Consider the following 57,671-nt stretch of genomic DNA (forward strand, 5'->3'; position numbering starts at 1 on the left):
ACCGGGCCCGGTGGCGACGACGACCGGTCCGAGGGCGTGCGCGATGGCGAAGGCCTGCACCACCACGAGCGCGGCCGAGGCGGCGCCCAGCAGGGCGGTGAGGACGACGTAGGAGCGGGCGGCGCGGGCCTGGCGCAGGAGTCGCGGGTCGAGCGGTCTCACGTCAGAACGCCGCGTCCTTGATCTTCTGCCAGCTCAGGCCGGCGGGGGCGGGGATGTCCCGGGTGCTGAGACGACGGCGGAACACCCAGTACGTCCAGGCCTGGTACGCGATCACCAGCGGGGTGAGGAAGACCGCCACCCACGACATCACCGTCAGGGTGTAGTCGGTGGACGAGGCCTCGGCGACGGAGAGCGACGTCCCGCCGTCGACCGCCGGGATCACGTCGGGGAACATCGAGCCGAAGATCAGCACGACGGCCGCGACGATGGTCACCGCGGACAGGGTGAACGCGAGCCCCTCGCGGCGCTGCCGGGTGGTCACCACGACCCCGACGAGGCTGCCGGCCGCGACGAGGACGGCGATCCAGGTCCAGGGCTCCGAGAAGGCGAGCTGCGCCCAGAGCGCCCAGCCGCCCGCGACGACGAGCGTCACGACGGACAGCCCGGAGGCGAGCCGGGCCGCGCGGTGGCGGATGTCGCCGTCGGTCTTGAGCGTGACGAAGACGGCACCGTGCAGCAGGAACAGCGTCGCCGTCGTCAGCCCGCCCAGCAGGGCGAACGGGTTCAGCAGCGCCCAGAAGCCACCCACGTACTGGAAGGACTCGTCGAGCAGCAGGCCGCGCACGAGGTTGCCGAACGCGACGCCCCACATCACGGCCGGGATCCACGACCCGGCCTGGATCGCCAGGTCGCAGCGGCGTGCCCAGCGCGGGTCGGCGATCTTGCCGCGGTACTCGAACGCGACACCGCGCGCGACCAGACCCACCAGGATGATGAGCAGCGGGAGGTAGAACCCGGAGAACATGGTGGCGTACCACTCGGGGAACGCGGCGAAGGTCGCGCCGCCGGCCGTGAGCAGCCACACCTCGTTGCCGTCCCAGACGGGGCCGATGGTGTTGACCAGCACGCGACGTTCCTTCTCCCGGTGCTCCCGGTCGCCGCGGGGCAGGATCGACAGCAGCATGCCCACGCCGAAGTCGAAGCCCTCGAGCACGAGGTAGCCGGTCCACAGGACGGCGATGATGACGAACCAGAGGATCGCGAGGTCCACGTCAGGTCTCCAGTCGGGATGCTCGGGCGCTCAGTAGGCGAAGGACAGGGGGCGGTCGGTGTCGTCGTCCCGGGCCTCGGGCGACTCGTCCCGGACGGCGTCGGGCACCCCCTCGATCGTGTACCGGTGCATGAGCCGGTACCAGACCACGGCGAGGGCCGCGTAGATCACGGTGAGCACGATCATCGAGGTGAGGATCATGCCCGGGGGGACAGCGGTCGACACGCCCCGGTCGGTGAGCAGGCGGACGGCGTCGATACCCGTCGGGTTGGGTGCGACCACCCACGGCTGCCTGCCCACCTCGGTGAAGATCCAGCCGAACGAGCAGGCGAGGAACGGCATGGGGATCGCCAGGATGCCGAGCCGGCCCAGCCAGACGTTGTCGCTCACACGGCCCCGGCGCGTCAGCCACAGCGCCGCGAGCGCGAGCGCCACGGAGAACGCGGCGAACCCGATCATGAGCCGGAAGGACCAGTAGGTGATCGCCAGGGGCGGGGTGTACGTGACGGGCTCGCCGTCGACGGTGACGTCGCCGTACCGCTCGCTGTACGCCTCCTGGACGTCGTACACGCCCGGCAGGTAGGACTCCTCGCCGGAGAAGTGGCCGGTCCCGAGGTAGCTGGTCAGCCCGGGGACGGACAGCACGTGATTGACGTCCTCGCAGCCCGCCTGGAGGGGGCCGATGGCCAGGATGGAGAACTCGGCCGACTCGGTGCCCTCGCAGAGGGCCTCCGCGGAGGACATCTTGCCGGGCTGCTGCTCGTACATCAGCTTGCCCTGGATGTCCCCCGTGAACGCGACGCCGAGCCCGGCCACGATCATCACCCACACGCCCACGAGGACGGCGGGCCGGTACACGGTCCGTGCGGTCTCGAGGTGCTCGGGCTTCCTGCTGCGCGCGAGGCGGACCATCCACCACGCGGCGATACCCGCCACGAAGGTGCCGGCCGTGAGGAAGGCTGCGGTGATGGTGTGCGGGAAGGCCGCCAGCAGGGTGTTGTTCGTCAGGACGGCCCAGATGGACTCCATCTCGGCCCGGCCGGTCTCCGGGTTGTACACCGCGCCGACCGGGTGCTGCATCCAGGAGTTCGCGGCCAGGATGAAGAACGCCGACAGGTTGGTCGCCAGCGCGAACAGCCAGATGGAGGCGAGGTGGATCTTCTTGGACACCCGGTCCCAGCCGAAGATCCAGACGCCGAGGAACACCGACTCGACGAAGAACGCGGCCAGTGCCTCCATGGCCAGGGGCGCACCGAAGACGTCGCCGACGAACCGGGAGTACTCGCTCCAGGCCATGCCGAACTGGAACTCCTGCCAGATGCCGGTGACGACGCCGAGGGCGAAGTTGATGAGGAGGAGCTTGCCGAAGAACTTCGTGAGACGCAGCCAGCGTTCCTTCTGCGTGACGACCCACGCCGTCTGCATCCCGGCCACGATCGGAGCGAGGCCGATCGTGAGCGGGACGAAGATGAAGTGGTAGACGGTGGTGATGGCGAACTGCCACCGAGCCAGTGCGAGAGCGTCCACGAGACGACTCCTTCGGTACGAGCCGGAGGGGAGGCTGGTCGCCCTGCGGCCGATGGGCTGTGCCATGACGGTAGAACCGGCGAGGCGGGTCCGCGCGGGGAGGGCGACGATCAGGTTTGTGAAGGTCTTCACGAACAATCTCGTGAAGGTTTTCACAAGTCAAGCCGTGGGGGCCGACTGTGAGCGGCGCCACGCCGACGCCGTACACCGGTCGGCACCTCCGGTGAGGAGTGCGATACTGGACGGCAGACCTTCGGGGCCACATCCCCCGGACGGTCGACAAGCTTGCAGCTCCCGCGTCCCGCACGCGGTGCCGCGGCGGGGCGTGAAGGGGCCCGGCAGCCGGCGGCCGCGAAGACGGGGGTGACGCAGCCGAGACCGAGACTTCCGTCCGGGCGGCGCGCTGAGCAGCGCTGCCACCCCGACGGCGACCACCCGGCGGCCGGTAGGTGTGGGCCGGCGACCGGGAGCAGGAGCGTATTTCGTGACGTCCGACATCCCGACCGGCGACCAGGCGACGACCGAGGCCGAGAGCACCCCGCCTCGGCGCGCGACCCGCCGGAGAGTCACCCGGCCGACCTCGGCCCCCCAGACCAGCGGACCGGCGCCGATCGTGGTGCCCGCCGCGACGGCACCCGGGACGGCAGGTCCGTCCGACGAGCCGACGCCGCCGGCGACCTCCGCACCGGCGCAGCCGGAGCAGCCGGTGACCGCCGAGGACGCGCCCGCCACCGGTTCAGGCCGCCGGCCGCGCCGGGCCACCCGGCGCACCGCCGGACCCGCGACGAACGCGCCGGACGAGGCGCCGGCGTCGGCCGCCGACGCTGACAGCGGCGCGGGCCCGGAGGCCATCGCGCTGCCCGAGCCCGCCCAGGAGCCCGCCCCGTCCGCCGCCGCCCTCTCGCTGGACGACATCGTGCTGCCCGGCGGACCGGCGGCCGAATCGGCGCCGTCGTCCACGGGGGCGGCCAAGCGGACCTCGCGTGCCAAGAGCCCGAGCACGACCGAGCAGCCGGCGAAGCGCTCCCGGTCGCGAGCCGCCAAGAAGGCCGAGCCGGCCGCCGAGGCGGAGCAGGCCCCTGAGGCTCCGGCGCCCGAGACGCAGGAACCGGACGCGCAGGCACCCGAGACCCGGACGCCCAAGCGGCGCCGGGCCGGGCGCGCGACCGCCGCACCGGCTGCCGAGACCTCGGCTCCCGAGACCCCGGCTGCCGAGCCTGCTGCGAAGAAGTCCGCCACCCGCAAGGCCGCCACGGAGCAGCCTGCCGCGCAGGAGGCCGCCGAGCCGGCGACCGCGCGCACTGCCGGTGGGGGTGGCAGCCCGCGCCTCGCGACGACCGCACTGCTGTTCCAGGCCCCCGAGATGTCCGGACCGCGCAAGTCGCGTCGGGCCCAGGCACCGGCCGGTCCGCCCCGGTCGCACGACGACGACGCGGTCGCCGCACCGGAGCCGCAGCCGGCGGACGACCGTCCGGCGACCGACGCGCCGACCGACGCTGCCGCCACCGGGACGGCCGCCACCACGAGCGCGAAGAGGTCCACGAAGAGGTCCGGCACCTCCCGCCGGGCCCGGTCGACGAAGGCCCTGGAGGAGGCCGTCGAGTCCTCGCCCGCCGAGGCGCCCACGGCTGCCGCTGCCGAGCCCGCTGCGGACGAGGAGCCCACGGCGCTGACGCTGAGCGAGGCCGAGGAGGCCGCCGTCTCGGAGCTCGAGGTCATCGAGAGCGAGCTGGAGTCGGAGGGTGTCGCGCTCCCCGAGCTGCGGCCGGAGGACTTCCGCGAGGACGGCGACGAGTCGGACATCCGCCCGCGGCGCCGGCGCCGGCGTGGCGGTCGTGGCCGCAGGGGCGGGCGCAAGGTCGACCAGCGCGACGACGAGCACGACTCCGACGACGGTGACGACCAGGGCGAGGACAGCGCGGACGAGTCCGAGTCGTCGGCCGACGAGGTCACCTCGCGGCCGGAACAGGGCGCTGACCCGGAGGACGCGGCCGAGCCCGGCGCCGAGGACGTGGGCGAGACGGACGAGTCCGAGTCGTCGGGCTCCAGCCGTCGCCGTCGCCGTCGCCGGCGTGGTGGCCGCGGCAACGACCGCGACACGGGGCGCAAGGAACGTGCCGAGGACGAGGTCACGGCGCTCAAGGGCTCCACCCGTCTCGAGGCGAAGCGTCAGCGTCGCCGGGACGGGCGCGACGCCGGCCGCCGCCGCCAGGTCATCACCGAGGCGGAGTTCCTGGCGCGCCGGGAGTCGGTGCAGCGCTCGATGTTCGTACGCGAGGAGCACGACCGCACGCAGATCGCCGTGCTCGAGGACGGCGTGCTCGTCGAGCACTACGTCTCCCAGCAGGAGCAGGCCTCGATGGTGGGCAACGTCTACCTCGGCCGGGTCCAGAACGTGCTGCCCTCCATGGAGGCGGCGTTCGTCGACGTCGGCAAGGGCCGCAACGCCGTGCTCTACGCCGGCGAGGTCAACTGGGACGCCGCCGGGATCGACGGGCAGCCGCGGCGCATCGAGGACGCCCTCAAGTCGGGTGACTCCGTCCTGGTCCAGGTGACCAAGGACCCGATCGGGCACAAGGGTGCGCGCCTCACCTCGCAGATCACGCTCGCGGGCCGCTACCTGGTGTTCGTGCCGGGCGGCGGGATGACCGGGATCAGCCGCAAGCTGCCCGACACCGAGCGCAGCCGCCTCAAGAAGATCCTGCGCGACGTCGTCCCCGACGGAGCCGGGGTCATCGTCCGCACCGCCGCCGAGGGAGCGTCCGAGGACGAGCTGCGCGCCGACGTCGAGCGGCTCGAGGCGCAGTGGCAGGCGATCAGCGAGAAGGCGGGCAGGTCGTCGACCAGCGCGCCGAGCCTGCTGCAGGGCGAGGCGGACATGGCGATCCGCGTGGTGCGCGACATCTTCAACGACGACTTCACCTCCCTCGTCGTGCAGGGCGACCACGCCTGGTCCGAGATCTCGTCCTACGTGGCCGAGCTCGCACCGGACCTGCGCGAGCGGGTCTCGAAGTGGACCGAGCCGGGCGACGTCTTCGCCAAGCACCGCGTCGACGAGCAGCTCGCCAAGGGCATGGACCGCAAGGTCTGGCTGCCCTCCGGCGGCTCGCTGGTCATCGACCGGACCGAGGCCATGACCGTGGTCGACGTCAACACGGGCAAGTTCACCGGCTCGGGCGGCACGCTCGAGGAGACGGTGACCCGCAACAACCTGGAGGCGGCCGAGGAGATCGTCCGCCAGCTCCGGCTGCGGGACATCGGCGGCATCATCGTCATCGACTTCGTCGACATGGTGCTGGAGTCGAACCGCGATCTCGTGCTCCGGCGGTTGGTCGAGTGCCTCGGCCGGGACCGCACCAAGCACCAGGTCGCCGAGGTGACGTCGCTGGGACTGGTCCAGATGACCCGCAAGCGTGTCGGGCAGGGGCTCGTCGAGGCCTTCTCCTCGACCTGTGAGCACTGCAAGGGCCGCGGCTTCATCGTGCACAGCGAGCCGGTCGAGCGTGGCGCTGCCGCGACCGCGGGCTCCGGCGACGACGCGTCCAAGCGGTCGCGCCGTAAGCGCGGCGGCGGCAAGAAGGAGGAGTCGCAGACGGCGGGCGTCGACATGGCGAAGCTGCCGGACGACAAGTCCGAGGCGCGCGAGGCGGTCAAGGCGACGCTGGCCACGATCGCGGCCGCGGCCGCCCACGCCCACGACCACGACCACGCTCACGACGAGCACGACGACGCGGACGGGTCGGTGGCCACCGCTGCCGACACCGTGGCGTCCGCGGAGACCGTGGACCAGCCGGAGCCTGTCACGGAGGGGACCGCCGCCGAGGCGGGTGCCGCCGTGGAGGCTGCGGTCGAGGCGATCGTGCTTCCCGAGCCGGCGCCCGAGCCCGGCGAGCAGCCGGAGCCGGTGGCGGGCCCGGAGGCCGGACCGGCCAAAGGAGCCGGAGCCGAAGAGGCTCCTGAGCAGGCTGATGACGAGGCTGCGGCGCTGACCGACGGCGAGCCGACCGACGGCCGATAGGTCGTCGCGTCCCGACGCCCGTGCCCGACCGTCAGCGGTCGGGCACGGGCGTCGGCGTTTCCGGGGCGGAGGCGGCCGGGCGGGTGCTTGACTGGTCCGCATGGACGACGGTCGAGACCCCGGTCGGCTCGCGGTGGTCGGCGGGCCCATGTTCGCGGGCAAGACGGAGGAGCTGGCCCGCCGGGTGCGGCGCGCGCAGGTGGCGGGACATGAGGTCCTCACGGTGGCGCACACGCTGGACGACCGCTACGGGGCGGGGGTGCTGGCCTCCCACTCGGGGGTCGAGATCGCGTCGCGATCCGTGGACGCGCCCTCCGGGATCCCGGGGCTCGTCTCAGCCGACACCCGGATGGTCGCGATCGACGAGGCGCAGTTCTTCGGTCCTGGGCTGGTGACCGTCGTCCTCGACCTGCTGGACTCCGGGCTCGACGTCGTCGTCGCCGGGCTCACCGTGACCTTCGACGGCAGACCCTTCGAACCGCTGCCCGCCCTCATGGCGGTGGCCGAGACCGTCGTCAAGCTCACGGCCGTGTGCAGCGTGTGCGGACGGGACGCCGCGTATCACGTGCGGTTGCCCGACGCCGGGAACTCGCCTGGCGACGCCCTCGTCGCGGTGCCCGCACACGTCGGCGGGACTGACTCCTACCAGGCGCGCTGCCGGGCGCACCGTCACGCCTGACGGCGTGGCACCCGACCGATTGCCGGCCCTCGGTACGGCTCGCGGGCGTCAGTACCCGCGCAGCTCCTGCCGGAGGGGGCAGTCGAACGGGTCCCTCGCCGCGAGGCCGACCTGGTTGAGGTAGCGGACGACGATGGCGTAGGAGGCGACGAGGCTGGTCTCCGTGTACGGCAGCCCGTGGTTCGCGCAGTGCTCACGCACGAGGAGGCGCGCCTTCGCCAGGCTCGGCCGCGGCATGCTCGGGAACAGGTGGTGCTCGACCTGGTGGTTGAGGCCGCCCATCAGGACGTTCATGAACCAGCCGCCACGGATGTTGCGGGAGGTGAGCACCTGCTTGGACAGGAAGTCCATCTTGGTCCCCGCCGGCACCAGCTTCATCCCCTTGTGGTTCGGGGCGAACGACGCGCCCATGTAGACGCCGAAGACGGCGAGCTGGACGCCGATGAACGCGGCGGCGAGCCCCAGCGGCATGAACCAGACGATCACGCCCACGTAGAGGGTCAGCCGGACGGCGATCGTGACGAGCTCGAGACGGCGCGCGGCGAGGGTCTTGGGAGGACCCGTCAGGAGCGAACGGATGGAGGTGACGTGCAGGTTCAGGCCCTCGAGGGTCAGCAGGGGGAAGAACAGCCAGCCCTGTCGCCGCGTGATGTGGCGCAGCGGTCCGCGGACCTCGGCGGCGTCCTCCGCGCTGAACCGGATCGTGTCCGGCGCGATGTCCGGGTCCTTGCCCACCTGGTTCGGGTTGGCGTGGTGGCGCGTGTGCTTGGTCATCCACCACGAGTAGCTGATGCCGACCACGGCGTTGGCCAGCCAGCGCCCGACCTTGTCGTTGACCGGCCCGCTCGCGAAGACCTGCCGGTGCGCGGCCTCGTGCGTCAGGAAGGCGATCTGCGTGAGCACGATGCCGAGCGCGCCCGCCATGAGGAGCTGCAACCACGAGTCGCCGAGCAGGACCATCCCGGTGATGATGCCGCCGAGCGCGAGTGCCACGCCGATGCCGGTCGCGAGGTAGTACCCGTAGGCCCGCCGGAGCAGACCCGCCTCCCGCACCTGGCGGGCGAGGTCGCTGTAGCTGCTCGTGAACTTGGCGGCGGCGGTGGGTGGGGGACCGGCTTGGTCGATCACGGACGGGGCGGTGGGGGCCATGCATGCCTCGCAGAGGGTCGGTGTCGGCTTCCCAGCCGAGGTGGTGGGCAGGTGCCCGGTCGTGCAGATGGCCCGAGCCTACGGGACCGTAGGTTTCGGGGCACGGGCCCCGACGTGAAGGTCTCGCGCAGGTCCGTTCAGTCCTGGACGAGCGGGACGAAGCTGTAGGTCCCGTGCTCGGTGGTGCGCACCGTGCCGTCGTCGGACCGCTCGACCAGCAGCATCGCGTGGCGGACGGGGATGACCATCCGACCGCCGGGGGCGAGCTGGTCCACCAGCTCGCCGGGCAGCTCGTCGGGGGACGCCGAGACGAGGATCCGCTGCCATCCGCCCTCGCGGGGCGAACCGAGCGTGCCACTCGTCGCCGGCACGATCGTGGCCCACGGCATCTCCTGCCGAGCCAGGTTCGCGGCGCCCCAGGCCGCGATGCCGGGGACGAGCTCCACGCCGAGCACCTCGCCGCCGGGGCCGACCAGGTGCGCGAGCAGCGCCGTCGTCCATCCCGACCCGGAGCCCACGTCGAGGACGGAGCCGCCCCACGGGACGCGCAGGAGCGACAGCATGGCGGCGACCGTCGACGGCTGCGAGCACGTCTGCTCGCGGCCGATGGGCAGGGGGCGGTCCTGGGAGGCGGCGGCACGCTGGGTCCGGGGGAGGAAGTCGCGCCGGTCGACGGCATGCATCACCCTCGCGACGGCGTCGTCGGCGCCGTCGTCGGGGGGTGGGCTGCCGGCCGGCGGAGGTGATGACCTCACCGTGCCATGATCGGCCGGAGGCGGGCCCGTCGCGAGCGGGCCCAGCGAGTGCGCCCTGTCGGGCGCCGGTCCCGGCCGCGACGTGCCTGAGGTCACGCCCGCGGGCGGCCGTGGCAGTTGATCGCGGCTGGCGGCGTCGCGTACAGTAGTGCGTCGGCGCGCCCTCAGCGTGCCTGTCCCGTGTGCCCTCGGCGCACCGCACTCGACCGCCGCGGCGGCCCGAGTCCCAGATCAAGCCGGTGACCGACGTCGGGCGAGCACGCCAAGACCAGGAGAGATGAGCATCAGCATGGTGTACGCGATCGTCAAGGCCGGTGGCCGTCAGGAAAAGGTGTCCGTGGGCGACATCGTCGTCATGGACCGCATCCAGAGCGCGGCCGGCGACACCGTCGAGCTGCCCGCGATCCTGCTCGTGGACGGGGAGAAGGTGACCTCCGACGCCGAGAAGCTCGCGAAGGTCAAGGTCACCGCCGAGGTCGTGCGGGACGCCAAGGGCCCGAAGATCTCGATCCAGAAGTACAAGAACAAGACCGGTTACAAGAAGCGCCAGGGTCACCGTCAGCAGCTGACCCGCCTGAAGGTCACCGGCATCAAGTGACGCCCGGCGGCCCCGGCCGCCCGGTCCCACCCTCTTCGTACTCTCTTCGTACTCCCAGAAAGCAGGCCTGACATGGCACACAAGAAGGGCGCGAGCTCCTCGCGCAACGGTCGTGACTCGAACGCGAAGTCGCTCGGCGTGAAGCGCTACGGCGGCCAGGCCGTCAACGCCGGCGAGATCATCGTCCGCCAGCGTGGCACCCACTTCCACCCGGGCGAGAACGTCGGTCGCGGTGGCGACGACACGCTGTTCGCCCTGGCCGCCGGCGAGGTCGCCTTCGCGACGCGCCGTGGCCGCAAGGTCGTCGACATCGTCGCGGCCGCGCAGGCCTGATCCACCGGATCTGAGCCGTCGCGCAGCGAACCGCTGCCGCACTTCCCACGAGGGGCGCACCATCTCGGGTGCGCCCCTCGTGCTGTTCTCCGCCCGCCGTCCTGAGAGGATCTACCCATGGCCAGCTTCGTCGATCGAGTGGTGCTGCACGCCGCCGGCGGTGACGGCGGGCACGGGGTCGCGTCCGTGCACCGCGAGAAGTTCAAGCCGCTCGGCGGCCCGGACGGCGGCAACGGTGGCGACGGCGGCAGCGTCCGGCTCGTCGTGGACGCCCAGACGACCACGCTGCTCGAGTACCACCACTCGCCGCACCGCCGGGCTCCCAAGGGTGGCCAGGGCATGGGCGACGACCGGGACGGGGCCAAGGGCGAGGACCTGATCCTCCGGGTCCCCGACGGTACGGTCGTCAAGGACCGTGACGGCAACGTGCTGGCCGACCTCGTGGGCGACGGCACCGAGTTCGTCATCGCCGAGGGTGGCCGTGGCGGGCTGGGCAACCGCGCTCTCGCGTCGCCCAAGCGCAAGGCGCCCGGCTTCGCGCTCCTCGGCGAGCCGGGAGAGGAGCGCGAGGTCGTCCTCGAGCTCAAGTCGATCGCCGACGTCGCGCTGGTCGGTTTCCCGAGCGCCGGCAAGTCCTCCCTGATCGCCGCGGTCTCGGCGGCCCGGCCGAAGATCGCCGACTACCCGTTCACGACGCTGGTGCCGAACCTCGGGGTGGTCCAGGCGGGCGACACCCGGTACACGATCGCCGACGTGCCCGGCCTGATCCCGGGCGCCAGCGAGGGCAAGGGGCTGGGTCTGGAATTCCTGCGTCACATCGAGCGGACGGCCGTGATCGTCCACGTGCTCGACTGCGCGACGCTGGAGCCGGGCCGCGACCCGATCAGCGACCTGGAGTTGCTCGAGGCGGAGCTCGCGGCGTACGCGGGCGACCTGGGCATCGAGGGCGGCCGCGTGCCGCTCACCGAGCGTCCCCAGCTCGTCGTGCTGAACAAGATCGACGTGCCCGAGGCGCGTGAGCTCGCGGAGTTCGTCCGGCCCGATCTGGAGGCACGAGGGCTGCGGGTCTTCGAGATCTCCACCGCCTCGCACGAGGGCCTGCGTCCGCTGACGTTCGCGCTCGGTGAGATCGTCGCGCGGGCCCGCGCCGCGGCGCCCCCGCCCGAGCCGGCCCGGGTGGTCCTGCGGCCCAGGGCCGTCAACGACGCCGGGTTCACCGTCACCCGTCGCACGGACGGCAGCACCGGCCACGTGTACTTCCTGGTCGAGGGGCGCAAGCCGCACCGCTGGGTGCGGCAGACGGACTTCAACAACGACGAGGCCGTCGGGTTCCTCGCGGACCGGCTGGCCAAGCTCGGCGTGGAGGACAGGCTCCTCAAGGCCGGGGCGGTGGCGGGCGACGAGGTCCGCATCGGGACCGAGCGCGACGCCGTCGTGTTCGACTGGGAGCCCACCATGAGCACGGGTGCCGAGCTCCTCGGCGCCCGGGGGACCGACCTGCGCTTCGACGAGCCCTCGCGGCCTACCCGAGCGAGCAAGCGCCAGGAGCACAGCGAGCGGATGGACGCCAAGACGGCGGCCCGCGAGGAGCTGTGGACCGAGCGCGACGCGGGTCACTGGGCGGACCCCGCCGACGACTGACGCCGGTTGCGGGGATGATGGCCTCGTGAACGCCTCCTCCCGCGCTGCGCTGCCCGCCGCTCGTCGGCTCGTCGTCAAGATCGGCTCGTCCTCCTTGACACGGCTGGACGGGCATCTCGACGTGGTGGCGCTGCGGGCGCTGGTGGACGTGCTGGCCGCGCGCCGCGCGCAGGGCCAGGAGGTCGTCCTCGTGACCTCCGGGGCCATCGCCGCGGGCATCGGTCCGGCCGGCCTGGCGGCACGGCCGCGCGACCTGGCCACCATGCAGGCCTGCGCGATGCTCGGGCAGGGTCAGCTGGTCGCCCGGTACAACGAGGCGTTCGCCGCGCACGGCCTGCAGGTGGGCCAGGCGCTGCTCACGGCCGAGGACACGGTGCGCCGCGTGCGGTACCGGAACGCCCAGCGTTCGCTCGAGAAGCTGCTCGCCCTCGGCGTCGTGCCGGTCGTCAACGAGAACGACGCCGTGACCATCGACGAGCTGCGCTTCGGCGACAACGACCGGCTCGCCGCCCTGGTCTCGCACCTGGTCCGGGCGGACGCGATGGTGCTGCTGACCGACGTCGACGGCCTCCACGACGCCCCGCCGAGCCGTCCCGGCGCGCGACGGATCTCGCACGTCGGGGACCTCGCCGACGTCTCCGGGATCGAGGTGACGGCGCGGGGGAGCAGCGTCGGCACCGGCGGGATGGTCACCAAGCTGGAGTCGGTGCGCATCGCGACGGAGGCCGGGGTGCCCGTGGTGCTGACCGCCGCCGCGAACGTGGCCGGGGCGCTGGCGGGCGATGACGTCGGCACCTTCTTCGCCGCCGGCGGCAAGCGGACCACGGCTCGGCGGCTGTGGATCGCGCACGCGGCACGCGCCGCAGGGGTCCTGCACCTGGACGACGGCGCCACGCGCGCGGTGCTGGGTGGACGCGCGTCGCTCCTGCCCGCCGGGATCACCCGGGTCGAGGGACAGTTCGACGCCGGTGACCCGGTGGAGCTGGTCGGGCCGGACGGCTCCGTGGTCGCCCGCGGGCTGGTGGCCTACGACGCCGCTGAGCTGCCGCCGCTGCTGGGCCGGTCCACCTACGAGCTGCGGGACGACCTCGGCGTGGGGTACGACCGCGAGGTGGTCCACCGCGACGACCTGGTGCTCGAAGGACGGAACGGCCTGTCCTCGTCCGCCTCGGCGTCGTAGTCTCGAGGGCATGACCACGACGTTCGAGCACGCAGCGACCGCGACGCCCGGCCCCGTCGGGAGGCCGCAGCCGGACGCCGAGGTGACGGCGGCCGTCCAGGACGTCGCGCGCCGCTCCCAGAAGGCGTCGCGCGTGCTGGCCACCGCGACCCGTGCCGAGAAGGACCAGACGCTGCACGCGCTGGCCGACGCCCTCGTGGCGGCGTCCGGCGAGATCGTGACGGCGAACGCCGAGGACCTCGCCCGCGGGCGGGAGAACGGCATGAGCGACGGCCTGCTCGACCGCCTCACGCTCACCGGCGACCGGGTCGTCGCGATCGCCGACGCCCTGCGTGAGCTCGCCGCGCTGCCCGACCCGGTCGGGGAGGTGGTCCGTGGCCAGACGCTGCCGAACGGGCTGCGGATGCGACAGCTCCGGGTCCCGATGGGCGTGGTCGGCATGATCTACGAGGCACGTCCCAACGTGACGGTGGACGCCGCCGGCCTCGCGCTCAAGTCCGGCAACGCCGTCATCCTGCGCGGCGGCAGCGCTGCGGCGTCGTCCAACACGACCATCACGGCGGTCCTGCGCGCGGCGCTCGAGGCCCGTGGGCTGCCCGCCGACCTCGTGCAGTCCATCGACGCCTACGGCCGTCCGGGCGGGATCGCCCTCATGCAGGCGCGCGGTCTGGTGGACCTGCTCGTCCCCCGTGGCGGCGCGGACCTGATCCGCACCGTGGTGGAGCAGTCGACGGTCCCGGTGATCGAGACGGGCACGGGCAACGTGCACGTCTACGTCGACGCCTCGGCGGACCCGGCGACCGCCGTCGAGATCATCATGAACGCCAAGACCCAGCGCGTAGGGGTCTGCAACGCCGCGGAGACCCTGCTGGTGCACTCCGACGCCGCGGAGCGGTTCCTGCCGGCCGCGCTCGCCGCGCTCGGTGGCGCGGGCGTCGTCCTGCACGGGGACGAGGGCACGCGGGCGCTGGCACCCGAGAGCGTCGAGGTGACTCCCGCCACGGACGAGGACTGGGCCACCGAGTACCTCGCGGCCGAGCTCGCCGTGCGGGTCGTCGGCTCGCTCGACGAGGCGATCGAGCACATCCGCACGTGGAGCTCCGGCCACACCGAGGCGATCGTGACCCGCGACCTGGCCGCGTCCGAGCGGTTCGTGGCGGAGGTGGACTCCGCGGCGGTGATGGTGAACGCGTCCACCCGGTTCACCGACGGCAGCCAGCTCGGCATGGGTGCGGAGATCGGCATCTCCACCCAGAAGCTCCATGCCCGGGGGCCGATGGGGCTGGCGGAGCTGACCACGACCAAGTGGGTGGTGCACGGTGACGGTCACGTACGGCCCTGACCGTGCGTCGTGAGAGACTGTGCCCCGACTTGCCCCGACTACTTCTTGAGGAGCCCCCGTGCTGCACACCGCCGTCCAGGTTGCCGAGGAGGCAGCCGAGCACGCGTCGTCCGGGATCTCGCCCGTCATGCTGGGCGTGCTCGCCTTCGGGGGATTCGTCGTCGCGCTGCTCGCGACGTTCGCCTTCCGCAACGCCAGCAACAAGCACTGACGAGACCGCCTACCGGTGAGTGAGCAGGGTCGTCCCCGGATCGGGGTGATGGGCGGTACGTTCGACCCCATCCACCACGGTCACCTCGTGGCCGCGAGCGAGGCCGCGGCGCTGCTCGACCTCGACGAGGTCGTGTTCGTGCCGACGGGCAAGCCCAGCTTCAAGCAGGACACCCGGGTCTCCCCGGCCGAGCACCGGTACCTCATGACGGTCATCGCCACGGCGTCCAACCCGAGGTTCACGGTCAGCCGCGTGGACATCGACCGCCCCGGTCTCACCTACACGGTCGACACGCTGCGCGACCTGCGGCAGGATCGCCCCGACGCCGACCTGTACTTCATCACGGGCGCGGACGCGATCGAGCAGCTCCTGACATGGAAGGACGCGGGATCGCTGTGGGAGATGGCGCACTTCGTGGCCGTCACCCGGCCGGGCCACCGGCTCACGGTCGACGGCCTGCCCTCGGAGGGCGTCACGACGCTCGAGGTGCCGGCGCTGGCGATCTCGTCCACGGACTGCCGTCGGCGCGCGGAAGCGGGCCAGCCCGTCTGGTACCTGGTGCCGGACGGCGTCGTTCAGTACATCGCCAAGCACGGTCTGTATCGAGGTCTCGATGAGTGACAACACGTCCCGGCCGCTGACACGTCGGGAGATCCGCGAACGTGAGCAGGCCGCCGCCGAGGCGGCGGCCCGGCAGGCCGCTCCACCGCCCGGCCCGTCGGCACCGGTCCCCGGTGCGGGCCCGGCCGCCTTCGGGCGCGGTGTGCCGAGCGCCTCGTCGGCGCCGCCCGCCCCGCCGGCTCCGGCACCGAGTGCCGCCGCGCCGCCGTCGCGCCGGTCGTTGCGGGAGCAGCAGCCCGCTGCCGCGAGCCCGGCACCCGCTCCCGCCCCGACGGTCCGACCGCCGTCGACGTCCGGCGGGGTGCGGGGCGTCGACGAGACGGGTCGTCTGACGCCGGTGCGCCGCCCTGGCGGTGAGCCCGGCGCGGCCGGGCCGCCGACGCCGACCGGGCCCCCACGCACCTCGGCCCGGCCGTCGCCGCGCCCGGCCACCCCGTTCGGCAGCCAGAGCGGTTCTGCTCCCGCCGGTGGCGCGCCCGGGCGGACCGAGTCGCCGCGATCGCCGTTCGCCGGTGCAGGAGCGGGCGCGTCCGCCTCGTCCGCGTCGTCCGCCACCGGCCCGGAGGCTGCGCCGTCGCCGTTCGAGGGCGCGCCCAGCCGACGCTCGGCGTTCGGCCCGTCGTCGGGTTCCCCGGGTGCGCCGGGTGCGCCCGTCGCGTCGCCCGCGGGCACGCCGCCGGCGGCGGCTCCGACGCAGGCCCGCACCGCGCCGGCGTGGCCTGGTGCGGCGAGCCCCGCCACCCCCGCGGCTCCCGCGAGCCACGGCCCGGACGCCACCACCGTCGCCCCACCTCTGCCGTGGGGCTCGGCGAGCGCCGGGTCGGCCCCCGCCCCGTCAGGTCAGCCTGCGGCACCGCTCCGCCAGGACGCGCCAGGTTCGCCCTTCGCCTCGGTGGTCGGGGAGGGGCAGCCCGTCCGGGTCGACCTCGACCCGGAGCTCGACGAGGACGACGAGTGGGACGAGGCCGAGCCGTCCTACACCTGGCTGCACTACATCGTGCTGGTCGTCGTGGCGTTCGTCCTCGGCGCACTGGTCTGGAACCTCCTGCTCGACGGCCCCGACACGGAGGACTTCGGCACGGAGGAGGCATCGGCGACCATGACGCTGACCGACGAGGGAGGAACCCGATGACGGCCACGGATCGCGCGGTCGAGCTGGCGATCACCGCGGCGCGTGCCGCCTCCGAGCGCAAGGCCCAGGAGATCATCGCCCTCGACGTCAGCGAGCAGCTGGTCCTCACCGACGTCTTCCTCATCGCGTCGGGCACGAACGAGCGCCAGGTCGGCGCCGTCGTCGACGCCGTCGAGGAGGCGATGTTCGCCGCCGGCGCCAAGGCGATCCGCCGCGAGGGCAAGGCCGAGGCGCGCTGGGTCCTGCTCGACTTCGGCGACGTCGTCGTGCACGTGCAGCACGCCGAGGACCGCGTCTACTACGCCCTCGAACGGCTCTGGAAGGACTGCCCGGCGATCGACCTGCCCGACGACGCCCGTGGCGGCGACGGCGCGGCGGCCCGCGAGGAGTTCGGTGACACCCCGCCCGACGGGACGATCCGACTGTCCGGCGGGCTGTGAAGCGGTCGTGACGGCGGGGACCATCGTGCTGCTGCGCCACGGGCGCACGGCCTACAACGCCGCGATGCGGCTGCAGGGGCAGATCGACATCCCGCTCGACGAGGTGGGCCGCTGGCAGGCGGCGGAGGGTGCCTCCGCGCTCATCGCCTCCCACCGGGCGGCGCGGATCGTCTCGTCCGACCTCGTGCGTGCCGTGGACACCGCTAACGCCTATGCGGCGCTCGTCGGGGCCGCGGTCGAGACCGACGTGCGGCTCCGGGAGCGGGCGTTCGGCGACTGGGAAGGGCTCACGCCCCCGGAGATGGCCGCAGGCTGGCCGGCGGAGCGCGAGGAGTGGCGGCGCGGCGGCGAGCCGCAGGGCATCGGGGCGGAGACGAAGGTCGCCGTGGCCGACCGGATGGTGACGGCGGTCCTGGAGCACGCCGAACCGTTGGGCAGTGACGAGTGTCTCGTCGTCGTCTCGCACGGGGCGGCGATCTCGCTGGCGATCACCGGGCTGCTCGGGCTCGACGCCGGGGGCTGGCGCGGCATCTCCGGCGTCAACAACGTCCACTGGTCCCACCTGCACCGATCCGCCCCCGGGGCGGTGCCTGGCTGGCGGCTGGTGGCGCACAACGTGGGTGCCGGGTACCCGCTGGACCGCTGGCAGGCAGGTCCGCACGCGGATTTGGAGCCTGAGCCCAAGTCTGCCTAAGATATCTCCGTTCCCGAGGGGCGCAAGCCCGCAGGAAGTGCACGAACATCCCGAATCCGGCGTCCGCGTCAGGTTCACGGGGCTGTGGCGCAGCTGGTAGCGCATCTGCATGGCATGCAGAGGGTCAGGGGTTCGAGTCCCCTCAGCTCCACCGAAGAGACGACGAAGGCCCTGCCGTGAGGCGGGGCCTTCGTCGTCTCTCGTGCTCGTCGACGGGCCGCTGGTCCTGGTCGGTCCTCATCGGTCCTGCTGACGCGACAGCCGCGCCGCCGTGCTGGGGAGATGTCCCCGCGGTAAACCCTCGGCCGCACCTGTTGACAGCCCTGGAGGGGACACGTAGAAGTGGTCAATGGAGGCGTTCGAGAAGTGGGAATCCGAGATCCGCGGCTACAGCCGCACGTACCCGACGGTCTTCGCGTCGGCATCCAACGCCCGGCAGGTCGATGAGGCCGGACGCAGCTATGTGGACTTCTTCGCCGGCGCAGGAGTCCTGAACTTCGGTCACAACAACCCGCGCATGAAGCGCGCGATGATCGAGTTCCTCGAGGCCGACGGCGTGGCGCACAGCCTCGACATGGCGACCACCACGAAGCGCGACTTCATCGAGAAGTTCGCCGAGACCGTGCTGGCTCCCCGCGACATGACCATGAAGATGCAGTTCATGGGGCCGACGGGCACCAACGCCGTGGAGGCGGCGCTCAAGCTCGCCCGGCGGGTCACCGGCCGCCGCGACGTCGTGGCCTTCACCCACGGGTTCCACGGCATGACCCTCGGTGCGCTCGCGGCCACCGCCAACGACTACTTCCGCAACGCGGCAGGTGTGCCGCTGGACAACGTGGTGCGGCTGCCCTTCGACACCGCGCCCGGGGGAGGCGTCCGGGCGATCGAGGACTTCCGCGCGCTCCTCGCCGACGCCTCGAGCGGGTTCGTCCCGCCCGCGGCGTTCCTGGTGGAGACGATCCAGGCCGAGGGTGGCGTGAACGTCGCGAGCGCCGAGTGGCTGCGCGCGGTCCAGGACCTGGCGCACGAGGTAGGTGCGCTGTTCATCATCGACGACATCCAGGTCGGCTGCGGCCGGACGGGAAGCTACTTCAGCTTCGACGGGATGGGGCTGGACCCGGACATCATCTGCCTCGCCAAGGGCATCGGCGGGTTCGGGACGCCGTTGGCGATGAACCTCGCGAAGCCGGAGCACGACGCCCACTGGTCGCCCGGCGAGCACACGGGGACGTTCCGGGGCCAGGGGCTGTCCTTCGTGGCCGGCCGCGAGGCGCTCACGTACTTCGACGACGACGCGCTCATGGACGAGGTGCGGGCCAAGGGCGAGACCATGGCCCGGTCGCTGCGCTCGCTCGCCGACGACGTCGACGCCGGGCTTGACGTCCGTGGGCGCGGGATGGTCCAGGGCCTCGACGTCGGCGACGGTGCGCGGGGCAAGGCCGTCGTCGCCGACTGCTTCGCCTCGGGCATGCTGATCGGCGCGTGCGGCAGCGGCGGCCGCGTGCTGAAGCTGATCCCCCCGTTGACCATCCCCGAGGAGGACCTCGAGGAAGGGCTGCAGATCCTCGACAAGGCCGTGCGACGTGCCATCTGAGACCTGACCGACAGGAGACCGGGATGAACCCACGCGAGGACATGACGTTCCCGTTCGAGGAGTACGAGAGGCGCGTGGGCGAGCTGCGCCGGCGCATGGCCGACAGGCTGCTGGACGCGGTGGTGATCACCGATCCGGAGAACCTGATGTATCTCACGGACTACCAGACGACGGGCTACTCCTTCTTCCAGGCGCTGGTGGTGCCGCTGGACGGCGAACCGTTCATGATCACCCGTGCCATGGAGGAGTCCAACGTCCATGCCCGGACCTGGGTCGAGACGACGCGCCCGTACCCCGACACCGGCGACGCGATCCAGGGGCTCGTCCAGGCGATGCGCGAGTTCGGCCTGCACACCAAGGAGGTCGGCTACGAGCGCAACAGCTACTACTTCCCCGCGTACCACCAGGACTACATCCACGCGAGCTTCACGGAGGGCCGGCTGCTCGACTGCTTCGGCATCGTCGAGGAGGGCCGGGTGTGCAAGTCCGCCGTGGAGATCGAGGTCATGCGCAAGGCCGCCCAGGCGACCGAGGCCGGGATGCGCGCGGGCCTGGAGGCCTGCGTCGCCGGCGTGACGGAGAACGACATCGCCGCGGAGATCAGCTCGGCCATGTTCCGCGCCGGCGGTGAGTTCCCCGCCGTGATGCCCTACGTGACGTCGGGGCCACGGAGCATGATCGGTCACGCGACCTGGGAGGGCCGGACCGTCCAGCCCGGCGAGCACGTGTTCCTCGAGGTGGGGGGATGCTTCCGCCGCTATCACACGGCCATGATGCGCACCGCCGTCCTCGACGACCTCTCGGACTCGATGCTCGAGGCACAGGAACGGATGAAGCTCGCGCTCTCCGAGGTGGAGGCGGCGATCCGGCCGGGCCTGACCGTGTCCGACGCCGACAACATCGTGCGCAGCATCATCAGCGAGAACCGCGTGGGCGCCCGCCTCGTCACGCGGTCCGGGTACTCGATCGGCATCGCGTTCCCGCCGAGCTGGGACGAGGGCTACATCGTGAGCCTCAACCAGGGCAACCCTGCCATCCTGCGCGAGGGGATGACGTTCCACATCCTGCCGTGGATGTGGGGCGTCGACGGTGACAAGACCGTCGGCATCTCCGACACCGTCCACGTCACGGCGGACGGCTGCGAGTCCTTCTTCACGCTCGACAAGGACTTCACCGTCAAGCCGGAGCACGCGGCAAGCTCCGTGCCGCACGAGGGTGCCACGCCCATCCGTCCCGAAGTCGCCTGAGAGGAGCATCCATGCTGACTGCGATCGACCCCAGCACCGGACAGGTCGTGCGAGAGGTAGCCCCGGCCGGCGCTGCGGAGGTGGAGTCCCTGCTCGCCGCCGCGGAGGCCGCGCGGGCAGACTGGGCGGCCCGCGGGCTCGACGGACGGGCAGAGGTGCTCCGCGGGGTGGCTGCCCGGCTGCGGGCGCAGGTCGAGGAGCTCGCCCCGCTGATGACCGAGGAGATGGGCAAGCCGATCGGTGAGGCGCGCGGCGAGGTGGAGAAGGCGGCGTGGTGCTTCGAGCACTACGCCGACCACGGGGCCGGGTACCTGGCGCCGGAGACCATCGACTCGGATGCCACCCACAGCTACGTGCAGCACCTGCCGCTGGGGACCGTCCTGGGCGTCCTGCCCTGGAACGCGCCGTTCTGGCTCGCCGCGCGGTTCGCGGCCCCCGCCCTGATGGCGGGCAACACGTGCCTGATGAAGCACGACCCGCACGTGCCCGGGTGTGCACGGGCGATCGCGCAGGTCGTCGCGGCCGAGCTGTCCGCGGCTGGTGCACCGGCCGGCGTCTTCGGCAACCTGCCGCTGGAGACGCCCGCGGTCGCCGACGTCATCCGCGACCGGCGCGTGGACGCGGTGTCCTTCACGGGGTCCGCGAAGGGCGGCGCCGCCGTGGCGAGCCTGGCGGCGGGGGAGATCAAGCCCACCGTGCTGGAGCTGGGCGGGTCGGACCCGTGCCTGGTGCTGGCCGACGCCGACCTGGACGCCGCGGCGGACACGATCACCCTGTCCCGCATCATCAACGCCGGCCAGTCGTGCATCGCCGCGAAGCGGATCATCGTCGAGTCGGCGGTCTACGCCGACATGGTCGAGCGGCTGCGCCTGCGGCTCGAGAAGCTGACCGTCGGGGATCCTCGCGCGGAGGGGACCGACGTCGGCCCCATCGCGCGCGAGGACCTGCGCGACGGGCTCCACCGCCAGGTCAGCGAGACGGTCGACGCCGGAGCGCGCCTGCTCCTCGGCGGCGAGGTGCCGTCCGGGCCCGGCTACTTCTATCCGGTCACGCTGCTGGCCGACGTCACGGAGGGCATGACGGCGTGCCGGGAGGAGACGTTCGGCCCGGTCATGGTGGTCATGGAGGCCGCCGACGCCGAGGAGGCGATCGCCATGGCGAACCGGACCGACTACGGGCTGGCGGCCAGCGTGTGGTCGACGCCCGAACGGGGCGAGGCGATGGCCCCGCGGATCGCGGCCGGGCAGGTCGCGGTGAACGGCATCGTCAAGACCGATCCGCGACTGCCCAGCGGGGGGATCAAGCGCTCCGGCTACGGCCGCGAGCTCGGACCGCACGGCATCCGCGAGTTCGTCAACGCCCAGCAGGTGTGGGTGGGCCCGCGCCGGGGCTGACCTCGGTCACTGTGGCTCAGGGCGTCGCGGTCCCGGTGGGCCCGTCGTCGGTGGTGCCCCAGTGGACGTCCGCGACCATGTCGCCCGCGCCGTCGCCCACGGCGAAGAGAGTGAGGCGGTGGTCGCCCGCCAGCCCGCGGAGCGTGACTCTCCACCAGCCGTCGCCGAGCTCCGCGACGTTCGCCGGGACAGGCCGCGCGGCATCGTCGGCGTCGGGCGTCAGGCTGACGGTCAGCTCGTCGAACTCTGCCACCGGCACGTGCACGAACATCTCGGGGGGGTTCCCGACTGAGGGCGGGTCGTCGTCGACGCCGTCCGCGCACCCCTGGCGGTAGCAGTAGGTGAACGGGTACAGCAGCAGGGCGTCGTGCCCCGTCCGCACCTCGAAGGGCGGCGGCTGTGCGGTGTCGTCGGAGTCCGGCCAGCGACCGTGCACCTGGGTCGCGCTCGGCGTCGGGACGACGGCGGGTGGCGGCCCGCCGGCGGGGTCCCCGACGCACGCCGCGAGGCCGAGTGCGACGACGACGCCCAGGCCGGTGACGGCAGCAGTCCTCATGCCGTGACTGTGTCTCGCCCGGCGTCCTCCTTGCACGCCCCCTCACGGCAGCGCCCGGCGTGCGGTGAGGAAGTCGCGCCAGAGCCGTAACACCGACGATCTCCAGCGGCAAGACCCGGCGGGAACCCTGGTGCGGGTCAGGCTCCGGGACACCGACGCCCGGGAGCCGCCCCTCGACGAAAGGAGCCGCAGTGCCGTACGTGAAGCCGAACGAGCTCGTCACGCAGATGATCGACGCTGGCGAGTCCAAGGTCCACCTGTCCACGCGGGACACGCTCATCCGGGCGTTCATGGGGGCGGCCCTGCTGACGGTCGCCGCAGCCTTCGCCGTCACGGTGTCGGTCGAGACCGGCAACCCGCTCCTGGGTGCGATCCTCTTCCCCGTCGGCTTCTGCCTGCTCTACCTGCTCGGGTACGACCTGCTCACCGGGGTGTTCACGCTCGCGCCGCTGGCCTGGCTCGACAAGAGGCCTGGCGTGACGGTAGGGGCCGTGCTGCGCAACTGGGGCCTGGTCTTCGTGGGGAACTTCGCCGGTGCCTTCATGGTCGCCGTCTTCATGACGATCTACTTCACCTACGGCTGGTCCACGGAGCCCAGCGAGGTCGGGCAGGCGATCGGTCACATCGGTGAGGGTCGGACGGTCGGCTACGCCGAGCACGGCGCCGGCGGGATGCTCACGCTGTTCGTCCGCGGCGTCATGTGCAACTGGATGGTCTCGACCGGGGTCGTCGCCGCGATGATGTCCCGGAGCGTGATCGGCAAGGTGGTCGGCATGTGGATGCCCATCATGCTGTTCTTCTACATGGGGTTCGAGCACTCGATCGTCAACATGTTCCTGTTCCCGGCCGGGCTCCTCATGGGTGGCAGCTTCACCGTCGTCGACTACCTCGTCTGGAACGAGATCCCGACGGTGATCGGCAACCTCGTCGGTGGGCTGACGTTCGTCGGCCTCATGCTCTACACGACGCACTACCGGACCAAGCCGCGGCGCGGCGCGCGGCCGGCACCGGCCGCGGAGCCCGACGACCTGGTGGGGGCCACGCGCTGATACCTCGTCTCGCTGTGCGACCCGGTCTCGTCTTCGCAGTACGGACCGGGTAGGTTGCAGGGGTTTCCGACCGAAGGAGGTCAGAGCCCGTGCAGATCGGTATCCCGCTCGAGTCGCGCCAGGGCGAGCGGCTCGTCGCCGCGACGCCCGCCACCGTCCGCCAGCTCACCGCGCTCGGCTACGACGTCGTCGTCGAGGCCGGCGCGGGGGAGCGCGCGAACCTGCCGAACAAGGCCTACGTCGAGGCCGGTGCCCGGATCGGCGAGCGTGCCGACGCCTGGGCGTGCGACGTCGTGACGAGCGTCAACGCTCCCTCCCCGGCGGAGCTGGACCTCCTCCGGCCGGGGAGCACGCTCATCTCACAGCTCGCCCCCGCGGCCCGACCGGAGCTGGTCGACGCCCTGGCGGAGCGTCGGGTCACGGCGCTGGCGCTCGACGCGGTCCCGCGGATCTCGCGGGCCCAGGCGCTCGACGTGCTGTCAGCCCAGTCCAACGTGGCGGGGTACCGCGCGGTGATCGAGGCTGCGGACGAGTTCGGTGGCATGTTCACGGGGCAGGTGACCGCTGCCGGGACGACGCCGCCCGCCACCGTGTTCGTGATCGGTGCGGGCGTCGCGGGGCTCGCGGCGATCGGCACCGCCTCCTCGTTGGGGGCGAAGGTGCGGGCGTTCGACGTCCGCCCCGAGGCGGCCGAGCAGATCGAGTCGCTGGGCGCGACCGCCGTCCGGGCCGAGGGCGCCTCCCAGGAGGTCAGCGCCGACGGCTACGCCAGCGCCCTGACCGGCGACCAGGAGGCGGCGACGCGCCGGACCTACGCCGCCGAGTCCGCGGGGGCGGACGTCGTGATCACCACGGCGCTCGTCCGCGGCACCGCCCCCACCACCATCACGGCCGAGATGGTGGCCGCGATGCGTCCGGGGTCGGTGGTCGTCGACCTCGCCGCCGCCGGCGGAGGCAACTGCGAGCTGACGGTCCCGGGGGAGCGGGTGGTGAGCGACGGCGGCGTGATCGTGCTCGGGTACACCGACCTGCCGGGGCGCATGCCGCAGCACACCTCCCAGCTGTTCGGCACCAACGTGGTCAACCTGGTCACGCTCCTGACGCCGGCGCGGGACGGCAGCCTGGTGATCGACCTCGACGACGTGGTGGTGCGGGGTATGACGCTCACCCGCGACGGCGAGGTGCTCTGGCCGCCGCCGCCGGTGCAGGTCTCCGCGGCACCGGCACCGGCAGCGCCGCCCCCCGAGCCGGCACCCAGCAGCACGGACCCCGCCGCGGAGGCCGCCGCACGGCGGAGCAGGTCGCGGCGGAACGGGGTGCTCACGGTGCTCGCCGCGCTCCTCGCAGGTCTCGCGGTCGCGGTGTCGCCGCCGGACGCCGTCGGCCACTTCACGGTGTTCGCCCTCGCCGTCGTCGTGGGCTACTACGTCATCTCGGCCGTCACGCACGCCCTGCACACGCCGTTGATGGCTCAGACCAACGCGATCAGCGGCATCATCCTGGTCGGCGCGCTGCTGCAGATCGGCGTCGACGACTGGCTGGTCACGTCCCTGGCCGTCGTCGCCGCCACCCTGGCGTCGATCAACGTGTTCGGTGGGTTCCTCGTCGCGAACCGCATGATCCGCATGTTCCGCAAGGGTTCGCCGTCGGGCGCCCCCGTGACGTCGGAGGTGGCCCGATGACGGTGCTGTCCGTGGTCCAGGCCACCTACGTGGTCTCGGGCGTCCTCTTCATCGGCTCGCTGGCCGGGCTGTCCAAGCAGGAGTCGGCCCGTCGCGGCAACGTGCTCGGCATGCTCGGCATGGCGTTGGCACTCGTGGCCACCGTCGCCCTGGCTCTCGAACAGTCCGAGCGGCCGTGGCCGGTGACCGCCGGCCTGATCCTCCTGGTGCTCGTCGTGGGTGCGACGGTCGGCACCTGGCGGGTCCGCAAGATCGAGATGACGCAGATGCCCGAGCTGATCGCGCTCCTGCACTCGTTCGTCGGGCTCGCGGCCGTGCTGGTCGGGTTCGGGTCGTACCTGACCGAGCAGCACGCGGGCACCGTGCACCTGGTCGAGGTCTTCCTCGGGATCCTCATCGGCGCCGTGACCTTCACCGGGTCGATCGTCGCCAACCTCAAGCTGGCGGCGAGGATCAGGTCCGCACCGCTGAACCTGCCGGGTCGCAACGCGATCAACCTGGGCCTCGTCGTCGCGTCGGCCGGGCTGCTGGCCTGGTTCCTCGCGGCGGCGAGCGCCGGGTCGGACGCCGTCGCGCTCACGGCGCTGGTCCTTGCCGCCGTCGTCGCGCTGGCGCTCGGCTGGCACCTCGTCGCCTCCATCGGCGGTGGCGACATGCCGGTGGTCGTCTCCATGCTGAACTCGTACTCGGGATGGGCCGCCGCGGCCGCGGGCTTCATGCTCGGCAACGACCTGCTCATCATCACCGGCGCCCTCGTGGGGTCCTCCGGCGCGATCCTGTCGTACATCATGTGCCGGGCGATGAACCGCTCGTTCGTCTCGGTCATCCTCGGCGGGTTCGGGACGGAGCCCGGCACCGTCGCGGCGGGCGTGTCGGGCGAGCACCGGGAGACCTTCGCCGCCGACGTCGCCGAACAGCTGACGTCCGCGAGGTCGGTCATCATCGTGCCGGGCTACGGCATGGCGGTCGCGAAGGCACAGCATCCCGTGGCCGACCTCACCGAGAAGCTCCGCGCGCGGGGCGTGGACGTCCGCTTCGGTGTGCACCCCGTCGCGGGCCGGCTGCCGGGCCACATGAACGTGCTGCTGGCGGAGGCCAAGGTGCCCTACGACGTCGTGCTGGGCATGGACGAGATCAACGGCGACTTCGGGTCGACGGACGTCGTCCTCGTCATCGGCGCGAACGACACCGTGAACCCTGCCGCCCAGGAGGACCCCGGCTCGCCCATCGCCGGGATGCCGGTGCTGGAGGTGTGGCGCGCGCGCGACGTCGTGGTGTTCAAACGCTCGATGGCCACCGGGTACGCCGGCGTGCAGAACCCGTTGTTCTTCCGCGAGAACACGGCGATGGTCTTCGGCGACGCGAAGGAGCAGGTGGAGCGGATCATCCAGTCGCTGTGAGCGCTACGCTCGGGCGATGACCAGCGCGAACGATCTGCACCGGCCCCTGATCGCCGTCGTCGGCCCGGGGGCGGTGGGCGGACTGGTGGCCGCCCTGCTGCAGCGGGCCCGGCACGACGTCGTCCTCGTCGGACGCCCGGGCACGGCCCGGCGGGTGACCGAGCACGGGCTCGAGATCGTCACCGACCGGTTCGGTGCCTGGCACGCCCCGCTGCGGGCGACGACGTGGGTGCCGCGCGGCGCCCGGGTGCTCGTGGCGGTCAAGGCCGAGGGCGTCGCCGAGGTCGCCGGGACGATCGCTGCCGGTCGGCCTCCCGAGGTCGTCTCGCTCCTCAACGGGATCGATCACATGGAGTCCTTGCGGGCTGCCCTCGCGGGGCCCGGCGGCCCGGCCGCGTACGAGAGCGTCGTGGTCGGGGCGTCCTACGCCGGCGAGACCTTGCGCACCGGGTCGGGCCCGGACACGGCCCTGACGGTACGCCACCGCGGTGAGCTGCTGCGGATCACCGTGCCCGCCGAGGCCGGTGACCTCGAGGTGGTCCAGGCCCTGCGCGACACGGAGATCGAGGTCGTGACGGCGGGCAGCGAGACCGAGGTGCTGTGGTCCAAGCTGCGCTTCCTCGCGCCGCTGGCCCTGCTGACGTCCGTGCACCGGACCGGGGTGGGTGCGGCCTTGGACGCCGACCCGGTGCTCACCGACGGCGTCCTCGGTGAGGTGGCGGCGGTCGCCGCGGCCGAGGGCGTCACCACGACGGCCGAGGACCTGCGCACGATCCTGCGAGGGTTCCCGCCGACGATGCGGTCGTCGTTGCAGGCCGACCTGGCCGCCGGTCGCACGGGCGAGCTCGACGCGATCGGCGGGGCGGTCGCACGGCGCGGTGCCGCACGGTCGGTGCCGACCCCGACGATCGAGCGGGTCGTGGTCCAGCTCGCTCGCAGGGTCGGCTGACCGTTCCCGGCCGCGTTCAGAAGCGGGAGTCGGCCCGGGACTCGTAGACGCTGGCGGGCAGCACGCCACCGTTCTGCGCGGCGAGCTCGGTGGCGGACAGCTCGGACGCCGCGTCCGTCGTGGTGTCGATCTCGCGGGCGTCGGCGGGCATGCCGTCGAGGCTCGGCATCATCGCGGCGAGACGGGGGCGCCAGCCGGCGAACTCGGTGGGGAAGCAGCGGCCGAGCAGGTCCACCATCGCCGAGACCGCGGTCGAGGCGCCCGGCGAGGCGCCGAGGAGGCCGGCGATCGACCCGTCCGCGGCGGAGACGATCTCCGTGCCGAACTGCAGGACGCCCTTGCCGTCGGCGTCACGCTTGATCACCTGCACGCGCTGGCCGGCGGTGATCGTCTCCCAGTCCTTGGGGTGAGCGGTCGGCATGAACTGCTGCAGCGCGTGGAACTTCGTCTCGGGCGCGGCGACGAGCTGGCCCACCAGGTACTGCGTGAGGTCGAGGTTCTTGAGGCCGGCGCCGATCATCGACGTCAGGTTGTGGGCACGCAGCGACGTGACCAGTCCCAGGTACTTGCCCTTCTTGAGGTACTTGGGGCTGAACCCGGCGTAGGGGCCGAACATGAGGTAGCTCTTGCCGTCGACCACACGGGTGTCCAGGTGGGGGACGGACATCGGCGGAGCGCCGACGTCGGCCTTGCCGTAGACCTTGGCCTGGTGCTGCGCCACGACCTCCGGGTTGTCGGTGCGCAGGAACTCTCCGGAGATCGGGAACCCGCCGAAGCCCTTGATCTCGGGGATGCCGGCGGACTGCAGCAGCGGCAGGGCGCCGCCGCCGGCGCCGACGAAGACGAAGCGCGCCGTGACGGTGGACGTCCGCTGGGGTGCGTTCCACGAGCGGTCCTTGACGCGCAGGCGCCAGCCGCCGTCGCGGGTGCGCTTGAGCGAGCGGACCTCGTGCTGGAGCTGGATCTGGGCACCGTGGGCCACGAGCCCGTCGACGAGCTGGCGGGTGAGGTTGCCGAAGTCGACGTCCGTGCCGGCGACGGACCGGGTCGCGGCGATCGGCTCGTCCGCGTCGCGCTCGGCGGTGAGCAGCGGAGCCCACCGCTCGATCTCGGCGCGGTCGGTGGAGAACTCCAGGTCACGGAAGAGCGGGTGGTCGCTGAGCGTCTGGTGCCGACGGCGCAGGTAGTCCACGTTCTTGGCGCCGCGCACGAACGTCATGTGCGGGGTGCGGCTGACGAACGAGGAGTCCGCGAGGCGGCCGGTGGCCAGCAGGTGGTGCCACAGCTCCCGCGAGGTGTGGAACTGCTCGTTGATCGCCACCGCCTTGGAGATGTCGATGGTGCCGTCCGCCTTCTCCGGCGTGTAGTTCAGCTCGCACAGCGCGGCGTGACCGGTGCCGGCGTTGTTCCACGGACTGGACGACTCGAGCGCGACCTCGTCGAGGCGCTCGATGATACGGATCGACCACGTCGGCTCGAGCTGCTGGATCAGCGTGCCGAGGGTGGCGCTCATGATGCCGCCGCCGATGAGGACGACGTCGACGGCGTCGGAGGAGCCGTTGCGGGAGGCCGTTTCGCGCGTAGTCACCTCGCCATGCTACGACGCTGGTGAAAAGTGTCACAAAGAATGAGAGCAAGGTCACAAGCGGCTGACCTGCAGTGATGTGGGTCACATCCGGGCCGCGTGGGCCTCGCCGGTCAGCGCTGCGCGGAGGGCCACGGGCCGAGCTCCGGCAGGGCGACGACGACGCCGCCACGGCGCGCGACGACCGGCCCGGACGGTTCACGGCCCGCCAGCCAGGCCGCGACGTGCGCCGCTGAGCCCTCGATCTGCGGTGGGGGACCGCCGTCGGGCAGCCTTACCGCGAGAAAGTCCTGCAGGTGGGCGCAGAGCGCCGCGTCCCAGGAGTCGTCGGTCATCCCGACGAGGGCGTCGACGGCGTGGATGCGCACCTCGCGCCACCAGGCCAGCAGGACGCCCGCGACGACCCCGTCGCGGTACGCGACCGGCGCGGCCCAGCCCGCGTCCCCGGGCGGGGGCCAGGCGTCGACGAGCCGGGCACGGACGGCGGTGAGCGCTGCGACGTGCTCGTCGACGGAGCGCGAGGACGCGGCCTCGATGCCGGCGGCGCGGCCGGCGGCTCCACCGTCGTACGGCTCGATCGTCAGCCCACGGGCGGCGTGCTCGGCCTGTCGGGCGAGCGCGGCGGCCACGTTCGCGACGTGAGCGAGCACGTGGCCCCGCGACCAGCCGGGCAGCGCGGAGGGCTCCACCGTCGCACCGGCGGGAAGGTCGCGGACCCGGGCCAGCAGGTCGCCCAGCGCCCGGTCGGCGTCGGCTCGTGCGTGCTCGAGGAGGTCGTGGTCGACGGTCAGGGCCACAGCAGCGCCTTGGTCCAGGCGGCGCGCGGCGCGCCCACGGTGGCGTCGGGACGGTATCGCAGGCGGGTCTGGCCGGTGCCCGTCCCGGACTGCCAGAACTCCACCTCGTACGGGGCGAGGCACCAGGCCGTCCAGGCCGGCGCGATCAGCCGGGGGTCGGCGCGCACCCGGTCCAGGGCGTCGGCCCAGGCCCTGCGGTGCTCGGCCAGGTCGCCGAGGACCTCGCTCTGGTGGTCCACCAGCCCGGCGGCGCGCGAGGCGTCCGGACGGGCGAGGAAGTCCGCCGCCCCGACCTCGGGGTGCGACGTGACCGTGCCCGTGACGCGCACCTGGCGACCCGTCTCGCGCCACAGGAACGTCAGGGCGGCCCGTGGCTCCGTCGCCAGGTCCCGGCCCTTCGGGCTCGTCGAGTGCCCCGCGAACCACCACCCGTCGGCAGTGAGGTCCTTGAGGATCACCGTCCGGGCGCGCACCGCGCCGTGACCGTCCGAGGTCGACAGGGTCATCGCGTGCGGACCGGTCGCACCGGCTGCGACGGTCTCGTCGAACCAGGTCTCGAAGAGCTGGTGGGGCGTCGCCGGCAGCGCGTCCAGGTCGGCGATCTCCCAGCCCGGCAAGCCGTCGGGGAGCACGGGCAGCGCGCGCAGGCGCTCGCGGAAGGTCGTCACAGGGACTCCTCGTCGTCGGGACGGTCACGGGTGGTCGGGTCGAGCAGCGTCACGAAGCCGCGCACGGCGGCGCGCATCGCCTGCGGGTCGCCTGTGGCGCGGGCGAGCACGTAGCCGCCCTGCACCACGGCGACGGCGGCGTGCGCCCGGTCCGTCGCGTCGTCGGGCGGGACGCCGGCCTCGGTGAGCACCTCGGCGACGGCGGCGACGAGCCGGTCGAAGGAGGTCCGGACGGTGGCGCGCAGGTCGTCGTCGTCCATGACGGCCTGGTCGCTCGTGAGGCGGCCCACCCGGCATCCGGCCAGCGCGTCACGGGGGCGTTCGAGGTATGCCAGGACGCGGCCCAGGGCGGGGGAGTCTCCCGACAGCTCCTGCAGCGCCGCTGCCAGCGCATGGTCGGCGGTGGCACTCACGGCGGCGACGGCCAGGTCGTGCTTGGCGGGGAAGTGGTGGTACAGGCTGCCCTGCCCGACGCCGCTCGCAGCGAGGACCTGGCGCGGGCTGGTGGCCCCGACCCCCTGAGCGGCGAACAGCTCCTGGGCGGCGGCGACGAGCCGGTCGCGGGTGGCGGGAGGTGGCACGGTTGCACTGTACCTACCTCTAGGTATGGCGTCCGCGTCCGGGCGGTTGTGGCGGGGCGGTCGGGACGCCAGGATGTGACCCGAGCCACGTCGGCGAGCAGGAGGAGCGAGATGAGCCACGATCCAGCAGCACCGTCGGGACGGGTCTCGTCCGGTGGGCGGATCGCCCGGCGGCCGGACACCGGCCAGGTCGCGTCGATCGCCACCCTGTTCCCGGCGGAACCGGACCTGCCCGCCGGCCCGGGGCGCGGCCTGGTGCCGCGCCTCGAGTCCCGGGGCGTGCAGACCGCGGTCCTCGCCGCGGCCGTGGTCCTCGCGCTCGTCGCGACGGTCGGCGTCGCCGTGCTCTGGTCGGCCAACCGGAAGCTGGCGGGCGAGGTGCAGACGGCCGTCACCCAGGCCGAGAGCGCCCAGGCGGAGTCCGCCCGCCTCCGCGCCGAGCTCGCGGCCGCGCCGGACGCCGCGACCGTCGACGCCCTGACCGGCAGGGTGCAGAGCGTCGAGGACTGGACCGGGTTCCCCGCCGAGGGCTCCGGGGGGATGGACGACCTGCAGACGCGCCTGCTCGAGGTGACGAACGGCATCGACAGCCTGGAGTCCAACCTCCAGAACGGGCTCGGGACCGTCCGCAACGACCTGGCGACGGTCCGCGACGACCTGCAGACCCGGCCGGACGCCGCCAGCGCCGCCGACGTCGACGCGTTGCGCCAGGACGTCGCCGGCCTCCGAACCGCCGTGGACACGATCCGGCAGGACGTCGGCACCCTGTGCTGGGCGCTCGGCTACCGCACGGACGTCGCGGCGTCCTGCTGAGTCGTTCAGAACCTGCTGTGCCGTTCAGAAGTAGTCGCGCACGTGGACGTCCCGACCGTGCCACAGGGCGTCCCACAGCCGGTCGTGGGTCGACGGCCCGCGCACGTGGCCCGCGAGGCGGAGGTTCGCGGTAGAGGCCGCTCCTGCGTAGCTCAGCGCGATGCCGGACGAGGTGAACGTCAACCGGTCGGGCTCCCGCCCTTCCGCCGGGACGGACGGGGCGTCCGGGTGGACCTGGGCCACGCCGTCGTGCACCAGAAGCGTCCAGGAACCCTCGACGTCGGGGGTCCGCGGATCGACGACGGAGAACGGCACGCGAGCACTCAGTGGCGGCAGGCAGGCGGTCCCGAGGGCGGCCGGGACGTCCAGCAGCCGCAGCATGTACGGGCGGCTCGTGGTGGTGACCGTGTGGTCGGGAAGCACCAGGCGGCTCGGGTCGGACCCGGTCCACGCGCCCGACGTCGAGAGCCGCACCGAGCCGGCCACCGTGCCGAACGACCCCAGCACGCGCCACAGCGCCCGGGCGGCGTCCGGGGTGAGCGCGACCAGGTCGTCGACCTCGATCGTGCCCGTCCCGTCGTACCCCGAGCCCCGGTTCCAGCTCGCGAAGCCCAGGACCTCGTCGTCCGGACCGACGGCCAGGCTGATGCCGGTATAGCCCGACTCAGGTCCGAACAGCTCGTCGGGCTCGGGCAGGAACGGCTTCTCGGTGCGCGTGAGCGGGCCGTTCTGCGCGGCCGCCCACGTGCGGTAGACGGCGCGGATCGCCTCGACGTCGGCACGAGCGGCGCGCCGGGTACGCACCCCGCCCGCCGGCGGACGGACCGTGGCGAGCGCCGCCATCGGCAGGCGTGCCTCGTCGTAGGAGCCGATCACCTCGTAGCCGAGGCTGCGGTAGATCCCGGCCGCGCTCGGGTAGAGGGTCGAGATCACCTCGCCCTGCTCGCGTGCCTCGGCGAGCGCCGCGTCGAACAGCGGCCGGAGCACGCCCTCGCCGCGCCGCTCCGCGGCGACCGTCACCCCCGCGAACCCGGCGGTCGGGACGGCCGCGCCGTGGAACCAGGAGGTGAACCGGCGCACGCCCAGCGTGGCGACGAGCTCCTCGCCGTCGTACGCCGACCACGGGCGGACGTTCGCCGACGGCCAGGTGCCGGGCTCGGGGTCCGGGCGGGGCGTCGCGGGAGCGCCGAACGCCTCGTCGCCGAGACGTCGTGCGGCGGGGACGTCGGCGACGACCGACCGGCGGATGACCAGGTCCATGGCCACACGCTACTGACTCCGGGCCCGCTGCGGCACGCCGGCGCGGTGCGGCTGGTCGGAGTCGCCGACCGGCCGTAGCGTGAGGCGCGTGGCCACCACCTCCACGCAGCGGCGTGTGCTGCTCGTCGCGATCCTCGCGTCGTTCGTGTCGTTCCTCGACGGGACCGTCGTCAACGTGGCCCTGCCCGCGATCGCCGACGAGCTCGGCGGGCCGGGCGAGGCCGGCCTGACGCTCCAGCAGTGGGTGGTCGACGGCTACCTCGTCACGCTCGGCGCCCTCATCCTCGCCGCCGGCTCGCTCTCGGACGTCTACGGTCGCCGTCAGGTGCTGTTCGTCGGGCTGCTGGGGTTCGCCGCGACGTCGGTGCTGTGCGCCGTGGCCCCCACCGGGGCCGTGCTCGTCGTCGCACGCCTGCTCCAGGGCGTCGCCGGGGCACTGCTCGTGCCCAGCTCGTTGGCGCTCATCATCTCGACGTTCGAGGGGCCGGCTCAGTCCCGGGCCATCGGCACCTGGACCGCGTGGACCGGCACCGCCATGATCGTCGGGCCGTTCGTCGGGGGCGGGCTGGTCGACCTCGTCTCCTGGCGCGGGGTGTTCTGGATCAACGTCCCCGTGGTCGCGGTGACCCTCTACCTGCTGCGGGGAGTGCCGCCGTCGGGGGCCACGAGCGGGCGGCGCATCGACGTCCCGGGCGCGGTGCTCGCAGCCGTCGGGCTCGGCACGACGGTGTTCGGCCTCATCGAGCAGGTGTGGCCGCTCGTCGGCGTCGGGCTCGCGCTGCTGGTGGCGTTCGTCCTCTACGAGCGCCGGGCCCCTGACCCGATGCTGCCGATGCGGCTCTTCGCGGTGCGGAACTTCGCGTGGGGCAACGTCGCCACGGCAGCGGTCTACGGTGCGCTGGCGTTCGGTGGGTTCGTCCTGACGCTGTTCCTGCAGCAGGTCGCCGGCTACTCCGCGACGGCCGCGGGGGTGGCGCAGCTGCCCATCACGTTCGCGATGCTGGCGCTGTCCACCCGGTTCGGGACGCTCGCGGGCCGCTACGGGGCGCGATGGTTCATGACCGTCGGCCCGGTGGTCGCCGCGTGCGGGTTCCTGCTGATGCTCACCATGGACGCCGACGCGAGCTACGTCACCGAGGTGCTGCCGGGTGTCCTGGTCTTCGGGCTCGGGCTGGCGATCACGGTCGCGCCCCTGACGTCCGCCATCCTCGGTGCCGTGCCGCCGTCCGACGCCGGGATCGCCTCGGCGGTCAACAACGCCGTGTCCCGGGTGGCGGGCCTCGTGGTCATCGCGTTCGCGGGCGTCATCCTCGGCGGGGTGCTCGACGTCGAGTCCTTCCACCGGGCCCTGGTGGTGACGGCTGTGCTGCTCGTGGTGGGCGGACTGGTGAGCATGGCCGGGATCCGGGACCGGCCACGGGAGACCGCGCCCGCGGGCTGACCGGCTCACAGAGTCAGCTTGAAGCCCTCGTGCGACGCCGCGTAGCCCACCGAGGCGTAGAACCGGTGGGCGTCGGGACGCTGCTTGTCCGAGGTGAGCTGGGCGAGGGTGCAGCCTCGCGCTCGCCCCCAATCGTGGGCGTGCTCCATCAGGCGGCGCCCGATACCGCGGCCACGGAGCCGGGCGTCGACCCGGACGGCCTCGACCTGCAGCCGCGTCGCGCCGTTGCGCGAGATGCCGGGGATCGCCGTCAGCTGCATGACGCCCACGACCGCGCCGTCGAGCTCTGCCACGACCAGCTCGTCGTGCGGGCTGGCGGAGATGGCCTCGAACCCCGCGACGTGGGCGGGGCCGAAGCTGCCGGTGCGCCGGGCCGCGACCGTGTCGTCGGCGATGAGCTCGACGATCCGTTCGAGGTCGTCGCGCACGGCGGTGCGGAACGCGAGGCGGAGCGTGCCGGGAGCAGGGGTCGAGGCGTCGTTCACGCCTCGATGCTAGGTGGTCGCCGCGACCTGCGAGCCCGGCCGCGCTCGCGTGACTACTCGGTGGGGTTGCACCGGTCCGTGAGGACGGCGATGAGCCCGACGTCGGGTCGCCACGGCTCGAGGTTCCACGTGTCCTTCTCGGGTGCGCCGATCGAGTGGCAGACGAGCTGGTCGTGCATGATGGGGGTGTCCACCTCGGGATCGGACGCGACGAGCTCGGCCCACACGAGGTCCGTGCCGGCCTGGCCGGCGGAGCGGGCCCAGGCGGTGGGGTCGACGGCGAGCGACCGACCGCCCTCGCGCTCGCCCCAGTCGGCGCTCGCGACGGCCTCGGTGCCCAGCACCGTCTCGGCGGTGCTCGCCTCCGGGGGCGGGTCGAGGCGCACGCTCGTCGTGTCGACCGCGGTGACGACGGCGCCACCGGCGACGGGGGAGAGCCCGGCGACCGGGGTGCCGCCGTCGTCCAGGATCGTCACGCTCGAGTCGACGTTCACCTCGACGCTCCCGGCGGAGGTCAGCGTGATCGTGGCCGGTGCCTCCGGAGCGGTGCCGACGCGGACCGTGACAGTGCCGTCCGCGGGCACGACCTCCACGGCGCGGGCGCCGCCACCCGTGGGCACCGAGACGGTGAGGGTGGTGCCGCCCGAGGACACCTCCGTCAAGGCGGCGTCGGAAGGTTCCGGTGCCGGGCGATCGCTGGGCGGCGCGGCAGCAGCCGACGCCGAGGCCGACGGCGCGGGTGCCGGTGCGTCGGGCTGCGCCGTGCAGGCGCCGAGCAGGCTGCAGGCGACGACGACGGTGAGGAGCGGGAGGCGGCACACGCGCCCATCGTGCCCGACCGCGGTCGTCCGGTGCGCGCCCGGCAGGTCGGTGGTGTCCGCGTGCCGGGACACCCCTTCACACGTGGGTGAGGTTCGCCTAACCTTATCCGCATGTCGTCTCACCACGGTCGCAAGCCGGTCGATCCACAGGTCGTCGTCGCCGAGGTCGTGACCACCAAGCAGGTCACGCCGCACATGATGCGCGTGACGCTGGGCGGGCTCGACCGCTTCACCCCGCTCGGGTTCGACCAGTGGTTCCGGCTGTTCCTGCAGCGTTCCGGGCAGGACATGCTGCGCCCGCCGACCCGGTCGTCCGAGTGGGGCTGGTACCTGCAGTACCTCGCCACGCCGAGGTCACGGCGGCCGTGGGTGCGCAACTACACCGTCCGCGCCGCCCGGCCCGACCTGGGCGAGATCGACGTCGACTTCGTCATCCACGCCGACGCGGAGGGGAGCTCTGGTCCGGCGGCCGACTTCGCGACGACGGCGCGGACGGGCGACACGGTCGGGCTCCTCGACCAGGGGGCCACCTACGACCCGCAGCACCCCCACGACTGGACGTTGCTCGTCGGCGACGAGACGGCGCTGCCCGCCGTGGCCGGCATCTGCGAGTCGCTGCCCGCCGACGCCCGCGGCATCGCCGTCGTCGAGGTGCCCACGGCGGACGACCAGCAGGACTTCCGCGCGCCGGCCGGCGTGGAGGTCCGCTGGGTCGCCCGGGACGAGACCACCGGTGCGGACGCGGTGCCGGGGCAGGCCGCGCTCGCCGAGGTCCGCCGGCTCACGCTGCCCGACGGCGTCGGGTCCGCCTACGCGGCGGGCGAGGCCGGGCTGGCCACCGGCGTCCGCCGGCACCTCGTGGCCGCGGGCATGCCCAAGGCGCACATCACGTTCCTGGGTTACTGGCGCCACGGGAAGCCCGCCGCAGGCTGACCGGCCCGGCCCTCGTCGTTCAGACCCGCACGACGATCTTGCCGCGCACGTGCCCGCCCTCGCTGGCGCGGTGCGCCGCGGGGGCGTCCGCGAGCTCGTAGGTCTCGGCGACCTCGACACGCAGGGTGCCGGCGTCGAACATCGCGGCGAGGTCGTCCAGGTCGCTGGTCGACGGGCGCACCCACACGTACTGCCCGCCGTGCTCGTCCCGCGCGGCCGGGTCGGTGATCGAGGTGATCGTCCCGCCGTCGGCCAGCACGGCGGCGGAGGTCGCCACGGCGTCGCCGCCCACGTAGTCGAGCGCCACGTCGACGCCGTCAGGAGCCAGCTCGCGCACCCGCTCGGCGAGGCCGTCGCCGTAGGTCACCGGCTCGGCGCCGAGGGACCGCAGGAACTCGTGGTTCGCCTCGCTCGCCGTCCCGATGACGCGGGCGCCGAGCGAGCGGGCGATCTGCACCGCGAAGGCGCCCACCCCGCCTGCCGCGGCGTGCACGAGCACGGTGTGCCCGTCCCGCACGCCCGAGCGGCGGATCGTCTGGAGCGCGGTGAGGCCCGCCAGCGGGACGGCCGCCGCCTCCTCGAACGTCAGGGAGCGCGGCTTGCGCGCCAGCGTGCGCACGGGGGCTGCCACCAGCTCGGCGAACGTGCCGCCGTGCACGACGTCGGTGCGCACGTACCCGTACACCTCGTCGCCCACCGCGTACTCGGGGGTGTCCAGTCCCACCTGTTCGACGACGCCCGCGACGTCCCAGCCCGGGACCACGGGGAAGTGGGCGTCCATCAGCCCGTCCAGGTAGCCCTGGCGGACCTTCCAGTCGACCGGGTTCACGGAGGCGGCGCGGACGCGGACCACCACGGCGTCCGCTCCGGGATGGGGGTCGGGCTGCTCGGTGAACTCGAGGACGTCGGCGTCGCCGTAATGGCTGTAGGTGATTGCTCGCATGCCAGGGGCAACCGACGACCCGGCCGGGCCATTCCGAGCGCCCTTCCCACCGCCGTCGTCACCGATCTCGATCCGGACCCATCCGGGGGCCGCAGGACTCCGAACCCCCGACAGGTCGCGAACGTCGTGGCCTGGAACGAAGGGATCGATCATGAAGGCACGCACCCGCGCCGCGCTCGTCGCGCCGGCCCTCTCGCTCGCCGGACTGCTCGCCGTCACCGGCCCGGCCTCGGCCGCGGACGGTACCGCCCAGGGTGACCTCACGCCCGTCCCGCTCAACGGCGTGGACGGCAGCGGCGAGGCGATGGTCTGGGTCGAGGGCACGACCCTCACGGTAGAGTTCGCGGCGTCCGGCCTGCTCGCCGGCAGCCCGCACGCCGCCCACCTGCACTACGGCGAGGACGCCACGAACCAGTGCCCCGTCGAGGGCGACGACGCCGACGGCTCGGGCACGATCACCACCTCCGAGGGCGTCCCGTCCTACGGGTCGGTCCAGGTCTCGCTGACCACGGAGGGCGACACCTCGGGCGACTCGGCGCTCGCCGTCGACCGGTTCGACACGGCCGAGGGTGGCGAGATCGACTACCAGCGCGGCGAGATCGAGGTCTCTCAGGACCTCGCGGACGACATCCTCGCCGGTGACGTCGCGCTCGTCGTGCACGGCGTGGACCACGACGGCAGCGGCGCCTACGACGGCGACACCGAGTCGGACCTCGACCCGTCGCTGCCCGCCGAGGCCACCGACCCGGCGCTGTGCGGCATCCTGGCCGCCTCGCAGATGGACGAGATGCCGGCCGGTGGCGTGCAGACCGGTACCGGCGGCACCGCCGGGACCGAGAACCTCGGTCTGATCGCCGGTGGCGGCGTGGCGCTCCTCGCGGGTGCGGGCCTGACCGCCGGGCTCGTCGCCCGCCGTCGGACCGTGGGCCAGGACTCCTGATGGTCGGCCGACGCGTGGCCGCCGTCCTCGCCGCCGGGCTGGTGCTCGGCGGCGGGACGGCGGTCGCCGTCGGGCTGGGCACGCAGGAACCGGCGCCCGCGCCGGTGGAGGAGACCAGCCCGCCCCGGTCCTCGTCCACCGCGCCGTCGCCACCGACCGAGGCGCTGCCCGGGCCGAGCCGTACCGCCGAGGCCGGCGCGCCGTCGGCCGCAGCGTCCGCCGAGCCGCCGGCGGAGGAGCGCAGCGCCCTGCCGCGGCGGGTGCGGATCCCGGCGATCGACGTCGACTCGCGGCTGCTGCACCTGGGCCTGAACGACGACGGCACCATCGAGGTCCCGGCCGGGGACGACATCGACCGTGCGGCGTGGTTCGACGGGTCGCCGCGGCCCGGCGACCAGGGCCCGGCGGTCATCGAGGGACACGTCGACAGCCCCAACGGCGAGTCGGTCTTCTACGACCTGGCCACGCTGGAGCCGGGGCAGAAGGTGCACGTGGACCGTGCCGACGGCACCACCGTCACCTTCGAGGTGGACCGCGTCGAGTCGTATCCCAAGGACGAGTTCCCCACCCGTCGGGTCTACGCCAACACCGACGGGCCCGAGCTGCGCGTCATCACGTGCGGCGGGGCGTGGGACGCGAGCGTCGGCCACTACGAGGACAACACGGTCGTCTACGCCCACGAGGTGTGACGACGCGAGCCCTCGTCGATCACTCGACGCGGACGTCCTGCGGCCGCTTGTCCGTCCGCCGCCCGCGCCACACGGCGTGACGGAGGCTGCCGCCTCCCGGTGTGCCGTCGGTCCATCCGGCGTGCGACACCTCGACGACCTCGGTGGGCCGCACCCAGCGCGCCCCCGCGGCGTCGAGGGCGGGGACCTCGGGGACGGGCGGCTCGTCCTGCTCGAGCTTGACGAGCGCTGCGGCGAGCCGCCGCCGCTCGGCGTCGCTGAGCCCGGTGCCCACCCGTCCGACGAACCGCAGGTCGCCCGCGTCGTCGGGCACCGCGAGCAGCAGGCCGCCGACGGACCGGGGATCCTCCGTCGGCGTGCCGCTGCGCAGGGGGCGCCACCCCACCACCACGGCCTCCTGCATGGCGACGTGCTTGGCCCGGAGCCAGTCGCGCGACCGGCGGCCGACGGCGTAGCCGGAGCGGCGCCGCTTCGCCACCAGACCCTCCAGCCCCAGCCGCCGCGACTCCGCCATGGCCTCGGTCGCGTCCCCGGGCAGGGGCTCCGGCACGTGCACCGGCCGGCGGGCGTCGACGACGCGGGCCAGGATCCTGCGGCGCTCGTCGTACGGGTGGTCGGTGACGTCCACGCCGGCCACGCGCAGCACGTCGAAGAGCACGAGGTCGACGCCCACGGCTCGGCGTGCGCGCTCGACGTCGCGCGGCCGGGCCAGGTTGGCCCGCTGCTGCAGACGACGGAAGCTCGGCCGCCCCTGCGCGTCGAGCGCCACGATCTCGCCGTCCAGCACCAGCGGCAGCTCGTCTGCGGGGACCATCCCGCCGAGCTCGGCCAGCTCGGGGAAGGTGGCGGTCAGGTCCCGGCCCGAACGCGACGTGAGGCGCACCCGTGCGTCGTCCAGCACCTCGACGATCGCCCGGAACCCGTCCCACTTGGCCTCGAACGCCCAGTCGTCGGCCGTCATCCGGGCCAGCTCGGCCGGCGCGGCGGTCGTCGCGAGCATCGGGCGGGGCGCAGCGCCCGGCGGGCGCTGCCGCACGGTGGACGACGGCGAGGGCTCCGTGCGCTCGGCCGCGTCCGGCCGGTCGACGGGCTGCGCGACCGGCGTGCCGGGATCCCTGGCCTCCTCGGTCGGCGCGCTCGCGCCGTCGGGCTGCGTCTTGGTGCGGTGGATCAGCCACGAGCTCTCGCTGCCGTCCCGGCCGCCCGTCTGGATGAGGGCGAGCCTGCGCCGTCCGCGGCGCGGGCTGTCCAGCGTGACGATGACCTCCTTGCCCTCGCGCCACTTCTCCAGCTGGTAGGTGCCGGCGTCCCAGATCGTCACCTCGCCGGCGCCGTACTCGCCGGCCGGGATCGTGCCCTCGAAGCTCCCGTACTCCAGCGGGTGGTCCTCGGTCTGTACCGCCAGGTGGTTCTGGGCCGGGTCCGTCGGCTCCCCCTTGGGCAGGGCCCAGCTCACCAGCACGCCGTCGTGCTCCAGGCGGAAGTCCCAGTGCAGGCGGCGGGCGTGGTGCTCCTGGACGACGAACGACGGGCAGGCCTCGTCGCGCGGCCCGGGCGAGGAGCCGGCAGACCCGGTCGACCCCTCCGGTCGCGGGTCCGCGCTGCCGGTGACCGGGCCGAACGGTTCCGGGGTCCGGCCCGGGTCGCGCTTGGAGCGGTACGTCCCGAGCCGCTGGAACGAGGCGAGCCGTTCCGGGGTCGGCTCGAGCCGGGACAGGTGCCCGGTGAGCAGCGGGGCCAGCAGGTCGCCGTCCTCCTCGAGCCGCTCGAGGACCTCGGCGTACCCCAGCTGGCGCAGGTCCGGGTCCTCGAGCTCGTCCCACGTCCGCGGAGCGGCGACCGTGGGTTCCTCGCGGCCCCGGAGGGAGTACGGCGCGATGGTGGTCTTGGACCCGTTGTTCTGCGACCAGTCGACCAGCACCTTGCCCTGCCGGAGCGACTTCTTCATGTCGCTGACCACCAGGTCGGGCCGGGCCGACTCCAGATGCCGGGCAAGCTCCTTGGCGACGGCGGAGACGTCGTCGGACGTCAGCTCGCCGTGCGCCGCGGTGAGCGCGGCGTACAGGTGGATGCCCTTGGAGCCGCTGGTCACGGGCAGCGGCTCGAGGTTCATGCCGACGAGGATGTCGCGGGCCAGCCGGGCGACCTCGGCGCACTCGGCGAGGCCCGCACCCGGGCCGGGATCGAGATCGAGGACCAGGCGGTCCGGTGCGAGCGGTGTGCCGGTGCGGCCGAACTGCCACTGCGGGGTGTGGATCTCGAGGGTGGCGGTCTGGCCCAGCCACGTCAGCGTGGCGAGATCGTCGACCAGGACGTAGTCGTTGGTGGACGACGTGTGCCGGATGGTGCGCCGTGGGACCCACTCGGGCGTCGAGGCGTCGAGGTTCTTCTGGAAGAACATCTGCCCGGTCACGCCGTTCGGCCAGCGCTTGCGGGTGGCCGGCCGGTGCGCGGCGTGCGCCACGAGCGCGGGCGCGACCTGCGCGAGGTAGCGCAGCACCTCGCCCTTGGTGGTGCCGGTCGCGGGGTAGAGCACCTTGTCGAGGTTGGTCAGCTGCAGCCGGTGGCCCTCGACCGAGACCGTCTGGGACCGGCTCCGCGGGGCGTCGGCTGCTGCCATGGGTTCATGCTGCCTCGCACCGGCGCGGCGCGCAGTTCCGCCCCGCCTCGTCGGTCGCGAGCCGGTGGGATACTCGCCGTGTGCAGCTTCCCGTCGCCTGGTCCCTCGTCCTCGTCGTCGCCGCCGTGTGGAACCTCGTGGTCTGGCCCCAGTTCTGGCGGCGCGTGACCAAGGACCCTCGCGCCCGCGACGACGCCGGCCGGCCCACCCGCTTCTACACCGTGCACGCGGTGCTCGTCGGCGTCTCGGTCGTGCTCGCCGTCCTGGTGGGAGTCGTGGGAGTCCTCGGCCTGGTGGGCTGATCCGTCCCCGACGTGCTGCGCGGACGCGCGTTGCGCGTGACCATGGGGTCATGAGGGCCATCTGGAAGGGTGCCGTGACGTTCGGTCTCGTCAACGTCCCGGTGAAGCTGTACAGCGCGACGGAGGACCACGACGTCTCGCTGCACCAGGTGCACGACGCCGACGGCGGCCGGATCCGCTACCGCCGGGTCTGCGAGCTCGACGGCGAGACGGTGCCGTACGAGCACATCGACAAGGCGTACGACGACGGTGAGCACGTGGTGGTGCTGACCAAGGAGGACTTCGCGGCGCTGCCGGCCGAGACGAACCGCGAGATCGAGGTCGTGGAGTTCGTACCCAGCGACCAGGTCGATCCCGTGCTGCTGGACCGGACCTACTACCTCGAGCCGGACTCCAAGAGCCCGAAGGCCTACGTGCTGCTGCGGCGCACGCTGGAGGACACGGACCGCACCGCGATCGTGAAGTTCGCGCTGCGTCAGCGCACCCGCCTGGCCGCGCTCCGGGTCCGCGAGGACGTGCTGACCCTGCAGACGCTGCTGTGGGCCGACGAGATCCGGGAGGCGGAGTTCCCGTCCCTGGACGGTTCGACGTCGGTCTCCGACAAGGAGCTGGCGATGTCCGCCCAGCTGGTCTCGAGCTACGAGTCCGACTTCACTCCCGAGGACTACACCGACGAGTACCAGGCCCAGCTGCGCCAGCTCATCGAGGCCAAGATCGAGAAGGGCGACACCCTCGACCCGGCCGAGACCTTCGGCGAGAGGGAGGAGGGCGAGGACGCCGAGGTCGTGGACCTCATGGAGGCCCTGAAGCGGTCGGTGGAGTCCTCGAAGGAGAGGTCGACGTCGTCGAAGGCCGGTTCGTCGTCGAAGTCGTCGCAGCGCAAGACGGGCTGAGGCGCCGGCCGGGACAGGCCTGCCTCAGCGGGCGCGGCTGGGCTGGGTCGCGACGAGGCGGTCCACGATCCGCAGCAGCTCGTCGAGGTCGGGGGACTGGGCCCCGATCGAGCTGCGGTGGTAGAGGCCGTCGCTGATCAGCATGATCGCGTGCGCCGTCGCCGGGTCCTCGACCTGGGTCGCGATGGCCCGGGTCCAGGTGTCGTGCGCCGTGTCCAGGGCGCTGCGGGCGTGCGGCGCCGAGCCCTGCGCGAGCTGCGACACCCCCCGGAAGGCGAGGTCGAGCTCGCCGCCCACGTCCAGCGAGCTCCGTAGCAGGTACGCCACGGGTCCCTCCGGGGCGGACTCCATGGTGGCGACGTCGGCGGCGATGAGAGTGTGCAGGTGCTCGACGAGGCCGTCGACCAGCGCGTCGCGGGTGGGGAAGTGGTACAGCAGGCCGCCCTTGGAGACGCCGGCGCTGTCGGCGATCGCGTCGAGCGTGGCGGAGCGCTCGCCCGACGTCACGAGGAGCTCGGCGAAGGCGTGCAGCACCTTGGCCCGGGCAGCGGGGGCGGGAGGCATGGTTGCCAGCCTACCGCTCGGCGCGTTACTGTACCGTCTGGACGGTACAGAAGTTCGGCGCGAGGCGTCGCCCTGACCGTCGCTCGTCGTGAGAGGAACGTCGTGACCACCATCTCGGTGACGACACCGCAGCCCCCGGCACCCGCGCTCCATCCCCGTCGCTGGGTCGCCCTCGTCGCACTCATGCTGCCCGTGCTGCTCGTGTCCGTGGACAACACCGTCCTCAGCTTTGCCCTGCCCCAGATCTCGGCGGACCTGCGGCCGACCGGCACCCAGCTCCTGTGGATCGTGGACGTCTACCCCCTGGTCCTCGCCGGCCTGCTCGTGCCGATGGGCTCCCTGGCCGACCGCATCGGCCGCCGCAGGCTGCTCCTCGTCGGTTCCGTCGGCTTCGCCGTCGTCTCCGCCGTCGCCGCGTTCGCGCCCACCGCCGGCACGCTCGTGGCGACCCGTGCCGCCCTCGGGTTCTTCGGGGCGATGCTCATGCCCTCGACGCTGTCGCTGCTGCGCAACGTGTTCGTCGACCGGGAGGAGCGGCGCCTGGCGATCGCGATCTGGGCCACCGGCTGGGCGGCAGGCAGCGCCCTCGGCCCCATCGTGGGCGGGCTGCTGCTCCAGCACTTCTGGTGGGGGTCGGTGTTCCTGCTGGCCGTGCCCGTCCTGGTGGTCTTCCTCGTGCTCGCGCCGACCGTGCTGCCCGAGTCCAAGGACCCGGAACCCGGCCCGCTCGACCTGGTCTCGGTCGCGCTCGCCCTGGTCACCATGACCCCGCTGGTCTGGTCCATCAAGGAGATCGCCGCCGACGGCGTCACCCTGGCGGCGCTCGCCGCGGCCGCGGTCGGTCTCGCGAGCGGCACCGCCTTCGTGCGCCGCCAGCTGCGGCGACCGGTGCCGATGCTCGACGTCCGGCTCTTCCGGGTGCCGGCGTTCAGCGGCGGCGTGGTGGTCAACCTGCTCAGCGTGTTCTCGCTCGTGGGCTTCCTGTTCTTCGTCGCCCAGGACCTGCAGCTGGTGCACGGTCTCTCCCCGGTGCAGGCAGGCCTGGCGCTGCTGCCCGGCACCGTCGCGATGGTGGTCGCAGGGCTGGCCGTGGTGCGCATCGTGCGCCGGCTCCCGGCGGAGCGCGTCGTGGCGACGGCCCTGCTGGTCTCGTCGCTCGGATACCTGCTGGTCGCGCTGTTCGGGGGATCGGGCCTGCTCGCCCCGCTGGTCGTCGCCTTCGTCGTGCTCTCGCTCGGCATCGGCGCCGCGGAGACGGTCAGCAACGACCTCATCGTGTCCAGCGTTCCCGCCGCGAAGGCCGGCGCCGCCTCGGCGATCTCGGAGACGGCGTACGAGCTGGGCGCGGTGCTCGGCACGGCGGTGCTGGGCAGCATCCTGACCGCGAGCTACGCGGCCTCCGTGGTGGTTCCCGCCGACGTGCCGCCGTCGGACGCCGCCGCTGCCGCCGAGACGCTCGGTGGTGCGGCCGAGGTGGCCTCCGGGTTGCCGGCCGCCACGGCGCAGGCCCTGACCGAGTCCGCCCAGCAGGCGTTCGCGGGCGGGGTCGGGCTCACGGCGGCGATCGGGGTCGTGCTCATGGTGGTCGCCGCCGGTGTCGCGTTGCTCACCCTGCGCGACCCGCGTCGCTGAGCGCGCCGAGTTGTGGGTGGGGCCCTCCGTCGGTGATCGTGGGTCCACCATGCACGACAGACCCACGCCACCCCGCTGGCTGCGCTGGACGCTCGTCGCCGTCGCCGCCGTCGCCCTGTGCGTCGGCCTCGGGGTGACGACCGCGAGCGCGACGCTCAGCCTCGGCCCCCACGAGGCGGAGTACGCGGTGGACACCGACGGGCTCGTCGTCGTGGACCTGGGGCCGCTCGGCACGCTCGAGATCGACTCGCCCCTGCCGCTCGGGCTCGGCGTCGACATCACGGTCAAGGAGATCCCCGCGGACCTCTCCGCCGTCGGCGCGTCGTCGACCCTGGACCGGCTCGTGGGCGACCTCGACAGCTACCTGCAGTTCTACGACAGCCCGCAGGTGACGATCGACGCGGCGACGGCGGCGCTGCTCACCGACGCGGCGCGTCGCACGCTGCTCGCGCTCGCGCTGCTCGTCCTGTCCGGCTGGGGCGTGCGGGCGCTGCTCGGCGCGGACCGACGGCGTGAGCTCGGACGTGTCCTCGCCCCGCGGACGTGGCAGCTCACCGCGGGCGTCCTGGTGGTCACGTTCGTCGGTACGTCGCTCGTCTCCTCCGACGTCGGCGTGCCCCGTCCGGGTCGGCCGGCTTCGGCCGTCTTCGACGGCACGGCGCTGGAGGGCGCCCGCATCACCGGCCGGCTCGCCGGCGTCATCGACACCTACGGCGGGCAGCTGGTCGAGCTGTACGACCAGAACGAGGCGTTCTACGAGGCGGCGCGCGACGAGGTGGGCAGCGCCTGGAACGCCTGGGAGATCCGGCAGGCCGTCCGGACGGCGCTCGCGGAGCAGCCGCCCGACGACGAGGGCGTCGTGTCGCTGCTCGTCGTGTCCGACCTGCACTGCAACACGGGCATGTCGACGGTGATCGAGGAGGTCGCCGAACGGTCGGGTGCCGAGGTGGTGCTCAACGCCGGCGACACCACGATGAACGGCACCGCCGTCGAGAAGGTCTGCGTGGACGCGTTCGCCGCCGCGGTGCCCGACGGCGCCGAGATGGTCGTCGCCGACGGCAACCACGACTCCGTCCTGACGTCCGAGCAGGAGGCCGCGCACGGCCAGGTCATCCTGGACGGCGAGGTCGTCGAGGTGGCCGGCGTGCGCATCCTCGGTGACCGGGACTCGCTCGAGACGCGCATCGGCGAGGGGACGCAGGCGGCCCGTGAGCAGACCCCGGAGGAGCAGGCGGCGGCCCTCGCGGCCACGGCCTGCGAGGACGACGTCGACCTGCTGCTGATCCACACCCCCGTGGTGGGGCTGCCGGCCCTGGAGTCGGGGTGCGTACCGTTGCAGGTCTCCGGCCACACGCACCAGCGCTCGGGTCCGCTGCAGGTGGGACGCGGTCTCCGGTACGTCTCGGCGAGCACCGCCGGTGCCGCCTCGGGACAGCCCACCGTGGGCCCGCTCCGCGGCACCGCCGAGATGACGTTGCTGCGGTTCGACCCGGAGACCCATGAGTGGCTGGACACCCAGCTGATCGAGGTGACGCCGGCCGGCGAGGCGACGGTCTACGACCGCGTGCCGATGCCCGCCGTCGTGCCCCCGGTGGGGGAGCTGGACGACCCGGCGCCGCTCGTCTCGCCGCCCGGCCCGGACGAGCCGGCCGAGACGATCTCTCCCTCGGAGTCCCCGGCGGTCGACGGCCCCCTCGCGCCCTGAGCCCGCTGGCGAGCTCGCGGCCCGCGTAGGCTCTCTGGCGTGACCGACACCGACACCTCGCAGCCGGCGGACCTCACTCCCGTGGCGCAGGACTACCTCAAGACCATCTGGTCCGCCCAGGAGTGGAGCGACGAGAAGGTCACCACGGGCCTCCTCGCCGACCGGCTCGGGGTGGGCCCCTCGACGGTCTCCGAGACGGTGCGGCGGCTGACGGCGCAGGGTCTGCTCGGGCACGAGCCCTACGGCGGGGTCTGGCTGACCGACCTCGGGCGCCGGCACGCGCTGACGATGGTCCGCCGGCACCGGCTGATCGAGACCTGGTTGGTGCGCGAGCTCGGCTACACCTGGGACGAGGTGCACGACGAGGCCGAGGTCCTGGAGCACGCCGTCTCCGACCGCCTGGTGGCCCGGATCGACGCGCGGCTGGGCCACCCGGTCCGCGACCCGCACGGTGACCCGATCCCGACGGCGGACGGTCGCGTCGTGCGGCCCGACGCGGTCCTGCTCGGCGACCTCGCCGCGGGGCAGCGTGGCGTCGTCGCGCGGATCTCCGACGCCGACCCGGAGGCGCTGCGGTACCTCGCGGGGCTCGGTCTGGAGCTGGACGTCGAGGTCACGGTCGTGCGTCGCCGGGACTACGCCGGCACCCTGTCGGTCGCGTGGGCGGGGGCGGAGGGTCCGGTGTCCGTGGACCTCGGCCACCTGGCGGCCTCGCGCATCCGGGTCGTCCCCGCGTAGGCTGGGCGCATCCCCGACGGCGTGCTCGCGATTCTCGCGACGCGCCGTCGAATCGTTTCGATCCTGAAGCACGAGGACCCCCGTGACCCTGGCTCCCTCCCGTCCTGCCCCGCGACTCACCCCGGCGTCCTGGGCCCTCTTCGCCCTGGCGCTCGGCGGCTTCACGATCGGCACCACCGAGTTCGCGACCATGGGCATGCTCCCGCAGTTCGGCGCGGACCTCGGCGTCAGCGACCCGACGGCTGGCCACGCGGTCACCGCCTACGCCGTCGGCGTCGTGGTGGGCGCACCGCTGCTGACCGTCGCCGCCGCGCGGATGTCCCGCCGTCGGCTGCTGCTGTGGCTCATGGGGGCCTACACCGTGGCCAACGTGCTCTCGGCCGCCGCGCCGAGCATCGAGTGGCTGGTGGCCGGTCGGTTCCTCGCCGGCCTGCCGCACGGAGCTTTCTTCGGCGTCGGGGCCGCGGTGGGCGCCTCCGTGGCCGGGCCGGGTCGGCGCGGCCACGCCGTGGCCGTGATGATGACCGGGCTCACCGTCGCCAACGTGGTCGGCGTGCCGCTGTCCACCGCCGTCGGCCAGGCCTTCGGCTGGCGCCTGGCGTTCGTGCTCATCGGTGTCCTCGGGGGTGCCGCGCTGCTCGGTCTCTGGCGGTTCGTCCCCGAGCGCGGTCCGGTGGAGTCGAGCGTGCGGAACGAGCTCGGGGCCCTGGCGAACGGGCCGATGTGGGTGGCGTTCGTGGCCGGTGCCATCGGCTTCGGTGGGCTGTTCGCCGTCTACACCTACGTCGCTCCGACCATCACGCAGGTGACGGGCATGAGCGAGGGTGCCGTGCCGTGGGTGCTGGCGGTGATGGGCGTCGGGATGACGGTCGGGACGCTCGTGGGCGGGCGGCTCGCCGACCGCTCGGTGCTCGGCACCGTCGTCGGCGGGTTCCTCACCACCGCGGCCTCCCTCGTGCTGTTCGCGCTGACGGCCGGGTCGGTGGCCGGTGCCCTGGCCGGGCTCTTCCTGCTGGGCGTCACCTCCCAGGTCCTGGGGCTGGCCATGCAGACGCGCCTCATGGACCTCTCGCCGCGGGCGGAGTCCCTCGGCGCCGCGCTGTGCCACTCGGCTCTCAACCTGGCCAACGCGGGCGGTGCGTTCTTCGGCGGCCTGGTCATCGCCGCCGGCTACGGGTACGTCGCCCCCGCCTGGACGGGCCTGGCGCTGACGCTCGTGGGCCTGGCGATCGTGCTCGTCTCGGCCAGGCCGCGCGGGGCGCGGCGGTCCCGGAACGCTGGTCCGGTGGGCGCGGTCGCCTGACCGCGCCTTCCCAGCGCCGTCCCAGGACCGTGCGGTACCGTCACCCGCGTGACCGACACGACGGTGAGCACCGACGGCTCCCACGGGAGCCCTGACGACCTCGACATCGCGGAGACCACAGCCGGCCTGCGCACCTTGTCCACCCGGGCCTTCGGCTCGCTGCTGGTCGTCCTCGGCGGGGTCGGGTTCGGCGGCTCGTTGTGGCTGGCGATCGAGAAGATCCTCAAGCTGCAGGACCCGGACCGGGTCACGTCGTGCAGCATCAACGTGTTCCTCGACTGCGGCGTCGCGATGGGCTCGTGGCAGGGAGCGGTCCTGGGCTTCCCCAACCCGTTCATCGGGGTGGCCGCCTTCCCCGTGGTGATCACCACCGGCGTCGTGCTGCTCGTCGGCGCGCGCCTGCCGCGCTGGTACATGCTGAGCCTCCTGGCCGGCACGGTGCTGGGCCAGGTGCTGATCTTCTTCCTGATGTGGACCAGCTTCTACGTGCTCGTCGCGCTGTGCCCCGCCTGCATGGTCGTGTGGACCATCATGTGGCCGCTGCTGTGGGTGCAGGTCGTGCGTGCCGTCCAGACGGGTCATCTCCCGGCCAGCGAGGGTCTGCGGCGCGCCGTCGTGGGCAACCGTTGGGTCATCCTCGCCATCGGCTACGTCGTGGCCGTCGCCTGGCTGCTCCTCAGCGTCGGACCGGCACTCGTCGCCTCGTTCTGAGCCGCGGAAATCCGGCCGGTCGCCCGGTGACCGGCCGGTAGACTCGCCGGCGTGAGCACGCCAGAGACCGAGACGCAGCACCGCCCCTCCGAGCCCGCCCACCGGTACACCCCCGCCCTCGCGCAGGAGATCGAGGAGCGCTGGCAGGACCGCTGGGACGAGCGCGGCACGTTCTACGCCGCGAACCCCGCGGGCGGACTCACGGGCGGCGACGGCGAGCACGCGGGGGACGGCAAGCCGTTCTTCATCATGGACATGTTCCCGTACCCCTCGGGTGCCGGCCTGCACGTGGGGCACCCGCTCGGCTTCATCGCCACCGACGTGGTGGGGCGGTTCCGCATGATGTGCGGCGACAACGTCCTGCACGCCATGGGCTTCGACGCGTTCGGCCTGCCCGCCGAGCAGTACGCCGTCCAGACGGGCGAGCACCCCCGCGGCGTCACCGAGCGCAACATGACGGTCTACAAGCGCCAGCTGCGGCGCATGGGGCTGGCCCACGACCCGCGGCGCACCTTCGCCACCATCGACTCCGACTACGTGCGCTGGACGCAGTGGATCTTCCTGGAGATCTTCGACTCCTGGTACGACGCCGACGCCGAGCCGGCCGGGGAGCCGGCCGGCGGCAGCCCGACGACCCGGCGCGGCAGGGCACGGCGCATCGGTGAGCTGCGCGACGAGCTGGCCGCCGGTGTGCGCCAGGTGCCCGGTCCCTGGGGCGAGAAGCACGGCGGCGACAACACCGACGGCGCGGTCTGGGCCGCGCTGAGCGAGGGCGAGCGGCGCGACGTGCTGGACTCCCAGCGCCTGGCCTACGTCGACTCCTCGCCGGTCAACTGGGCCCCCGGCCTGGGCACCGTGCTGGCCAACGAGGAGGTCACCTCCGACGGCCGCTCCGAGCGTGGCAACATGCCGGTCTTCACCAAGAACCTGCGCCAGTGGAAGATGCGCATCACCGCCTACGCCGACCGTCTGACGGACGACCTGGACCTCATCGACTGGCCGGACAAGGTCAAGGCGATGCAGCGCAACTGGATCGGTCGTTCCACCGGCGCCACCGTGCGCTTCCACGTGGTCGGCTCCGGCGACGCCGCGGTCGACCCCGCGGGCGCCGGCGGAGAGATCGAGGTCTTCACCACGCGTCCCGACACGCTGTTCGGCGCGACGTTCATGGTGGTCTCCCCGGAGCACCCCCTGCTGGACGAGGTGCCGGCCTCGTGGCCCGACGGGACCCGCGACGCGTGGACTGGCGGGCACGCCACCCCGGTCGACGCCGTCGCCGCCTACCGCCAGGAGGCCGCGGCCAAGACCGCGGTGGAGCGGCAGGCCGACGCCGGGAAGAAGACCGGTGTGTTCACGGGTCACCTGGCGGTCAACCCTGTCAACGGCGCCACGGTGCCGGTGTTCACCGCGGACTACGTCCTGATGGGCTACGGCACCGGGGCGATCATGGCCGTGCCGGGCGGGGACGAGCGCGACTTCGCGTTCGCCGAGGCCTTCGAGCTGCCCGTCGTGCACACCGTCGAGCCCGCCGACGGGCTGCCGGAGGGCCACGTGGGCGCGTGGACCGGCGACGGCGTCACCGTGAACTCGTCCAACGACGAGGTCTCGCTGGACGGGCTCGGCGTCGCGGACGCCAAGGCGAAGATCATCGGCTGGCTCCAGGAGAAGGGTGCCGGCGAGGGCACCACCACCTACCGGCTCAACGACTGGCTGTTCAGCCGCCAGCGCTACTGGGGCGAGCCGTTCCCCATCCTGTGGGACGCCGACGGACGCCCCGTCGCCGTCCCGGGCGACCAGCTGCCGGTCGACCTGCCCGAGGTGCCCGACTACTCCCCGCGCACGTTCGACCCGGACGACGCCGACTCCGAGCCGGAGGCGCCCCTGGGCCGTAACGAGGACTGGGTCGACGTCACCCTGGACCTGGGCGACGGTCCCCAGAGGTACCGCCGCGACACCAACACGATGCCCAACTGGGCCGGGTCTTGCTGGTACTACCTGCGCTACCTCGACCCCACCTGGGGCTCGGACGGCGCCGGTGACGCGTCCGGCACCCTCCCCGTGGTCGACCCGGAGCTGGAGCGGTACTGGATGGGCCCGCACCACAACGACACCTCCGGCCCGGCCGGCGGCGTCGACCTCTACGTCGGGGGCGTCGAGCACGCCGTGCTGCACCTGCTGTACGCCCGGTTCTGGCACAAGGTGCTCTACGACCTGGGCCACGTCAGCTCCCGCGAGCCCTTCGGCAAGCTGTTCAACCAGGGGTACATCCAGGCGTACGCCTTCACCGACGAGCGGGGCACCTACGTGCCCGCGGCCGAGGTCGCCGGCGACGAGCAGACGGGCTGGACGTACGACGGCGCACCCGTCGAGCGCGAGTACGGCAAGATGGGCAAGTCGCTGAAGAACGTCGTCACGCCGGACGACATGTACGCCGAGTACGGCGCGGACACGTTCCGCGTCTACGAGATGGCGATGGGCCCGCTGGACCTCTCGCGCCCGTGGAACACCCGTGACGTGGTCGGTTCGCAGCGGTTCCTGCAGCGGCTGTGGCGCAACGTGGTCGACGAGGACACGGGACGCCCGGTGGTGACCGACGCCGAGCCGGACGCCGCGACCCTGCGCGCCCTGCACCGCACCATCGCCGACGTCCGCGTCGAGATGGAGCAGATGCGACCCAACACGGCGATCGCCAAGCTCATCACCTACAACAACCACCTCACGGGCCTCGAGTCGGTCCCGCGCAGCGCCGTCGAGCCGCTCGTGCAGATGGTGGCGCCGATCGCGCCGCACATCGCCGAGGAGCTGTGGGAGCGGCTCGGCCACGACGAGTCCCTGGCCCGCGAGCCGTTCCCCGTCGCGGACGAGCAGTACCTGGTGGCGGAGACCGTGACCTGTGTCGTGCAGGTCAAGGGCAAGGTGCGGGGCCGCCTCGAGGTGGCACCGGACATCTCCGAGGCGGACCTGCAGGCTGCCGCGCTGGACGAGCCCAACGTGCAGCGCGCGATCGACGGCGCCGAGATCCGCAAGGTGATCGTGCGGGCGCCGAAGCTCGTGAACATTGTCGTCTGAGCCGGAGGCGCAGCGGAGGGTGAGGGCCGAGCGCAGCGAGGCACTCGGCCGTCGCGGAGCCGCAGGCTCGGACGACCGTGGTGCTGCTGACGCACCGGGTCGTCGTGGCGCGACGAGCGCACGGCTGGCGACGGCGCTCGCCGGGGTCGAGCGCGCCTTCGCCGCGCCGACGCTCGGCCTGCTGCACAAGGCGGAGGCGCCGTTGGTGGTGGCGGTCCTGCGGTGCGTGTTCACCCCGGACCGTCCCACGGTCGCCACCGAGCAGCTCCACGTGGAGCTCGACGACCTGCTCGGCGAGCTCCGGACGGCCGTGCCCGCGGGCGACGCGTCCGCAGGGCGCGTGCCGGGCGTGCCCGACGAGCCCGCCCGCGTGCTGTGCACGCGCTGGGTGCGTGAACGCTGGCTGGTGCGATCGCTCGACGACGCCGGTGCCGAGCGGTACCGGCTGTCCAGCTACGCGGCCGAGGCGCTCGACGTCGTCTCCCGGACCCAGGGCACCCGAGGCCTGGTGAGCGAGTCCCGGATCCGTACCCTCCTCGTGACGGTCGAGGACCTGGCGCGGGACGCCCACCCGGACCGGGAGTCGCGGATGCAGGAGCTGCGCTCGCGCATCGACGAGGCGCAGGCCGAGCTCGGGCGGCTCGAGGCCGGGGGGGAGGTGGAGTCGGTCGAGCCCGCGCGGCTCACCGAGCAGTACGACCACGTGCTGTCCCTGGTGCGCGAGCTGCCGACCGACTTCGCCCGCGTCGCCGAGTCGATCTCGGCCCTGCAGCGGGACATGGTGACCCGGCTGCGCCAGGACGAGCGCACCACCGGCGTGGTGGTCGCCGACTACCTGGACGCCTCGGAGAACCTCCTGGAGCGGACGCCGGAGGGCCGGGCCTTCGCCGGGGCGATGGAGCTCCTCGGCGACCCGGACCTGCTCGACGGTCTCGAGCAGCGGGTCCGCTCGATCCTCGAGCACCCGTTCGCCGCGGAGCTGCCGGCGGACCACCGTGCGGTGCTGCAGACCCTGCGGGCCCAGCTCGTCGGGGCGATCGAGGTGGTCCTCGCCGCGCAGGCACGCGCCTCGCGCACGGTCACCGCGCAGATCCGCCACCACAACCCGTTGCGCGACCGCGAGCTCGACGACGCGCTGCGCGAGGCGACCGCCGCCATGGCCGAGTGGTTCCCCGCCTCCGGCCGCGCGGCGCGCGTGGAACCGTTGCGGTGGTTCGAGCGCGCCCGGCCCGGACGCCTGCGCACCGCGCTGCACGACCTGCGTCCGGAGACGCCGCCGGACGACCTGGAGGAGTGGACCGACGACCACTCCCCGGGCGACGAGATCGCGGACCTGCGCGCGATGGGCGGCCCGCAGCACGCCGAGATCCTGGCCCACCTGGGCACGCTGGCCGGACCGACGAGCATCGGTCGCGCGTTCGCAGCCGGGCCCGCGTTCCTGCGCCGCCCGGTCGAGCTGCTCGGCTACCTCGACGTGGCCGTCAGCGATGCCGACGGCGGCACGTCCGGCGACGTCCCCGCGACAGGCCTGGAGCGGGTCACCGCGACGCGCGCCGACGGGACGGTCCGCGACTTCGTGCTGCCCCGCACCCCGATCAGGAGGACGGATGACTGAGCTGGACACGGTCGAGGACCGGACGACGGCAGCCCCGGCCGGGCCGGGCGAGGCCGGCGAACCTGCCGGTCCCGCCGGCACCTTCGTGGAGGCTCCGGCGCTGGAGGACGACGAGCCGGGGCTGTTCCCCGGCGACACCGGCGTGCTGCCCTTCGAGGCGCGCCGCGTGCTGGCGCTGCTCCTGCAGCGCCGCTACCTCGCCGCGGCCGACCACCCCGCCGAGTGGACGTCGTTGCTGACCCACCAGCAGGTGATCTCCTCGCGGCTGCACGACCTGTTCGTCGAGCTGATCGTGGACCGCGACTACGAGATCGCCTTCAAGCGGCAGGTCCGTCCTGACGGGCTGTCCGTGCCGGTGCTGCTGAAGGACGAGCCGTACAAGCGCGTCGAGACGCTGCTCATGCTGTTCGTGCGCAACCGGTTCCGTCAGGAGCAGGGCGCCGGTCAGGCCGCCGCCTACGTCGACACCGAGGAGATGGCCGACTACGCGCTCGGCTTCCTGGCGCACGACGAGACCAACCTGGCCGCCCGCCGTCGGGAGATCGACAACGCGGTCGCGGCCCTGGCACGCGAACGCGTGCTGGACGAGGTCGCCACCGGCCGGTACCGGATCCTGCCCGTCGTGGAGATCCTCCTGCCGGTGGACCGGCTGCGCGAGCTGACCCGCTGGCTGCGGGGGGCCTCCGCCGCACCTGCCGAGCATCCCGCGCCGCCCGCGCTGCCGGACGACGACACCGCCGCGAGCCCCGAGGAGACGGACGCATGAGCGTGACCACACCGGCCGCGACCAGGATGAACGACTCGCTGTTCGGGCTGATCCCTGCCGCGTCCGACGGGCGGCAGTGGACGGCCCGCTCGATGCAGCTGGTGAACTGGGGCGGCTACCACGGTCATCACGAGGTGCGCTTCTCGGCGGCGGCCACCCTGCTGTCGGGAGCGTCAGGGTCCGGCAAGTCGACCTTGCTGGACGCGTACATCGCGTTGATGATGAGCCACACCACACCGTTCAACGGGGCGTCGAACGGTGCCGCGGCGGGCCGGGCACGCGGTCGCGAGCAGCGCAACGTGCTGTCGTACGCGCGCGGCAAGCTCGACGAGTCCCGCGCGGACGGCACCACCAGTCGCGAGCAGGTGCTGCGCGGCGACGGCGCGGACACGTGGACGGCGATCGCGATGTCGTGGTCCGACCAGTCCGGCGGCGTCCTGACGGCGCTGCGTGCCTGGTACGTGCCGCGCGGCGCGACGCGCAACGAGGAGTGCGTCGTCGTGCGCGCCACGGCCGACGGCGACTTCGACCTGCGTGACCTGGAACCGCTGGCGGCGGGACGGTTCGCCCGCCCGGGGCTGACCGAGGCGGGGCTCGCGCTGTACGACACGGACGTCGCGTTCGCCACGCGCCTGCACGCGGCGCTCGGCATCGGTGCCGCGGGCGACGGGCACAAGGCGATGCAGCTGCTGGGCCGCATCCAGGCGGGCCAGGCGATCACCACCGTGGACGCGCTGTACAAGGCGATGGTGCTCACCGAGCCCGAGACGCTGGAGGTCGCCGACCGCGCCGTCGAGCACTTCGACGAGCTCAGCGCCGTGCGCACCGAGATGCTGACCGCGACCCGGCAGGTCGAGGTGCTGCGCCCGATGCGGACCCTGCGCGAGCAGGTCGAGGCGGCCCGGCGCTCGGTCGCGCTGCTGGACACCCTCGGGGTGCCCGACGGCGGCGGACGGGGCGAGACCGCCGGTCCCACGGCGTTCGGTGCGTGGCGTGACGGCCGTCGGCTGGCGCTGGTCCGGGCGGAGGAGGAGGCGAACCGGGTGGCGCACCGCGCCGCGGAGGAGCGTCGCGCCGCCGCCGCCGGGCGGATCGCGTCGGCCGAGGCCGACCTCGAGGAGGTGCGCGCGTCCCTGCGCAGCCAGGGCGGCGACGCGATCGAGTCCACGGAACGGGAGATCCGCCGTCGGACGGAGGCCCTGGAGGACACCCGCACGGCGCGCGCGGGCCTCGAGACGCACCTCGCGGTCCTGCAGGAGCAGGTCGCGTCGCGGCGGGACTTCGACCGGGTGCTGCGGCGCGCTCGCGACCTGGTCGAAGAGCGCACGCGCCGCGCCGGCGAGCACGAGGAGGAGGTCTTCGCCGCGCGGCAGGCGGTCGCCGACGCCGAGAAGCGGCTCGCACGGCTCGAGCAGGAGCGGGCGTCGCTGTCCGGACGGCGCGGCAACGTCCCGGCGGAGGAGCACGCGGCGCGGCTGGCGCTGGCCGAGGCGGCGGGGCTCGACGCGGACGAGCTGCCCTTCGTCGGCGAGCTGCTCGAGGTGCGCGGCGAGTACGAGCCGTGGCGCGACGCCGTCTCGGTCGCGCTCGGCGGGTTCGCCACCACCCTGCTCGTCGACGCCGAGCGGCTGGCGGACTTCCGGGCCGCGATCGACGGGGTGTCGCTGCGCCGGCGCGTCCGCTTCGAGGGGGTGCCGACCGGCCTGCCGCTCGACGACGACGCCGACCCCTCGACGCTGCCGGGCCGGCTCGAGGTCAAGGCCGGCCCGTTCGGCGGCTGGCTCGCCCGGCGCCTGGCCGAGCAGTTCGCCTACGTCTGCGTGGACGACCCCACCGAGCTGCGTGCCCACCGGCGCGCCCTCACGCGCACCGGACAGATGTCCGACGGGTCCCGCGGCGCGCACGGCGGCGCGGGGCGAGCCTCGGTGCTCGGCTTCTCGAACACCCGTCGGCGCACCCGCATCGAGGCCGACGTCGAGGAAGCCCGGGCGACGCTGCGCGACGCCGGTGCGGCCCTGGAGGGGGCCCGGTTGCGGCAGGCGGCGCACACCGACGAGTTCGTGGCAGCCAGCCAGGTCCTGCGGCTCTCCTGGGAGGACGTCGACGTCGCCGCCGCCGAGCAGGCCGTGGCCGACCGGACGGAGCGGCTCGAGGCGTTGCGGGACGGGTCCGACGCGGTCCGCGGGCTCGCCGAGGACGAGCAGCGCCTGCGTTCGCGCCTCACCGAGCTCTACCGCGAGCGCGCCGACGCCGAGAACCGCGTGCGCGAGCTCGGCGAGCACTGGGCGACGATCACCGACCTCGTGGACCGGGTGACCGACGCCGTCGAGCGGGCCGAGCGGGCCGAGGTGGCGCCGTCGGCCGCACAGCGCGAACGCCTGGACGCCGCGCTG

Annotated in this window: 50 protein-coding genes and 1 tRNA gene (1 of these 51 running past the window's edge); 36 read left to right on the top strand and 15 right to left on the bottom strand. The window is 73.2% G+C overall.

The window, feature by feature from the left end:
* Nucleotides 1-163: 163 nt before the first annotated feature.
* Both cydB and MWU57_RS11680 read right to left on the bottom strand, forming a co-directional pair.
* Complete coding sequence (cydB, locus tag MWU57_RS11675; RefSeq protein ID WP_246909355.1) at nucleotides 164-1,213, bottom strand: cytochrome d ubiquinol oxidase subunit II; 1,050 nt, start codon at nucleotides 1,211-1,213, stop codon at nucleotides 164-166.
* A 30-nt stretch (nucleotides 1,214-1,243) separates the two neighbouring features.
* Complete coding sequence (locus tag MWU57_RS11680) at nucleotides 1,244-2,740, bottom strand: cytochrome ubiquinol oxidase subunit I (protein WP_246909356.1); 1,497 nt, start codon at nucleotides 2,738-2,740, stop codon at nucleotides 1,244-1,246.
* A 484-nt stretch (nucleotides 2,741-3,224) separates the two neighbouring features.
* Here MWU57_RS11680 and MWU57_RS11685 point away from each other — a divergent pair, with 484 nt between their 5' ends.
* Nucleotides 3,225-6,758: an Rne/Rng family ribonuclease gene (locus tag MWU57_RS11685; RefSeq protein WP_246909357.1), complete on the top strand. Its 3,534-nt coding sequence runs from the start codon at nucleotides 3,225-3,227 to the stop codon at nucleotides 6,756-6,758.
* Between the two features lie 100 nt (nucleotides 6,759-6,858).
* Nucleotides 6,859-7,437 carry a thymidine kinase gene (locus MWU57_RS11690; protein WP_246909358.1) on the top strand — a complete coding sequence of 193 codons (579 nt, stop codon included), beginning with the start codon at nucleotides 6,859-6,861 and terminating at the stop codon, nucleotides 7,435-7,437.
* Between the two features lie 48 nt (nucleotides 7,438-7,485).
* Here MWU57_RS11690 and MWU57_RS11695 read toward each other — a convergent pair whose 3' ends face one another.
* Complete coding sequence (locus tag MWU57_RS11695; protein ID WP_246909359.1) at nucleotides 7,486-8,586, bottom strand: acyl-CoA desaturase; 1,101 nt, start codon at nucleotides 8,584-8,586, stop codon at nucleotides 7,486-7,488.
* 137 nt (nucleotides 8,587-8,723) lie between these two features.
* Nucleotides 8,724-9,341, bottom strand: a complete 618-nt coding sequence (locus MWU57_RS11700; protein ID WP_308221177.1) for a protein-L-isoaspartate carboxylmethyltransferase — start codon at nucleotides 9,339-9,341, stop codon at nucleotides 8,724-8,726.
* 289 nt (nucleotides 9,342-9,630) lie between these two features.
* On the opposite strand from MWU57_RS11700, the gene rplU reads away from it, so the two are divergent.
* From rplU to MWU57_RS11770, 14 genes are all read left to right on the top strand, one after another.
* Nucleotides 9,631-9,939 (top strand): 50S ribosomal protein L21, encoded by a 309-nt coding sequence (gene rplU / locus MWU57_RS11705; protein WP_106268722.1) that lies wholly within the window; start codon nucleotides 9,631-9,633, stop codon nucleotides 9,937-9,939.
* Nucleotides 9,940-10,011: 72 nt separating this feature from the next.
* Entirely contained in the window at nucleotides 10,012-10,272 is a 261-nt protein-coding gene (gene rpmA / locus MWU57_RS11710; protein WP_106268511.1) for a 50S ribosomal protein L27, read from the top strand.
* A 117-nt stretch (nucleotides 10,273-10,389) separates the two neighbouring features.
* Complete coding sequence (gene obgE, locus MWU57_RS11715) at nucleotides 10,390-11,913, top strand: GTPase ObgE (RefSeq protein WP_106268509.1); 1,524 nt, start codon at nucleotides 10,390-10,392, stop codon at nucleotides 11,911-11,913.
* A gap of 25 nt (nucleotides 11,914-11,938) precedes the next feature.
* Complete coding sequence (gene proB, locus MWU57_RS11720) at nucleotides 11,939-13,093, top strand: glutamate 5-kinase (protein ID WP_246909360.1); 1,155 nt, start codon at nucleotides 11,939-11,941, stop codon at nucleotides 13,091-13,093.
* Nucleotides 13,094-13,103: 10 nt separating this feature from the next.
* Nucleotides 13,104-14,435, top strand: a complete 1,332-nt coding sequence (locus tag MWU57_RS11725) for a glutamate-5-semialdehyde dehydrogenase (protein ID WP_246909361.1) — start codon at nucleotides 13,104-13,106, stop codon at nucleotides 14,433-14,435.
* Nucleotides 14,436-14,493: 58 nt separating this feature from the next.
* Entirely contained in the window at nucleotides 14,494-14,646 is a 153-nt protein-coding gene (locus MWU57_RS11730) for a hypothetical protein (RefSeq protein ID WP_165800016.1), read from the top strand.
* A gap of 15 nt (nucleotides 14,647-14,661) precedes the next feature.
* Nucleotides 14,662-15,267, top strand: coding sequence for a nicotinate-nucleotide adenylyltransferase (gene nadD / locus MWU57_RS11735; RefSeq protein WP_258176970.1), 606 nt, complete (start codon nucleotides 14,662-14,664; stop codon nucleotides 15,265-15,267).
* Entirely contained in the window at nucleotides 15,260-16,399 is a 1,140-nt protein-coding gene (locus tag MWU57_RS11740; RefSeq protein WP_246909362.1) for a hypothetical protein, read from the top strand. The genes nadD and MWU57_RS11740 overlap by 8 nt, the downstream gene beginning before the upstream one ends.
* Nucleotides 16,396-16,839, top strand: coding sequence for a ribosome silencing factor (gene rsfS, locus MWU57_RS11745; RefSeq protein ID WP_246909364.1), 444 nt, complete (start codon nucleotides 16,396-16,398; stop codon nucleotides 16,837-16,839). Before MWU57_RS11740 ends, rsfS begins: the two co-directional genes overlap by 4 nt.
* A gap of 7 nt (nucleotides 16,840-16,846) precedes the next feature.
* Nucleotides 16,847-17,533, top strand: a complete 687-nt coding sequence (locus MWU57_RS11750; protein ID WP_246909366.1) for a histidine phosphatase family protein — start codon at nucleotides 16,847-16,849, stop codon at nucleotides 17,531-17,533.
* 78 nt (nucleotides 17,534-17,611) lie between these two features.
* A tRNA-Ala gene (locus tag MWU57_RS11755) sits at nucleotides 17,612-17,684 on the top strand.
* A gap of 198 nt (nucleotides 17,685-17,882) precedes the next feature.
* A complete protein-coding gene (locus tag MWU57_RS11760; protein WP_106268495.1) occupies nucleotides 17,883-19,127 on the top strand; it encodes an aspartate aminotransferase family protein in 1,245 nt (414 codons plus the stop codon).
* Between the two features lie 23 nt (nucleotides 19,128-19,150).
* Nucleotides 19,151-20,374, top strand: a complete 1,224-nt coding sequence (gene doeA, locus MWU57_RS11765; RefSeq protein ID WP_106268493.1) for an ectoine hydrolase — start codon at nucleotides 19,151-19,153, stop codon at nucleotides 20,372-20,374.
* Nucleotides 20,375-20,385: 11 nt separating this feature from the next.
* On the top strand, nucleotides 20,386-21,768 hold the full coding sequence (locus MWU57_RS11770) for an aldehyde dehydrogenase family protein (RefSeq protein WP_246909367.1): 1,383 nt from the start codon (nucleotides 20,386-20,388) through the stop codon (nucleotides 21,766-21,768).
* 16 nt (nucleotides 21,769-21,784) lie between these two features.
* Here the strand turns inward: MWU57_RS11770 and MWU57_RS11775 are convergent, their stop codons facing one another.
* On the bottom strand, nucleotides 21,785-22,324 hold the full coding sequence (locus tag MWU57_RS11775; protein ID WP_246909369.1) for a hypothetical protein: 540 nt from the start codon (nucleotides 22,322-22,324) through the stop codon (nucleotides 21,785-21,787).
* A gap of 191 nt (nucleotides 22,325-22,515) precedes the next feature.
* Between MWU57_RS11775 and MWU57_RS11780 the strand changes: the two genes are divergently transcribed.
* The 4 genes from MWU57_RS11780 (at nucleotide 22,516) to MWU57_RS11795 (ending at nucleotide 27,404) form a co-directional block, all read left to right on the top strand.
* Nucleotides 22,516-23,373, top strand: coding sequence for a formate/nitrite transporter family protein (locus tag MWU57_RS11780; RefSeq protein WP_246909371.1), 858 nt, complete (start codon nucleotides 22,516-22,518; stop codon nucleotides 23,371-23,373).
* 89 nt (nucleotides 23,374-23,462) lie between these two features.
* Nucleotides 23,463-25,055 carry a Re/Si-specific NAD(P)(+) transhydrogenase subunit alpha gene (locus MWU57_RS11785; protein WP_246909372.1) on the top strand — a complete coding sequence of 531 codons (1,593 nt, stop codon included), beginning with the start codon at nucleotides 23,463-23,465 and terminating at the stop codon, nucleotides 25,053-25,055.
* The gene (pntB, locus tag MWU57_RS11790; RefSeq protein WP_106268483.1) at nucleotides 25,052-26,455 is read left to right on the top strand and encodes a Re/Si-specific NAD(P)(+) transhydrogenase subunit beta; all 1,404 of its coding nucleotides are present in this window, start codon (nucleotides 25,052-25,054) and stop codon (nucleotides 26,453-26,455) included. Before MWU57_RS11785 ends, pntB begins: the two co-directional genes overlap by 4 nt.
* Nucleotides 26,456-26,471: 16 nt before the next feature.
* Nucleotides 26,472-27,404 (top strand): ketopantoate reductase family protein, encoded by a 933-nt coding sequence (locus MWU57_RS11795; protein WP_246909373.1) that lies wholly within the window; start codon nucleotides 26,472-26,474, stop codon nucleotides 27,402-27,404.
* 16 nt (nucleotides 27,405-27,420) lie between these two features.
* Here the strand turns inward: MWU57_RS11795 and mqo are convergent, their stop codons facing one another.
* The 4 genes from mqo to MWU57_RS11815 all read right to left on the bottom strand — a co-directional run bounded on the left by mqo (nucleotide 27,421) and on the right by MWU57_RS11815 (nucleotide 31,035).
* Nucleotides 27,421-28,917: a malate dehydrogenase (quinone) gene (gene mqo, locus MWU57_RS11800; protein ID WP_246909407.1), complete on the bottom strand. Its 1,497-nt coding sequence runs from the start codon at nucleotides 28,915-28,917 to the stop codon at nucleotides 27,421-27,423.
* A gap of 185 nt (nucleotides 28,918-29,102) precedes the next feature.
* Nucleotides 29,103-29,786, bottom strand: a complete 684-nt coding sequence (locus tag MWU57_RS11805) for a maleylpyruvate isomerase family mycothiol-dependent enzyme (protein ID WP_246909374.1) — start codon at nucleotides 29,784-29,786, stop codon at nucleotides 29,103-29,105.
* Entirely contained in the window at nucleotides 29,777-30,454 is a 678-nt protein-coding gene (locus tag MWU57_RS11810; protein WP_246909375.1) for a pyridoxal 5'-phosphate synthase, read from the bottom strand. The genes MWU57_RS11805 and MWU57_RS11810 overlap by 10 nt, the downstream gene beginning before the upstream one ends.
* Nucleotides 30,451-31,035, bottom strand: a complete 585-nt coding sequence (locus MWU57_RS11815; protein WP_246909376.1) for a TetR/AcrR family transcriptional regulator — start codon at nucleotides 31,033-31,035, stop codon at nucleotides 30,451-30,453. The genes MWU57_RS11810 and MWU57_RS11815 overlap by 4 nt, the downstream gene beginning before the upstream one ends.
* Before the next feature lie 111 nt (nucleotides 31,036-31,146).
* Between MWU57_RS11815 and MWU57_RS11820 the strand changes: the two genes are divergently transcribed.
* Nucleotides 31,147-31,848, top strand: coding sequence for a hypothetical protein (locus MWU57_RS11820; RefSeq protein WP_246909377.1), 702 nt, complete (start codon nucleotides 31,147-31,149; stop codon nucleotides 31,846-31,848).
* Between the two features lie 24 nt (nucleotides 31,849-31,872).
* Here the strand turns inward: MWU57_RS11820 and eis are convergent, their stop codons facing one another.
* The gene (gene eis / locus MWU57_RS11825; RefSeq protein WP_246909379.1) at nucleotides 31,873-33,108 is read right to left on the bottom strand and encodes an enhanced intracellular survival protein Eis; all 1,236 of its coding nucleotides are present in this window, start codon (nucleotides 33,106-33,108) and stop codon (nucleotides 31,873-31,875) included.
* An 88-nt stretch (nucleotides 33,109-33,196) separates the two neighbouring features.
* On the opposite strand from eis, the gene MWU57_RS11830 reads away from it, so the two are divergent.
* On the top strand, nucleotides 33,197-34,549 hold the full coding sequence (locus tag MWU57_RS11830; RefSeq protein WP_246909380.1) for an MFS transporter: 1,353 nt from the start codon (nucleotides 33,197-33,199) through the stop codon (nucleotides 34,547-34,549).
* A 5-nt stretch (nucleotides 34,550-34,554) separates the two neighbouring features.
* On the opposite strand, the gene MWU57_RS11835 is transcribed toward MWU57_RS11830, so the two are convergent.
* Nucleotides 34,555-35,034 (bottom strand): GNAT family N-acetyltransferase, encoded by a 480-nt coding sequence (locus MWU57_RS11835; RefSeq protein ID WP_106268472.1) that lies wholly within the window; start codon nucleotides 35,032-35,034, stop codon nucleotides 34,555-34,557.
* Between the two features lie 53 nt (nucleotides 35,035-35,087).
* Nucleotides 35,088-35,855, bottom strand: a complete 768-nt coding sequence (locus tag MWU57_RS11840; RefSeq protein WP_246909381.1) for a DUF2599 domain-containing protein — start codon at nucleotides 35,853-35,855, stop codon at nucleotides 35,088-35,090.
* A gap of 111 nt (nucleotides 35,856-35,966) precedes the next feature.
* On the opposite strand from MWU57_RS11840, the gene MWU57_RS11845 reads away from it, so the two are divergent.
* Nucleotides 35,967-36,788 carry a siderophore-interacting protein gene (locus MWU57_RS11845; protein WP_246909382.1) on the top strand — a complete coding sequence of 274 codons (822 nt, stop codon included), beginning with the start codon at nucleotides 35,967-35,969 and terminating at the stop codon, nucleotides 36,786-36,788.
* A gap of 19 nt (nucleotides 36,789-36,807) precedes the next feature.
* On the opposite strand, the gene MWU57_RS11850 is transcribed toward MWU57_RS11845, so the two are convergent.
* On the bottom strand, nucleotides 36,808-37,731 hold the full coding sequence (locus MWU57_RS11850) for an NADP-dependent oxidoreductase (protein WP_246909383.1): 924 nt from the start codon (nucleotides 37,729-37,731) through the stop codon (nucleotides 36,808-36,810).
* Between the two features lie 151 nt (nucleotides 37,732-37,882).
* On the opposite strand from MWU57_RS11850, the gene MWU57_RS11855 reads away from it, so the two are divergent.
* The gene (locus tag MWU57_RS11855; protein ID WP_246909384.1) at nucleotides 37,883-38,671 is read left to right on the top strand and encodes a hypothetical protein; all 789 of its coding nucleotides are present in this window, start codon (nucleotides 37,883-37,885) and stop codon (nucleotides 38,669-38,671) included.
* On the top strand, nucleotides 38,671-39,360 hold the full coding sequence (locus MWU57_RS11860) for a class F sortase (RefSeq protein WP_246909385.1): 690 nt from the start codon (nucleotides 38,671-38,673) through the stop codon (nucleotides 39,358-39,360). The genes MWU57_RS11855 and MWU57_RS11860 overlap by 1 nt, the downstream gene beginning before the upstream one ends.
* Nucleotides 39,361-39,379: 19 nt before the next feature.
* Here MWU57_RS11860 and MWU57_RS11865 read toward each other — a convergent pair whose 3' ends face one another.
* On the bottom strand, nucleotides 39,380-41,980 hold the full coding sequence (locus MWU57_RS11865) for an ATP-dependent DNA ligase (RefSeq protein ID WP_246909387.1): 2,601 nt from the start codon (nucleotides 41,978-41,980) through the stop codon (nucleotides 39,380-39,382).
* Between the two features lie 80 nt (nucleotides 41,981-42,060).
* Here MWU57_RS11865 and MWU57_RS11870 point away from each other — a divergent pair, with 80 nt between their 5' ends.
* Both MWU57_RS11870 and MWU57_RS11875 read left to right on the top strand, forming a co-directional pair.
* Nucleotides 42,061-42,282 (top strand): SCO4848 family membrane protein, encoded by a 222-nt coding sequence (locus MWU57_RS11870; RefSeq protein WP_246909389.1) that lies wholly within the window; start codon nucleotides 42,061-42,063, stop codon nucleotides 42,280-42,282.
* A gap of 50 nt (nucleotides 42,283-42,332) precedes the next feature.
* Entirely contained in the window at nucleotides 42,333-43,175 is an 843-nt protein-coding gene (locus tag MWU57_RS11875) for a Ku protein (RefSeq protein WP_246909392.1), read from the top strand.
* Between the two features lie 24 nt (nucleotides 43,176-43,199).
* On the opposite strand, the gene MWU57_RS11880 is transcribed toward MWU57_RS11875, so the two are convergent.
* The gene (locus MWU57_RS11880; protein ID WP_246909394.1) at nucleotides 43,200-43,739 is read right to left on the bottom strand and encodes a TetR/AcrR family transcriptional regulator; all 540 of its coding nucleotides are present in this window, start codon (nucleotides 43,737-43,739) and stop codon (nucleotides 43,200-43,202) included.
* Nucleotides 43,740-43,841: 102 nt separating this feature from the next.
* On the opposite strand from MWU57_RS11880, the gene MWU57_RS11885 reads away from it, so the two are divergent.
* The 9 genes from MWU57_RS11885 to MWU57_RS11925 form a co-directional block, all read left to right on the top strand.
* A complete protein-coding gene (locus MWU57_RS11885; protein WP_246909395.1) occupies nucleotides 43,842-45,371 on the top strand; it encodes an MFS transporter in 1,530 nt (509 codons plus the stop codon).
* 49 nt (nucleotides 45,372-45,420) lie between these two features.
* Complete coding sequence (locus MWU57_RS11890; RefSeq protein WP_246909396.1) at nucleotides 45,421-47,076, top strand: metallophosphoesterase; 1,656 nt, start codon at nucleotides 45,421-45,423, stop codon at nucleotides 47,074-47,076.
* Between the two features lie 39 nt (nucleotides 47,077-47,115).
* Nucleotides 47,116-47,814, top strand: a complete 699-nt coding sequence (locus MWU57_RS11895; protein WP_106268454.1) for a metal-dependent transcriptional regulator — start codon at nucleotides 47,116-47,118, stop codon at nucleotides 47,812-47,814.
* Nucleotides 47,815-47,896: 82 nt separating this feature from the next.
* Nucleotides 47,897-49,117 carry an MFS transporter gene (locus tag MWU57_RS11900; RefSeq protein ID WP_246909397.1) on the top strand — a complete coding sequence of 407 codons (1,221 nt, stop codon included), beginning with the start codon at nucleotides 47,897-47,899 and terminating at the stop codon, nucleotides 49,115-49,117.
* 48 nt (nucleotides 49,118-49,165) lie between these two features.
* Nucleotides 49,166-49,828, top strand: coding sequence for a vitamin K epoxide reductase family protein (locus tag MWU57_RS11905; protein ID WP_106268451.1), 663 nt, complete (start codon nucleotides 49,166-49,168; stop codon nucleotides 49,826-49,828).
* A 51-nt stretch (nucleotides 49,829-49,879) separates the two neighbouring features.
* Nucleotides 49,880-52,897 carry a leucine--tRNA ligase gene (gene leuS, locus MWU57_RS11910; protein ID WP_246909398.1) on the top strand — a complete coding sequence of 1,006 codons (3,018 nt, stop codon included), beginning with the start codon at nucleotides 49,880-49,882 and terminating at the stop codon, nucleotides 52,895-52,897.
* Nucleotides 52,898-52,916: 19 nt separating this feature from the next.
* Nucleotides 52,917-54,512, top strand: coding sequence for a DUF3375 domain-containing protein (locus MWU57_RS11915; protein ID WP_246909399.1), 1,596 nt, complete (start codon nucleotides 52,917-52,919; stop codon nucleotides 54,510-54,512).
* A complete protein-coding gene (locus MWU57_RS11920; protein ID WP_246909400.1) occupies nucleotides 54,505-55,278 on the top strand; it encodes a DUF4194 domain-containing protein in 774 nt (257 codons plus the stop codon). The genes MWU57_RS11915 and MWU57_RS11920 overlap by 8 nt, the downstream gene beginning before the upstream one ends.
* A protein-coding gene (locus MWU57_RS11925) for an ATP-binding protein (RefSeq protein WP_246909402.1) crosses the window boundary here: on the top strand, nucleotides 55,275-57,671 show its 5' portion. It continues 987 nt past the right edge of the window; the window shows 2,397 of its 3,384 coding nt (coding positions 1-2,397); the start codon lies at nucleotides 55,275-55,277; the stop codon falls past the right edge of the window. The genes MWU57_RS11920 and MWU57_RS11925 overlap by 4 nt, the downstream gene beginning before the upstream one ends.

Origin of the sequence: Isoptericola sp. S6320L, from assembly GCF_023015685.1 — a bacterium.
GTDB lineage: Bacteria > Actinomycetota > Actinomycetes > Actinomycetales > Cellulomonadaceae > Isoptericola > Isoptericola halotolerans_A.

Coding starts and splice junctions, on each gene's coding strand:
- MWU57_RS11860 (WP_246909385.1), top strand. CDS start 38,671: ATGGTCGGCCGACGCGTGGCCGCCGTCCTCGCCGCCGGGCTGGTGCTC.
- MWU57_RS11890 (WP_246909396.1), top strand. CDS start 45,421: ATGCACGACAGACCCACGCCACCCCGCTGGCTGCGCTGGACGCTCGTC.
- MWU57_RS11760 (WP_106268495.1), top strand. CDS start 17,883: ATGGAGGCGTTCGAGAAGTGGGAATCCGAGATCCGCGGCTACAGCCGC.
- MWU57_RS11820 (WP_246909377.1), top strand. CDS start 31,147: ATGAGCCACGATCCAGCAGCACCGTCGGGACGGGTCTCGTCCGGTGGG.
- eis (WP_246909379.1), bottom strand. CDS start 33,108: ATGGACCTGGTCATCCGCCGGTCGGTCGTCGCCGACGTCCCCGCCGCA.
- mqo (WP_246909407.1), bottom strand. CDS start 28,917: ATGAGCGCCACCCTCGGCACGCTGATCCAGCAGCTCGAGCCGACGTGG.
- obgE (WP_106268509.1), top strand. CDS start 10,390: ATGGCCAGCTTCGTCGATCGAGTGGTGCTGCACGCCGCCGGCGGTGAC.
- MWU57_RS11865 (WP_246909387.1), bottom strand. CDS start 41,980: ATGGCAGCAGCCGACGCCCCGCGGAGCCGGTCCCAGACGGTCTCGGTC.
- MWU57_RS11855 (WP_246909384.1), top strand. CDS start 37,883: ATGAAGGCACGCACCCGCGCCGCGCTCGTCGCGCCGGCCCTCTCGCTC.
- MWU57_RS11795 (WP_246909373.1), top strand. CDS start 26,472: ATGACCAGCGCGAACGATCTGCACCGGCCCCTGATCGCCGTCGTCGGC.
- rplU (WP_106268722.1), top strand. CDS start 9,631: ATGGTGTACGCGATCGTCAAGGCCGGTGGCCGTCAGGAAAAGGTGTCC.
- rsfS (WP_246909364.1), top strand. CDS start 16,396: ATGACGGCCACGGATCGCGCGGTCGAGCTGGCGATCACCGCGGCGCGT.
- pntB (WP_106268483.1), top strand. CDS start 25,052: ATGACGGTGCTGTCCGTGGTCCAGGCCACCTACGTGGTCTCGGGCGTC.
- MWU57_RS11690 (WP_246909358.1), top strand. CDS start 6,859: ATGGACGACGGTCGAGACCCCGGTCGGCTCGCGGTGGTCGGCGGGCCC.
- MWU57_RS11875 (WP_246909392.1), top strand. CDS start 42,333: ATGAGGGCCATCTGGAAGGGTGCCGTGACGTTCGGTCTCGTCAACGTC.
- MWU57_RS11740 (WP_246909362.1), top strand. CDS start 15,260: ATGAGTGACAACACGTCCCGGCCGCTGACACGTCGGGAGATCCGCGAA.
- MWU57_RS11850 (WP_246909383.1), bottom strand. CDS start 37,731: ATGCGAGCAATCACCTACAGCCATTACGGCGACGCCGACGTCCTCGAG.
- MWU57_RS11695 (WP_246909359.1), bottom strand. CDS start 8,586: ATGGCCCCCACCGCCCCGTCCGTGATCGACCAAGCCGGTCCCCCACCC.
- rpmA (WP_106268511.1), top strand. CDS start 10,012: ATGGCACACAAGAAGGGCGCGAGCTCCTCGCGCAACGGTCGTGACTCG.
- MWU57_RS11775 (WP_246909369.1), bottom strand. CDS start 22,324: ATGAGGACTGCTGCCGTCACCGGCCTGGGCGTCGTCGTCGCACTCGGC.
- MWU57_RS11725 (WP_246909361.1), top strand. CDS start 13,104: ATGACCACGACGTTCGAGCACGCAGCGACCGCGACGCCCGGCCCCGTC.
- MWU57_RS11770 (WP_246909367.1), top strand. CDS start 20,386: ATGCTGACTGCGATCGACCCCAGCACCGGACAGGTCGTGCGAGAGGTA.
- MWU57_RS11920 (WP_246909400.1), top strand. CDS start 54,505: ATGACTGAGCTGGACACGGTCGAGGACCGGACGACGGCAGCCCCGGCC.
- doeA (WP_106268493.1), top strand. CDS start 19,151: ATGAACCCACGCGAGGACATGACGTTCCCGTTCGAGGAGTACGAGAGG.
- MWU57_RS11845 (WP_246909382.1), top strand. CDS start 35,967: ATGTCGTCTCACCACGGTCGCAAGCCGGTCGATCCACAGGTCGTCGTC.
- MWU57_RS11880 (WP_246909394.1), bottom strand. CDS start 43,739: ATGCCTCCCGCCCCCGCTGCCCGGGCCAAGGTGCTGCACGCCTTCGCC.